Here is a 57,438-nt window from a genome sequence, read left to right as displayed (position 1 = left end):
GGCCAGCTTCAGCTCAACGCGTTCGAACCGGTGATCGCCAGCGCGCTGTTCCGCAGCTTCAGCCACCTGACGGCCGCGTGCACGACGCTCGCGCAGCGATGCGTGAGCGGCATCACCGCGAATCCCGAGCGGTTGCGCGAGACGATGGAGCGCTCGGTCGCGCTCGCCACCGCGCTGAATCCGTACATCGGCTACAAGCGCGCGACCGCCGTGGCCGCCGAAGCGCACGAGAGCGGCAAGTCGATCCGCGAAGTCGTGCTGGCTCACGGGTTGATGACCGACGCGCAACTGGACGAGGCGCTGCAGCCCGAAGCGCTGATCCGGCCGCGCGCCTACTGATTCCGCCCGCGCGGCGCCGGCCGATGCCGCCGGCGGCCCGCGCGTGGCCGTTCCCCGCAGCGCCCGTCGACGGGCGCGATACATCAAGAAACGGAGACACACCATGAAGCACGCCAGCGAGCGCCCGGCCGACACGGCCGGCGGCGCGGATCCCCGTCATGCCGACCGCGATGCGATGTTCGCGTCGCACGAAGCCGGCTATGAGCAGAAGTTGAAGCCGCGCCACGTGCAGATGATCGCGATGGGCGGCGCGATCGGCACCGGCCTGTTCCTCGGCGCGGGCGGCCGCCTGCAGAGTGCGGGGCCCGCGTTGGCGCTCGTGTATCTCGTGTGCGGCGTGTTCGCGTTCCTGATCATGCGCGCGCTCGGCGAGCTCGTGATGCACCGGCCGACCAGCGGAAGCTTCGTGTCGTACGCACGGGAGTTCATGGGCGAACGCGCGTCGTTCGTCGCGGGCTGGATGTACTACCTGAACTGGGCGACGACCGGCATCGTCGACATCACCGCGGTCGCGATCTACATGAAGTACTGGGCCGTGTTCACCGACGTGCCGCAATGGGTGTTCGCGCTCGGCGCGCTCGGGATCGTGTCGGTGATGAACATGATCGGCGTGAAGGTGTTCGGCGAGATGGAGTTCTGGTTCTCGATCGTCAAGGTCGGGACGCTCGCGCTGTTCCTCGCGGTCGGCGCCGTGTTTCTCGCGAGCGGGCACCCGGTCGCCGGGCAGATGCCGGGGCTGCATCTCGTCGCGGATCACGGCGGGATCTTCCCGCACGGCATCCTTCCGGCCGTGCTGATCGTGCAGGGCGTGGTGTTCGCCTACGCGAGCATCGAGCTCGTCGGCGTCGCGGCGGGCGAGACCGCCGATGCGCGCAAGGTGTTGCCGAAGGCGATCAACAGCGTGATGTGGCGTATCGGGCTGTTCTACGTCGGCTCGGTCGTGCTGCTGACGATGCTGCTGCCGTGGACCGCGTACAGCGCGCACGAAAGCCCGTTCGTGACGTTCTTCGGCAAGCTCGGCGTGCCGTACGTCGGCACGGTGATGAACGTCGTGGTGCTGACCGCCGCGCTGTCGAGCCTGAATTCCGGCCTCTATTCGACCGGGCGCGTGCTGCGCTCGCTCGCGATGGGCGGCTCCGCGCCGCGCTTCGTGTCGCGGATGAACGCGCGCGGCGTGCCCTATGGCGGCATCCTCGTCACGGTCGCGGTCAATGCGATCGGCGTGCCGCTGAACTACATCGTGCCGGCGCAGGCGTTCGAGATCGTGCTGAACATGGCGTCGCTCGGGATCATCACGACCTGGGGCTTCATCGTGATGTGCCAGATCCTGTTCCGTCGCGCGGTCGATCGCGGCGAGCTGAGCCCGGTGTCGTTCCGGATGCCCGGCGCGCCTTTCACGTCGTGGCTCACGCTCGGGTTCCTGGTCAGCGTGCTGGTGCTGATGGCGTTCGATTATCCGGGCGGCACGTGGACCGTCGCGATGATTCCGGTCGTCGTGCTCGCGCTGGCGGTCGGCTGGAAGCTGGCGAAGCGCGGCGCCGTGCGCGAGCAGGCGGCGGCGATGCCTGCATCGGCGCACGCCGTTGCCGAGCCTGCGCAGAACGCGTAATGCCATGCACCGCAGGCGCCGGTCCGGTTGCGGGCCGGCGCCCGCGGTGCGTCCGGTTCAAGTCCGGTTCAAGCCGGCGCGCTCGCCGACCCATCGGCCGAAATCGCCGGCCATCTCCGCGGTCAGCTCGTGTCCGGCCGCATACAGCCGCGTGTCGTGCGCGACACCGAGCGCGGCGAGTTTCGCATCGGCCTTGTCCGCCCACGCGACGGGCAGCTTGTCGTCGAAGCGGCCATGCACGATCAACGCGTGCAGCGGGCGAAGCGCATCGCGCGGCGCGATCAGCGGATCGATTTCCGGCAGGATGCGCCCGCACAGCACGGCGAACGCGCTCACGTCGCCCGGCGACGTGAGGCCGACGCTCGCGCTCATGATGCCGCCCTGGCTGAAGCCGGCGATCACGGTTGCCGACGCGGGGGCCGCGCCATCCCGCGCGCGGAGCGCGTGCAGCAGCGCGATCAGTTGCACGCGGCTGGCGTCGGCACGCGCCGCATCGATTTCAGGGCCGTTCGGGCCGAAACGCACCGGAAACCATGCATGCTGATTCGGCCCGAACGTGAGCGGGCCGCGCACGAACGCGATTTCGATGCGCGGATCGATCGCGTCGGCCACGTTCAGCAGGTTGGTTTCGTTGCCGCCGACGCCGTGCAGCAGCAACAGGCGCGCGGCGGGGCGGCCGGCGGCCGGGCGCAGCCGGTACTGCAGCCCGGATTCGGGATCGGTGGTCAGCGGCAGGACGTCGGTCATTGCGTGGGTCCGAAAAGGAACGATGCGACAGTCTAGAGCGGGCGGATCGGGAGGGGAATCGCCGGGGCGGGATTGATTGTTTCCTGGCCGGAATGAATGGGGCCACGGTGCGTTGCGGGAACGAATCGCGAGGCCATGCCGCCAGGTATGGACCAACGGCCCGGCAACCCTTCGACGGTAGTCCGATCGGACGACTCGTCATTCTCACGTGCGGTTGATAAAATAGATACATTTTGTAGATACGTGAGGGCGCGAAGATGGATACGGCAAAGATCTTCAAGCATGGCGGCTCGCAGGCCGTCCGGCTGCCGAAGGATTTCCGCTTCGATACGGCCGAGGTGCGCATCCGCCGCCATGGGGCGTCCGTCATTCTTGAACCGGTGCCGCAAGACTGGGCATGGCTGACACCGCTGATCGGCCCGGTCGACGCCGATTTCGAGGCTGCCGCGACCACGCAGCCGTCCGCTCAGGAACGTTCGGGCCTGGATGTGTTCGAATGAAGTTCCTTCTGGACACCAACGCGGTGATCGCCATTCTCAAGGGCGAGCCGGCAATGCTGGCCCGTCTGCATGCGTGGCAGCCGGCCGATTTCGGGATCCCGGCGATCGTCGCGCATGAGCTTTATTACGGCGCGTACAAGAGCCGGCGAGCGGCAGCGAACGTCGCGCGTGTCGACGCGCTTCAGTTCGAGGTCGTACCGTTCGACACCGAGGATGCGCAGCATGCGGGCGAAATTCGTGCACATCTGATCGCGGCCGGCGCGCCGATCGGTCCTTACGACGCGTTGATCGCAGGGCAGGCGCGTGCCCGGGATCTCGTGCTCGTCACGCACAACGTCCGCGGATTCGAGCGGGTTCCGCGGTTGCAATTCGAAGCCTGGCTCGCGGAACCGAACGAAGGCTGAGCGGCGGGTCGTGCAAGGGCGACATCAACGAACCTGCGAGGCGAACGCCGCATCGATCATAAAAAGAAACCAAAACAAACCGGCTCGCCGATAATGCGCAAACGTTTTGCCGGCATTCAATAAAACGGATTTTGCGGGGCATGAATAAAACAATGAATATCCGCCATTACGGCGACGCATCGAGCGCCGCAGCCGCGCCGCGTATAGCGGCTTGAAGTTAACGGCAAATCCGCAAAAAACTTTAGGATTTTTCCCGCGCAATTATTCATTCCATTTTCCTCAATGAACGATTGATTTTCAGTCATCGGACGGTCATACACCATCCCCGATAATTCGGCGCTCACATTCTTTCAATAGACCAAAGGGCGATCGAAGCCGGATCGCTGCGGGGAGCTGTACTCATGACCATCCGTCATCGCATTACGCTGCTAGTCGTCCTGACGTTCTTCGCGCTGTCCGCGATCGGCATCTATGCCGTGTACCAGACGCGCAAGAGCGCATCCGAGGTGCGTCAGGTCACCCAGGGAATCGTGCCGAGCGCGCTCGCGTCGGCGGATCTCGTCGCCGATGTGAAGAACATCCAGATCGCGACGATGACGCTCGTCTACGCGCCCGACGCGAACACCGCCGCGCAGGCCCGCGACGAGTTGAAGGCGAAGCAGGCCGCCCTGCGCGCCGCGCTCGACGCGCAGGCGAAATCGGCGGTCGGCCGCGCGCAGGAAGGGCTCGTCGCGCAGGCGAAGGACAGCGCCGCCAATTATTTCGCGGCGATCGACGACACCGTGAAGATGAAGGCGGACGGCAAGGCCGAGATGGCGCAGGCCTACCTGTTCGCGAACGTCGCGCAGTATCGCGACGAACTCGAAAGCATCGTCGACACGCTGCGCGTCGAGAAGAACCGCCAGAAGGACGACGCGATCGGCGCGCTGAACGGGATGCTCGCGACCACGGCGACCGCGATCGCGGCCGTCGCCGGCACGGTGATCGTGCTGCTGACCGCGCTCGGCCTCGTGCTGTATCGCCAGATCACGCGCCCGTTGATCGGGATGCAGACGGCGATGAGCGAGATCGCGAGGAGCCAGGATTTCACGCGCCGCGTGCCGGTGGGCCGGATGGACGAAATCGGCCATTCGATCGTCGCGTTCAACGGGATGATCGAGAAGATCCAGGAGAACGCCGCGCAACTGAAGCAGAAGACGGCCGACATCCAGGCGATGCTGCAGAACATGCAGCAGGGCATCCTGACCGTCGTCGAAGGCGGCGTCGTGCATGCGGAGTATTCGGCGTACCTCGAAACCATCTTCGAAACGAACGACATCGCCGGCCGCGACCTGATGGCGCTCGTGTTCGACGATTCGGCGATCGGCGCCGACGCGCGTTCGCAGGTCGATGCGGCCGTGCACGCGTGCCTGGGCGAAGACAGCATGAACTTCGGGTTCAACGAGCACCTGCTCGTCAACGAAGTCGCGAAGCGGATGCCGGACGGTCGGGAGAAATGGCTCGATCTGAGCTGGTCGGCGATCACCGACGAGACCGACACGGTGGTGCGCCTGATGCTGTGCGTGCGCGACGTGACCGAGATCCGCGAGCTGACCGCGCAGGCCGGCGAGCAGCAGCGGCGCCTCGAGATGATCGGCGAGATCCTGTCGATCAGCCAGGACAAGTTCCACGACTTCGTGCACAGCGCGAAAGGCTTCCTCAGCGAGAACGAGCGGATGATCCGCCAACACGAACGCGCCGATCATTCGATCGTCGCGGCGCTGTTCCGCAACATGCATACGATCAAGGGCAATGCGCGCACCTACAGCCTCCAGCATCTGACGAACATCGTCCACGAAGCGGAGCAGGCGTACGAATCGCTGCGGCGCGCGGACAGCGGCCCCGAGTGGAACCGCGACGCGCTGATGGACGACCTGGCGCGCGTGCGCGAAGCCGTCGACCGCTACGCGACGATCAACGCGGTCACGCTCGGCCGCAGCAGCGAGCCGGCGCAAAGCGGCGCCGATTTCCTGATGGTCGAGCGCGCGCGCATCAGCGAAAGCCTGCGCGTGCTCGACGGCGCCGATCCGGCGAATGCATCCGACTGGCACGCGGCGCGCGATGCCGTGCGGCGCATGCTGAGCCAGCTCGGCACCCAGGGTATCGGCGAGGCGCTCGGCAGCGTGATCGAGTCGCTGCCGTCGCTCGCGGCCGAGCTCGGCAAGCCGGCGCCGGTCGTGCATATCGACAGCCACGGCCAGCGCGTGCGCAGCGAGATCGTCGCGACGCTGAAGAACGTATTCATGCACCTGCTGCGCAATTCGATCGACCACGGGATCGAATCGTCCGACGTGCGGCGCGCGGCCGGCAAGGCGGCGTCCGGCACGATCGACATCGCGGTCGGCGTGGGCGGCGGCGAGCTGTGGTTCGTACTCGCCGACGACGGCCGCGGCCTCGCGCTCGAGCGGATTCGCGGCATCGCGCGAGAGCGCGGCTGGATCGATGCCGACGACGCGGCGGCACTGTCCGACGAGGAAGTCGCGGAGCTGATCTTCCGGCCGGGTTTTTCGACCGCGCAGACGGTGACCGAAGTATCCGGACGCGGCGTCGGCATGGACGCGGTGCGCAATTTCCTGAAGCGCGAAGGCGGCGATATCGCGCTGCGCTTCACCGACGATCGCGTCGGCGCGCCGTATCGCGCGTTCGAGACGATCGTGTCGCTGCCGGCGCGCTTCGCGGCGGACGGCGCCGCGCAGGGCGCGGGGCCGGCCCAGCGGGCGCGCATCGCGGATATCGGCGCAGCGGAGTGACGGCGTGATCGTGCAGGCGTGGATGATCCAGATGGCCGCCGCGCTGGCGGGCGGCGCGGTCGTCGCCGCGGCGGCGGCGATCGTGTTTCGCGTGATGCGCGGGCGGCACGTCGCGGCGCTGGCGCGCGAGGCCGATGGGTTGCGCGACGCGCTCGACGCCGCCCGCGCACGCGCCGAGGAAGCAGCGTCGGCGCATGCGGAAGCGGCCGACGCATGGGCGCGGCGCGAGGCGCAGCTCGAGGAGGCGCTGACACGCGAGGCATCCGCGCACGGCGCGCAGCGCGACGCGTTGCAGGCGCTGTCGGCCGATCGCGCGGCGCTCGCGCAGCACGCGATGAAGATCGCGGACGAAGCCGCGCGCCTGCGCGGGCTTGCCGGCACGTTCGAGCGCTGGCACGAGCAGATGATCTCGCTGACCACGCAGAACCAGGACATGCGCACGAAGAACCAGGAGTTGTCGGCGATCGTCGCGCACGTGTCGATCGTGTCGCTGAACGCCTCGATCGAGGCCGCGCGCGCGGGCACGGCCGGGCGCGGCTTCTCGATCGTCGCGAGCGAGGTGCGCGGGCTGGCTGCGCGCTCGCAGCAATTGTCGAACAGCTATCGCGACAGCCTGAACCGCAACGATCTCGTGACGGCCGCGACGTTCCAGGACATCCAGGCCGGCGGCAAGATGATCACGGCCGCGCTCGCGACCGTCGAGACGCTGGCCGGGCAACTGCACGCGCGGATCGAAGGAGAGGCCGCGTGATCGGCGCGCAGGCGAGAGCCGGTTTCGAGCGGATCTTTTTCGACGCCGCGCGCACGCGGCTCGCATCCGGCGGCGCGTGCGACATCCGGCCGGCCGCCGGCCACGAACATGACGCGCCCGATCGCGTGCAGGCGACGTCGCGATCGAAACCGACGGCGCCCGAGCATGTGGTCGTGCTGACGATCTCGGCGCTGCACTTTCGCCTGCTGCTCGCGCTGCGCTTCAGCGACGACGACGCGACGCGCCGCCATTTCACCGGCACGGCGGCAGGCGCGGGCAACCAGCGGCCGCTGACCGATGCGTTCATGGAAGCCGCGAACCTGTGTTGCGGCGCGATCAACCAGGCGCTGACCGTGCCGTTTCCCGATCTCGGGATGTCGACGCCTTACCTGCTGAGCGGCGCGAGCATCGACTACATGCATGCGCTCTCGCCCGATTACGTGGCCGCGTACGACCTGACGCTCGACGACGTGCGGGTCGGCGCGACGCTGTGCGTGTGCGCGAACGCGCCGGTCGATTTCCATGTGCCGGAATCGGCCACGGTGGAAACCGGCGGCGAGCTCGAACTGTTCTGACCGACCATCAGGAATCCATCAGATGACCGAAGACCAACCCGTCAGCAAGGTGCTCGTGCTCGACGACAGCCGCGTGCATGCCGACGCGATCAAGCGTTTCTGCGACGAGCACAACCTGGTCGGCCTGACCGTGCGGCGCAGCCGGCTGCTGAAGGTGCTGCGCTCGAACATCGATCTCGGCGCGATCCTGCTGGCCGAGGATTACGGCGGCTCGCCGGCCGAGAGCGCGATCATCGCGACGCAGATCGACGCGCTGCGGCCCGAGCTGCCGATCATCCTGCGCCGCGAATCGCTCGCGTCGCGCGACGGGCTGCCCGATGCGCTCGCCCGTGTCGCGTGCGCGGCCTACGTCGCCGACGACATGACGCCGCTCGAGCGTGCGATCGACGAATACCTGTTCGGCCGCGACTACCCGAACGCGCTCGTGCGCGGCATCTCGGAGATCACCGAGGCGCGCCTCGACAGCCTGTTCCCGGGCATGACGATCGAGCACGACACGCCGTGCATCGTGCGCGACCAGATCATCTTCGGCGAGGTGTTCAGCCTGATCGCGCTCGAAAGCGCGTGGTGCCGCGGCTACATGCTCCTGCAGACGAGCGAGCAGCCGCTGCTCGACATGCTCGGCGGCACGCGCGACGGCAGCCGCGCGCCGGATTTCCGCGACGTGAACAGCGTGCTCGGCGAGCTGACCAATCTCGTGTGGGGCGCGTTCAAGAACCGCTATCTCGGCGACGCCGAGGCGCTGGCGCGCCATCCGGTGCAGGTGCCGCTCGTCGTCAATCACAAGCAGAAGTTCATCTCGTTCGGCGGCGATTGTCCGCAGCTTTGTTTCAAGTACCGGATGACCGATCCGGCATCGGGGCGCTCGGTCCGTCTCGACCAGCGTTTCGTGTTCAGCCTGAGCTGGTCGCCGGAGGATTTCCGCGAATCGGTGCAGGACGTCGGGCCGATGGTCGAATCGGGCGAACTCGAACTGTTTTGAATGTTGAAGTCGGCAACGACGAAAAGGGGAATACGACATGGCAAAGATTCTGGTGGTCGACGATTCGGGCACGGTGCGCGACGAAGTGGCGGGCTTCCTGCGCAATCACGGGCTCGACGTCGCGACGGCCGTCGACGGCAAGGACGGGCTCGCGAAGCTCAAGGCGACGCCCGGCGTGCGCCTCGTGATCAGCGACGTGAACATGCCGAACATGGACGGCCTGACGATGGTCGAGAAGATTCGCGGCGAGCTGGCGAACACGGCGGTCAACGTCGTGATGCTGACGACCGAAAGCAGCCCGGCGATGAAGGAGCGCGGCAAGGCCGCCGGCGTGAAGGGCTGGATCGTGAAGCCGTTCAAGGGCGACGCGGTGCTCGACGCGCTGAAGAAGCTCGCGGGCTGACGCGCGCGGCCAGCGGGCCCGATGCCGCGCCGGCATTCGACGCTGCGGTTCGGGTTGCGCGGCCGCGGCGTGGCCGGTCGCCGGCGCAATTTACAGCGCGCCCCGATGTCCGTATCCTGCCGGTTGCCGAGGGCGGCGTGCCGGTGTGTCATGCACGGCACGCCCGGCATTGACGACATCGGGAACGGAACACCTTCCAATGAGAACCGGAATCGGTCGGCCCGCGCGCCTGCGCGGCGCGTGCGTATCGCTGGTCGCCGCGCTGGCGGGCGGATGCGCGAACACGGGGCCACGGAACGCACCAACGGCGGCCGCGGGCGGCGGCTCGTCGTACACGTGCAATCCGACGCAGGCCAACGGGCAGGCGTCGGCCGGGCGGGGCGCGAACGGATGCTATTTCGTGCTGCACGACCCCGCCACCAGGCAGGCGCTGCCGAACACGCGCTATGCGTTCGCGCTTTACACCAGCGCCGCCCAGGACAGCCGGGAACTCGAAGTCGAAGGCGCGACCGACGCGCAGGGGCGCACGATCTACATGCGTTCCGACGCGCCGATCGATGCGGCGCGCATGGTGCTCGTCCGCACGATCGGCGACGGCCCGACGGGACGCATTCCGGTGCTGGTCCGTCCGACGGACGGCAAGCGCGCTCCGTTCGCGCGGTACAAGGTGATGGGCTGCAACGGGCCGTACGAAGGCGTGACCGACGAAACGGGGCGCGGCGTGATGTATCGCTGCAAGGCACAGTCCCGGATCGACGTGTCGTTCTATCGGTCGCGTCCGTAGCGCGAAACGGATGATGTCCGTATCCGGCCGCGCTGCAGCCCGGCACATCGAGACGCTGATCGCAAAGGGCGTCGTCTTTACCGTCGTGGGCACGTGCATGCTGATCGGCGTCGCCCTGTATGCGCAGTCGACGCGTGAGTTCCTGCGCACGTCGGTCGTCGTGCCGGGGCGCGTCGTCAAGCTGAACGCGGGACCGCATCATCCGGAGATCGCGTTCACGACGCTCGCGGGCGAGCATGTCGAATATCCGCAGGGCGGCGACGTCAGCGTCGAGGACGGCGCGACGGTCGAGGTGCGCTATGCGCCGGACGCGCCGGAGATGACTGCGCGGATGAACACGTTCGGCGCGATCTGGGGTGATGTGCTGACATTCGGCGCGATGGGGTTGGTCTCTTTCGTCGTCGGTGTCGGTCAGTTGCGGTCGGGCGTGCGTGTGTGGCGCAGCGGGCGCAAGCGGGAGTGACCGCCTGCTGCGCGCTGAAACGCGTCGAATCCGGCAAGCAGAACATCATGAAACGCACGTGACACTATGGGCCGATCCGGTTGTCGCGCACACGATTGCGTGTGCGGCGTCGCAGTATGTTGCCTCGTTACTTCACAGGACATTCCCGCATGACAATTCGCTTGATACCGTGGCTCGTCGCGATCGGCGCTGCATTCGCGGGCTTCCCCGCGCACGCGGCCGGCACCGCGCATTCGCTCGACCAGGTGCCCGGGAAGCTCGGTTCGCCCGAAGCACGCGCCGCGTACGCACGCGACATGAGCGGCGCGGAAGCGGACGGTTTCGGCGTGCACCTGCCGCCCGGCTTCACGAAGGAGAGGCTGGTGGCGCAGCTTGCCCCGGGCCAGCCGCTTGCGCGTGTCGTGCTGGTCGGCGCGAAACCGTGGCCGCAGCGCCCTGGCGCGTTCGTCGCGATCGTCTGCGTGGCGCCGACCGACGAGTCTGCGCGCGAGGTGCTGCGATTCAGTGCGCCGACCGATTGCGAAGGCTTCGAGAGCCACGCCGACGCCGATGACCAGAAGGAGCTGGTCTGGCTGGGCGTGTTCGAGCGCGGTCCGGACGGCGTGCCGCGCCTCGTCGCGCGCACCGAAGAGCCGCTCGAACAGGCGACCGACTGGAGCAACACGAATCTCGACAGACCCGACTACCTCGAGCAGACGAAGCAGTCGCGCGATGTCGCGTTACGGCCCGAGCGGTGGTCGCGGTTCGATCTCGCGCCGTACACGCTGCGGGCGGGCGATGCCGCGTTCGGGGTACGGGCGGGCTGGTCGATCGGCTATTCCGGCGGCGGCGCATCGTTCGAGGCGTTGTACCTGTTCCGGATCGACGGCAAGACGCTGCGCGTCGTGTTCGCGCAGCCGATGATGTTCTACCGGGATATCGCCGGCGACTGGCATCGCGACGGCACGCGCGATCACGACATCACGGAAGGCAGCAATGCGCTGAGCGTGCTGTCGACGTCGACGGACGGCTTCCACGACTTGCAGTTGCGCGAACGCGGCGGCAAATGGCGCCGGACGTTTCGCTGGTCGGCGACGGATGGCGAATATCAGCCGCGCTGACGCACCGGCCCGTTAGCGGGCGGGGGCCGCCGCCGTCGCGAATTCGTCGACGACCGCCTCGATCACCGCCTGCACGCGCGCGGTCTTGTAGAGATCGGCATGGGCGACGAGCCACACGTCGAAATGATTGCACCGCTGCGGCATGAGTCGCACCAGTTCCGGCTCGGCGTCGGCGCGGAAGCACGGCAGCTCCGCGATGCCGAGCCCCGCCAGCGCGGCTTCCACCAGCATCATCGTCGACGAGGTCTGGAACATCACGCGGCCGCGTGAAGTCGGCTCGCCGCACAGCGCGTCCCACATCGTCGGCACCACCGGCTGCTGATACATCACCAGATCGTGCCCGTCGAACGCGCTGCCCGCGACCGGTTCGCCGCGTTCGGCCAGATAGCGGTGCGATGCGTAGATGCCGGTTTCGAGATGCCCGAGCCGCCTGACGATCAGGTCCGGCGATTCCGGCCGCAACGTGCGAATCGCGAGATCCGCTTCGCGGCGCGTGAGGTTGGTGATTTGCGCCGACGTCACGCACACGACGTCGATGCCGGCATGCCTGCGCCGCAAGCGGGCGATCGCGGGAACGACGAAGCGCTTGCCGAGCGTGTCGGTCGTGGCGACGCGCACGGACCCGGCGAGTTGCTCGTCGAGCCCCATCACGCGGCGTTCGATCGTCAACGACGCCCGCTCCATCGTTTCGGCCGGTTCGAGCAGGGCTTCGCCCGCGGTCGTCAGCACATAGAGGGACGGTGTGCGGAGAAACAGCCGGGCCGAGAGTTCGTCCTCGAGCGCGGCGATCCGGCGCCCGACCGTCGCCTGGTCGACGTTCAGTTGCGTCGCGGCGCCGCGCAGCGTGCCGGTGCGCGCCAGCGCGAGGAAGAAGCGGGCGTTGTCCCAGTTCATCAGAATGTGCTCCGAGAAACCCCGCCATTGATGGCGGGAAGGCAAGGCGTGCGGTTGACAGGCAGGTTCTTCCACGGGTCGGGATCGCCTGCATGATTCTTGTCTACCGCTACCGGGTGAAGTCGCTCAACGGACAATCGGGCAGCCAGCGGCGGGCGGCATCGAATGATGCAAATCTGCATCAGGCAAATGCGAAATTATCACTTTTCCGCATCAGGCGCGCGGTCCTAGACTCCCGGCATCTGCCTGGAGGTGTCATGTCCGATTGCCATTCCGTTTCCGTTCCTGTCGCCGCGGCGGCGCCGAGCCGCCCGACGGCGCGCGAGCAGCGCTGGACGCTGGCGCTCGTCGCGGTCGGCATGTTCATGGCGGTACTCGATTCGACGATCGTCAACGTGGCGCTGCCGGCGATGCGCACGAGCCTCGGCGCGACGGTCGCGGAGCTCGCGTGGATCGTCGACGCGTACACGCTCAGCTTCGCCGCGCTGATTCTCGCGGGCGGCGCGCTGTCCGACCGGTTCGGCGCGAAGCACGTGTATCTCGCCGGGCTGGCGCTGTTCGTCGCCGCGTCGGCGGCGTGCGGCGTCGCGTCGTCGGTGGCGGTCCTCGTGGTCGCGCGTTTCGGGCAGGGCACGGGCGCCGCGCTCTTCTTGCCCGCGTCGCTCGCGATCGTGCGCAGCACCTTCGACGTGCCGGCCGAGCGGGCGCGGGCGATCGCGGTGTGGGCCGGCATCGCGTCGGTCGCGGTCGCCGTGGGGCCGGTGCTCGGCGGGATCCTGGTCGACGATTTCGGTTGGCGCAGCGCATTCCTGATCAACGTGCCGACCGGCGCCGTGGCTTTTGCCGGCGCGGCGGCGCTCGTCCGGGCATCGGCCGCGCAGGACGTGCGCCGGTTCGACTGGGCCGGCCAGTGCGTCGGGGCGACGGCGCTCGGTGCGCTGTGTTTCGCGGTGATCGAACTGCCGACGCGTGGCGTGGGCGCCACCGAGGTCCGGTGCGCGCTGCTGATCGCCGCGCTCGCCGCCGCCGTGCTGGTCGTGGTCGAGCGGCGTGCCCGCGATCCGATGGTGCCGCTCGCATGGTTTCGCAACCGCATCTTCGTCGCGATGAACCTGATGGGCAGCCTCGTCTATGTCGGGTACTTCGGGCTGCTGTTCGTGCTGAGCCTGTACCTGCACGGGCGCTTCGGCATGAGTGCGCGGCAGACGGGGCTGACGCTGTTGCCGTTCGCGCTGAGTCTGTCGCTCGGCAATCTGCTGTCGGGAAAACTGCACGGCCGGGTGCGTCCGGTCACGCTGATGGCGAACGGCCTCGCGATGGCGGCGCTGGCCGTTCCCGCGATCGCGCTTGCGCTCGCGCTGCGTGCGCCGTGGCCGGCGGTCTGGACGGCCATGGTCGCATTCGGCACCGGGACCGCGCTGTCGGTGGCGCCGATGATCGCGACGGTGCTCGAACAGGTGCCCGCCGACGCGGCGGGCGTGGCATCCGGGTTCCTCAACGCGGCACGGCAGGCCGGCAGCCTGCTCGGCGTGGCGGTCGCAGGCGCCGCGACGATCCTGTTGCCGGATCCGACCGATGCGCTGTGGGCAGTCGCGGCGCTCGGCTGCGTCGCCTATGCGATCGCCGCGCTGGCTGCGCGGACGGCAGGTCGCGCGCAAGCCGCGCAGCCGCGCCGTTGACGCACGAGCGGCAGGGGCGTGGCGCAGTGGCCGGCAAGCCGCTGCGCACGCGCATGCGGCGGCGCGGCTGGACGCGCCGCGGAATGTGGAGGACCATTTCCTCGTCATGCCGCGAGCGGGCGGGCGCGACGGTCACGCGTTCGCCTCGCCGCGCCACCTGTCGAACCCCGTCCAGCGGAGCCCCATGGAACCCGATCAACAGACCGCCGATCCGATCCTGCTGCGCGACACGCACGACGGCGTCGTCACGCTGCGCCTGAATCGCCCGCAGCAGTTCAACGCGTTGTCCGAAGCGTTGCTCTCGGCCCTGCACGATGCGTTCGATACGCTGGCTGCCGATCCGCACGTGCGCTGCGTCGTGCTGGCGGCCGAAGGCAAGGCGTTCTGCGCCGGCCACGACTTGCGGCAGATGCGCAGCAAGCCCGAACTCGACTACTACCGCACGCTGTTCGCGCAGTGCAGCCGCGTGATGCTCGCGATGCGCGCGTTGCCGGTGCCGGTGATCGCGCGCGTGCACGGCATCGCGACGGCGGCCGGCTGCCAGCTCGTCGCCGCGTGCGACCTCGCGATCGCGGCCGACACCGCGCGCTTCGCGGTGTCCGGCATCGACGTCGGGCTGTTCTGCTCGACGCCGGCCGTCGCGCTGAGCCGCAACGTCGCGGCCAAGCGCGCGTTCGACATGCTGATGACCGGGCGCTTCGTCGATGCGGCGACGGCCGCCGCGTGGGGACTCGTCAACGAAGCCGTGCCCGAGGACGCGCTCGATGCGGCCGTCGCGCGCAAGGTCGCGGAGATCGTCGCGAAGAGCCCGGCCGCGGTGCGGGTCGGCAAGCAGATGTTCTATCGTCAGCGCGAGATGCCGCTCGACGAAGCGTATGCGTACGCGGGCGACGTGATGGCGCGCAACATGATGGAAGAGGATGCGGGCGAGGGCATCGACGCGTTCCTCGACAAGCGGAAGCCGACGTGGCGTTCGTGATGTTTTGACGGAAGGGGCACGGAGCGCATCGGCGCCCGTCGTTGCACGACGCGCAACGACGTACCGCGTCGTCGCCGGTGCGCGTGAGCGGGCCGCCGGTATGTAGCGCGACAGGTGCGGCGGTGCGCTCGCGTATCACCGAACCGCCGAACCGCCGAACCGCCGAACCGCCGAACCGCCGAACCGCCGAACCGCCGAACCGCCGAACCGCCGAACCGCCGCCGGTCAGCGCCCGTAGCTGCCGGTCCGCGGCGCCGGCTGCACGCTCGACGCGCCGGGCGGCACGATCACCACCGGCACGCGGCGCGCGAGCGCGCACATCAGCTCGTAGCCGATCGTGCCGCTGGCTTCCGCGACGTCGTCCACCTTCACCTGGTCGCCCCACAGCTCGACGCTCGAGCCGATGCCCGCGTGCGGGCACGGCGTCAGGTCGACGGTCAGCATGTCCATCGACACGCGGCCGACGACGCGCGTCATCACGCCGTCCACGGCGATCGGCGTGCCGGTCGGCGCGTGGCGCGGATAGCCGTCCGCGTAGCCGCACGCGACGACGCCGATCCGCATCGGCCGGTCGGCCGTGAAGCGCCGGCCGTAGCCGACGGTCTCTTCGGGGGCGAGCGTCTGCACGCCGATGATCCGGCTGGTCAGCGTCATCGCGGCCGTCAGCGGGGTGTCGGCGATATGGCGCGACGCGCCCGTCGGCGAAGCGCCGTACAGGATCGTGCCGGGACGCACCCAGTCGCGGTGCGCGTGCGGGTGCCACAGCACCGCCGCCGAATTCGATACCGAGCGCTCGCCCGGAATCCCGGCCGTGGTCGCGTCGAACTGCTCGAGCTGCCAGTCGACCTCGCCTTCGTCGGCGTTCGCGAAATGCATCATCAGCGTGATCTTGCCGATCGACGGCGCGCGCGCCGCGCGCTCCCAGGCGGCGCGGAACGCGGCCGGCCGGTAGCCGAGCCGGTTCATGCCGGAATTCATCTTGAGCTGGATGTCGATCGGCTGCCGCGGCTTCGCGGCGATCAGCAGGTCGAGCTGTTCGTCGCAGTGCACGGCGACCGTCAGCCGGTGGCGATCGGCCAACTCGACGTCGGCCGGGTCGAAGATCCCTTCGAGCAGCAGCACGGGCTTGTCCCAGCCGAGCTCGCGCACGCGCACGGCTTCGTCGAGATCGAGCAGCGCGATGCCGTCGGCGGCCGCGAGGCCCGGGTAGATCCGTTCGATGCCGTGGCCGTACGCGTTGGCCTTGATCACGGCCCACACGCGCGATTGCGCAGCGGTGCGGCGGATGAAGTCGAGGTTGTGGCGGACGGCGTCCGGGCGGATATGGGCGACGATGGGACGGGGCATGGCAAGGGCTCGGGTCGGATGTCGTTCGGCGCACGGCGGCGCGGAGGAAACGGCGGGCTTGGCGCGACCGCGTGCCAAGCCAGTGTTGAGCGCTATCTTATTGGTGATCGACCAGTTTTAATTAACGTATTTGTCGACGATTTGGTGGAAATTTTGGTGTCATAGCCGGCCGGGCTCGTTGCCTGCGGCCTGCGCGGCCGAGTCTCCCGTCTAGAAAACCGGTGCGCGAACGGCACGGCGCGATGCTAAGCTCTCGGCGATCTTGTCATTGTTCAATGTAATCATAATGGAGGAGACCTGGATGACGACGTCCCAGCTGTGCCTGTTCATCGTCGCGTTGTTGCCGTTCCCGATGACGTTTCTCGCCAAGGCCCGCAAGGGCTACGACAACCGCGCGCCGCGCGCGTACCTGGCGAAGCTCGAAGGCTGGCGCGCACGCGCCCAGGCCGCTCATCAGAATGCGTGGGAAGCGCTTGCGCTGTTCACGGCCGCGCTGGTGGTGGCATGGCACAACGGCGCGAACGTGCATCGCGTCGACCAGCTCGCGATCGCGTTCGTCGCGATCCGCATCGTCTATGCGCTGATGTACCTGCTGAACTGGGCGTCGCTGCGTTCGCTCGTGTGGTTCGGCGGGATGGCGTGCGTCGTCGCGCTGTTCTTCGCGACGCCGTAAGCAGCCAGGCGACGCGACGCCTGCCTCGCATGCCGGCCCGTCAGGCGCCGCTCGTGCCTCGCGCGTGACTGTCGTTGGATGCGGGCGCAACCATTTTCGAGACGAACGGCGGCGCGTTCGCTTCACTGCGCAGGAACGCGATCAACGGATCGAGCAGCCGGTGCCGCGTCGACGGATGGCGGCGCAGCACGAAGCGCCACGACGCGTCGCGCGCGAGGCCCGGCACCAGCGGCACCAGGCGCCCGCTGCGCAGTTCGGGCTCGATCAGCGGCACGCGGCCGAGCGCGATGCCCGCGCCGCCGACGGCCGCGCCGATCACCTGGCTGAAACTGCTGTAGCGGACGATCTTCGTCTCGAAGTCGCTCGGCAGGCCGAATTCCGACGCCCAGTTGCGCCAGTCGATCTCGGGGTTGTCCTCGTGCATCTCCTGCAGCAGCCGCGAGCGGCATACGTACCCCGATGCGTACGGAAACAATTCGGGACTGCACACCGGAAACACGGTTTCCCGCATCAGCACGTCGTCGTCGGCCCGCAGCCGGTGCGCGGGCACGTGCACGATCGCCAGATCGACGCCGCTGCGCGCGAAATCGGGCTCGTCGTCGAGCACGACCGCGTGCAGCGGGGTGTCGGGATGAAGCGACGAGAATTCCGCCAGCCGGCGCGCGAGCCACATCGACGAAAACGGCGCGTTGGCGGAGACGGTGAGCCGTTGCGCGGTGCCGCGAATCTCGGCGCACGCGTCGGTGAGACGCGACAGCGCGTCGCCGACGGCCGGCAGCAGGCGCGCCCCGGCCGGCGTGAGGCTGATGCCGCCGAGCCCCGTGCTGCGTTCGAGCAGCCGTGCGCCGAGCGATTCCTCGAGCGAGCGGATCTGATGGCTGACCGCGCTGGTCGACACGTTCAGCTCGACCGCCGCGCGCGCGAACCCGCCGAGGCGAACGGTCGCCTCGAAAGCACGCAATGCGCTGAGGGGAGGTAGGTGCGACATGCGGGGTATTGTAGTTGACTCAACACCCGTTGAAAAATCATCTTTTGCCGCGCGCGGGCGGCGCGGGTAGCCTCGATCCGGTCAAGAAAAACGCAACGAAACACCGACTGGAGGGCTTCATGTATTTCGACCGACGACTATGGGCGATGATGGCGGGACTGCGCTGGCGGGTGGCGGCGGCCGTCGCGCTCGGGCTGCTCGCGATGGGTGTCGGCATCCTGCGCTTCGTATTTCTCGGTCGCGTGCTGGCGCTGGTTTTTTCCGGCGCGCCGGCGCGCGACATCGGCGAGGCCGTCGCTGCAACGGCGGCTTGCGTGCTGCTGCGTGCCTGGCTCGATCATCGCCGCACGGTGCTCGCGCAGCATACGGCGGGCCGCGTGCAGGCGACGCTGCGCGCGCGGCTGTTCGACCGGATCGCCGCGCTCGGCCCCGCATGGTTCAACGGCGAACGCACGGGCGGCGTCATGCTGGCCGTCGTCGACGGCGTCGAGCAGTTGCAGACCTTTTTCGGCGTTTACCTGCCGCAGCTCGTGATCGCCGCGTGCGCGCCGCTGATGATCTTCGCGGTGCTCGCGTGGTGGGACGTACCGACGGCCGCGATCCTGCTGGTCGCGGCGCTCGTCACGCTGGCGCTGCCGCAGCTCGTGCATCGCGCCGACAAGCGGGCGGCGCTCGCCCGTTCGGCCGCGTTCAAGGCGTTCGGCGAGGAGTTTCTCGACGCGGTGCAGGGCCTGCCGACGTTGAAGGCGTTCGGGCAGAGCACCGCGTTCGGCGCGAAGCTGGCCGCGAAGGCGCGCGCGCTGTCGGACAGCACGTTCTGGGTGCTCGCGCTCGGCCTGCTGACGCGGTTCTTCACCGATCTCGGCACCGGCCTCGGCGCGGCCGCGGCGATCGCGGTGGGCGCGTGGCGCGTGCGGCACGGCGACATGAGCCTTGAAGCGCTGCTGATCGTGCTGATGGCCGGCAGCGAGATCTTCCGGCCGCTGCGCGACCTGCGTGCGGTGCTGCATCAGGGGATGATCGGCCAGTCCGCGGCGCATGCGATCCATGCGCTGCTCGACGCGGGCAGTCGGGCGCCGGCCGCCGACGCGCCGCGGGTGGCGGGCCTGCGGCCGGAGATCGCGTTCGACGACGTCAGCTTCGCGTATCCGGGGCGCCGCGCGGAGGCTCATGCGGCGCTGAGTTTCTCGGTGCGCGAGGGCGAGACGGTGGCGATCGTCGGGCCGAGCGGGGCCGGCAAGTCGACCATCGTACGCCTGCTGCTGCGCCAGCACGACGCGCAAGGCGGTGCGGTCCGGATCGGCGGCCACGACGTGCGTACGCTCTCGGCCGACCAGGTACGCGACATGATCGCGGTCGTCGCGCAGGACGCGACGCTGTTCGACGGCAGCGTCGCCGACAATCTGCGGCTCGGCCGCCCGGACGCCAGCGACGCGGACATGATCGCGGCCGCGCGCGCGGCCAACGCGCACGATTTCATTTCGGCGCTGCCCGACGGTTACGCCACGCGCATCGGCGAACGCGGGCTCATGCTGTCGGGCGGCCAGCGCCAGCGCATCGCGATTGCCCGCGCGCTGCTGCGCGATGCGCCGATCCTGTTGCTCGACGAGGCGCTGTCGTCGGTCGATGCGGAGAACGAAGCGCTGATCCAGCAGGCGCTCGACCGGCTCACGCACGGACGGACGACGCTCGTGCTCGCGCACCGGCTGTCCAGCGTGATCGGCGCCGATCGTATCCTGGTGCTCGACCAGGGGCGGGTGGTCGACGAAGGGACGCATGCGGCGCTGATCGCGCGCGACGGCCCGTATCGACGGCTGATGGGGCCGCAACTGGAAGCGGTCGCCGAATCCGTCGGCGCGACGGCGGCCGCCGGTGCGACCGCGCGCGCGTCGTCGGGCCCGCAGGTGCGGCCGCTGAACGACGATGCGGCGACGATCGGTTGGCCGGAAACGTTGCAGACGTTGCTGCGCTTCGTGCGTCCGTGGAAGGCCAAGGTGATGCTGACCGTGCTGTTCGGGATCGGTCGCGTGCTCGCATTCATCGGCGTCGGCGTGATCGGCGCACGGGTGGTCGGCGCGGTGCCGACGGGGCATGTCGGCAGCGGGCTCGTGGTCGCGCTGCTCGCGATCGCGCCAGTCGCGGCCGTGCTGCACTGGCTCGAATCCTGGCTCGCGCACGACATGGCGTACCGGCTGCTCGCGGAAATGCGCATCGCGCTGTTCGCGACGCTCGAACGGCTCGCGCCGGCCGGACTGCTGCACCGCCGTTCCGGCGATCTCGTGTCGCTCGCGACGCAGGACGTCGAGACCGTCGAATATTTCTACGCGCATACGCTGGCGCCGGCTTTCGTCGCGGTGCTCGTGCCGACCTGTGTGCTGGCGTTGCTCGCGTCGGTCGCGTGGCCGCTCGCGCTCGTGCTGTTGCCGTTCCTGCTGTGGGCGGGGCTCGCACCGGTGCTGGCGCGGCGCGACGTCGACCGGCTCGGCACCGGCGCGCGCGAAGCGCTCGGCCAGCTCGGTGCGCACCTGACCGAAACGATCCAGGGGCTCGCGGAACTGACCGCGTTCCAGGCGATCGCGTGCCGGCGCGCGGCGTTCGTGGCCGAGGTCGATGCGTACCGCCGGCAGCGCGCGAAGCTGCTCGACGATCTGTCGTCGCAAAGCGCCGCGCTGGAAGTCGCGAGCGGGCTCGGCGGGCTGGCGGTCGCGGCGCTCGGCGCGTGGCTGTGCGCACGCGGCGGGTTCCCGCGCGAGTCGTTGCCGCTATTGGTGCTGGTCGCGGTGGCCGCGTTCATGCCGGTGGCCGAAATCGGCCAGGTCGCGCGCCAGCTGGCCGACACGATCGCCTCGACGCGCCGCTTGCGCGCGCTGGAGAAGGAGCCCGTGACGGTGACCGACGGCGCGCACGCGATGCCCGGCGATGCGACGGTGCGGTTCGAGGCGGCGTCGTTCACGTATCCGGGGCGCAGCGTGCCCGCGATCGATCGCGTGAGTTTCGAGGCGCCGCCCGGCAGCACGGTCGCGCTGGTCGGCGCATCGGGCGCGGGCAAGTCGACCGTCGCGAGCCTGCTGCTGCGCTTCTGGGATCCGCAGCAGGGCCGCGTGACGCTCGGCGGCGTCGACCTGCGCGACCTGCGGCTCGACGACCTGCGGCAGCACATCGCGCTCGTTGCGCAGGATACCTACCTGTTCAACGACACGCTCGAAGCGAACATCCGGCTCGCCGCGAACGACGCATCCGACGCGGACGTGCGGCGCGCGATCGATCACGCCGCGCTCGGCGACTTCGTCGCGCGGCTGCCGGACGGGCTCGCGACGCGCGTCGGCGAGCGCGGCGTGCAGTTGTCGGGCGGCCAGCGCCAGCGCGTGGCGATCGCGCGCGCATTCCTGAAGGATGCGCCGGTGCTGATCCTCGACGAGGCGACGTCGCACCTGGACACGATCAGCGAGCAGCAGATCCGCGCGGCGCTGGAGGACCTGATGGCGCAGCGCACGTCGATCGTCATCGCGCACCGTCTGTCGACCGTGCGCCATGCCGACCTGATCCTCGTGATCGAGCAGGGCATGGTGGTCGAGGCCGGACGCCATGCGGACCTGATGGCGCGGCAGGGCGCGTATGCGCGGCTCGTGTCGCATCAGGCGAGCGGGGTCGCGGCGTGAGCGACGCGGCATCGGCGCGTTGCCCGTTGGCCGAGCGTTGCGTCACCTGCATTGAATCGAGCCGGCGGTTGTCGGCGTGACGCGCACGACCGTTCCGGCACGGCGCGCCATCTTCCGCCCCGCGCCGCGCCACGATCCGGCGGGGCATTGTGCTCCGCCATCCTCCCGCTTTCCTCCGATCTATCCGCGCCGCGCGGCCCGGGTTTGTCTCGATGCATTTATCTGTTGCGGACTTTTTTGGCGTCGTAGTATCGCCATTGACAACACTTGTTGCACTAATGTCTAATTAGACATCGCATGTTGCGGTGTGACTCGATGTCGTCGTTCCGCCGGCCCGTCGGCCGGTTACATCGCTCAATCATGCGGAGAGAAACCATGAGTCGCCGTTCCTTCCTGAAAGCCGTCGCGGTCGTCGCCGCGCTCGGCGCCAGCCTCGCGCACGCGGACACCAAGACGCTCGTCGTCGGGACCGATACGTCGTTCATGCCGTTCGAGTTCAAGCAGGGCGACAAGTACGTCGGCTTCGATCTCGACCTGTGGGCCGAGATCGCGAAGGACCAGGGCTGGAAATACACGATCCAGCCGATGGATTTCGCGGGCCTGATTCCGGCGCTGCAGACGCAGAACATCGACGTCGCGCTGTCGGGGATGACGATCAAGGAAGAGCGCAAGAAGGCGATCGACTTCTCCGCGCCGTATTACGACAGCGGGCTTGCGGCGATGGTGCAAGCCGGCGACACGTCGATCAAGTCGATCGACGACCTGAACGGCAAGGTGATCGCCGCGAAGACGGGCACTGCGACGATCGACTGGATCAAGGCGCACCTGAAGCCGAAGGAGGTCCGCCAGTTCCCGAACATCGACCAGGCTTACCTCGCGCTCGAAGCCGGCCGCGTCGACGCGGCGATGCACGACACGCCGAACGTGCTGTTCTTCGTGAACAACGAAGGCAAGGGCAAGGTGAAGGTCGCGGGCCAGCCGGTCAGCGGCGACAAGTACGGGATCGGCTTCCCGAAGGGCAGCGCGCTGGTGCCGAAGGTCAACGCGTCGCTCGTGAAGATCAAGGCCGACGGCCGCTACGCGCAGATCTACAAGAAGTGGTTCGGCGCCGAGCCGCCGAAGATGTGAGCGTGACGGCGCATCGGCGCGCGGCCCCGGGGCCGCGCGGGTCTTGAATCGAACGGGGAGCGACAAGTGAATTTCGATTGGTCGGCGATCTGGGCGGCGTTGCCGGACCTGATGGACGGGGTCCGGTTGACGGTGTTCATCGCATTTTTCGGGCTGGTGGGCGGCTTCGTCGTCGGGATGATCGCGGGCATGTTCCGCGCATACGGACCGAAGGCGATGAACGTGCTCGCACAGGTCTATATTGAATTGATTCGCGGCACGCCGATCGTCGTGCAGGTGATGTTCCTGTATTTCGCACTGCCGCTGCTCGCGCATATCCGCATCGACGGCCTGACGGCCGCGATCATCGCGATCACGGTGAATTCCGGCGCGTATCTCGCGGAAGTGGTGCGCGGCGCGCTGCTGTCGATCCCGAAGGGGCTGACGGAAGCGGGGCTCGCGATGGGGCTGTCGATGCCGCGCGTGCTGTTGAAGATCGTCGGGCCGCTGGCGTTCCGGCGGCTGATTCCGCCGCTCGGCAACCAGTGCATCGTGAGCCTGAAGGACACGTCGCTGTTCATCGTGATCGGCGTGGGCGAGCTGACGCGCAAGGGGCAGGAAATCATCGCGGGCAATTTCCAGGCGGTCGAGATCTGGAGTGCGGTCGCAATCATCTATCTGATACTGACCGGTGCGATGACGCTGACGCTTCGGCTCGTCGAAAAGCGGATGAAAATCTTATGAGCATGATCGAATTCCAGAACGTGTCGAAGAGCTTCGGCCATGTGCCGGTGCTGAAGAACATCGACCTGAAGATCGACGCGGGCGAGGTGGTCGTCGTGGTCGGCCCGTCGGGCTCGGGCAAATCGACGATGCTGCGCTGTATCAACGCACTCGAGAAAATCACCGGCGGCGAGCTGCTGGTCGACGGCCAGAGCGTGCGCGGCAACGCGGCGACGATTCGCAACATCCGGCTCGAAGCCGGCATGGTGTTCCAGCAGTTCAACCTGTTTCCGCAAATGACCGCGCTCGAGAACGTGATGTTCGGGCCGATGCAGGTGCGCGGCGCGTCGCGCGCCAACGCGCGCGACCAGGCGATGGCGCTGCTCGACAAGGTCGGCCTCGAATCGCGCGCGAATCATTACCCGTCGGAGCTGTCGGGCGGCCAGCAGCAGCGCGTCGCGATCGCGCGTGCGCTCGCGATCCGGCCGCGACTGATGCTGTTCGACGAGCCGACGTCGGCGCTCGATCCGGAATTGCGCCACGAAGTGCTGAAAGTGATGCAGGATCTCGCGACCGAGGGGATGACGATGATCGTCGTCACTCACGAGATCGGCTTCGCGAAGCGGGTCGGCACGCGGTTGCTGTTCATGGATCAGGGCGGCATTGCCGAGGACGGCCATCCGGCCGACCTGATCGACCGGCCGCCGACGCCGCGCCTGAAGGAATTCCTGAAGCACGTATCCTGAACGAAACCGAAACACCCGACATGCCGCTTTCCCTTTCACCCGTCATCGCCGGCACGCCGTTCGACATCGGCGCGCGCCTCGGCGAGCTTGCGCGCCCCGTGTTCGATCCGTACATGCAGCAGAGCAGCGCATGGCAGGCCGTGCGCCGCTGGCGCGGCCATCCGTTCGTCGCTGCGCTGCGGCAGGCCGCGCTGGCCGCGTACCCCGACCTCGTCGCGGAACTGGACGGGATCGCGGCGGGCGTCGGCTGGCCGGCCGAGGACATTTTTCTGTGGAATTGCCGCGGCGAGCTGATTCACAACGCGCCGGACGGCTGCACGACGCTCGCCGCGCGCGGCGCGGACGGCGCGCGCTGGATCGCGCACAACGAGGACGGCGATCCATACCTGCGCGAACGTTGCCTGCTCGTCGACGTGCAACCCGCCGGCAAGCCCGGATTCGTCAGTTTCTATTACCCCGGTTCGCTGCCGGGGCATACGTTCGCCGCGAACCGCGCCGGCATCGCGCAGGCGATCAACAACCTGCGGATCCGCACGCCGGCGCCGGGCGTGCCGCGCATGATCCTCGCGCGCGCCGTGCTCGACGCGACGTCGCTCGACGCGGCCGCCGACGTGCTGCGCGCGCATGCGCGCGCGAGCGGCTTTCATCACACGCTCGGTTCGACCGGCGATGCGCGGCTGCTGAGCATCGAGGCGAGCGTCGCGCGCTGTTCGGTCGTCGACGTCGCACGGCTTGCAGGCCATGCGAATCATCTGGTGCATCCCGGTTGCGATGCGGAAGCGCAGATCGTCACGCAATCGTCCGGCGATCGCCAGCAGCGCGTCGACGCGCTCACGCGCGACATCGACGCGATCGACGAAGCCGCGCTGCTGCGCGTGCTTGGCGATCGTGCGCCGGAAGGACTGCCGATCTATCGCGACGATCCGGCCGACCCCGACGACGAAAACACGCTGGCGACCGCGGTGTTCGCGATTCGCGACACCGCGATCGACTTCACCGTTCATCAACACGGCACGCAGCGCTTCGCGACGCGCATCGTGCCGTCCGGACGCGCACACCGCGCATCCTGATCCATGAGGCCACGCATGACGACCGTTTTCCATCGCGCCCCGCGCGCCACCTTGCCCGTTGCCGTCGCAGGCGACGGCATCGAGATCATCGATTCGACCGGCAAACGCTATATCGACGCGTGCGGCGGGGCGGCCGTATCGTGTCTCGGCCACAGCAACCCGCGCGTGATCGACGCGATCAAGCGGCAGGTGCAGCAACTGCCGTACGCGCATACGTCGTTCTTCACGACGGACGTGGCCGAGGAACTGGCCGACCGGCTCGTCGATGCCGCGCCGGCCGGGCTCGAGCACGTGTACTTCGTGTCGGGCGGCTCCGAGGCGATCGAGGCCGCGCTGAAGCTCGCGCGCCAGTATTTCGTCGAGAAGGGCGAGTCGCAGCGGCGCCATTTCATCGCCCGCCGCCAGAGCTATCACGGCAACACGCTCGGCGCGCTCGCGATCGGCGGCAACGCGTGGCGGCGCGAGCCGTTCCTGCCGCTGCTGATCGAGGCGCATCACGTGAGCCCGTGCTATGCGTACCGCGACCAGTTGGCGGGCGAAACCGACGAAGCGTATGCGCAGCGCCTCGCGGACGAGCTCGAACGCAAGATCGTCGAACTCGGCGCGGAAAACGTCGCGGCGTTCGTCGCGGAAACGGTGGTGGGCGCCACGGCCGGCGCGGTGCCGCCGGTGCGTACCTACCTGAAGAAGATTCGCGCGGTGTGCGACAAGTACGGCGTGCTGCTGATTCTCGACGAGATCATGTCGGGGATGGGGCGCACGGGCTACCTGTATGCGTGCGACGAAGACGGAGTCGCGCCCGATCTGCTGACGATCGCGAAAGGGCTCGGCGCGGGCTACCAGCCGATCGGCGCGACGCTGGTGAGCGACCGCATCTACCGGACGATCGTCGACGGCTCGGGCTTCTTCCAGCACGGTCATACCTACCTCGGCCATGCGACGGCGTGCGCGGCGGCGCTCGAAGTGCAGCGCGTGATCGCGGAAGAGAAACTGCTCGACAACGTGAAGGCGCGCGGCGAGCAGTTGCGTGCGTCGTTGCGCGAGCACTACGGCGCGCATCCGCATGTCGGCGACGTGCGTGGCCGCGGGCTGTTCGTCGGCGTCGAGCTCGTGCGCGATCGCGACACCAAGGCCACGTTCGATCCCGCGCTGAAGCTGCATGCGGCGGTCAAGCGCGAAGCGATGCAGCGCGGGTTGATGGTGTATCCGATGGGTGGCACGATCGACGGCGTGCACGGCGATCACATCCTGGTCGCGCCGCCGTTCGTCTGCACCGCGCAGCAGATCGACACGATCGTCGAACGGCTGTCCGGCGCGATCGGCGCGGCGCTCGCGTCGGCCGGCGCATGAACCTCGATCTCGGCGAATTCCGACCATGACGAACAGACTCCCTCCTTTCGATCCCGCATCGGCCACCGACGAACAGAAGGCCGTGCTCGCCGACATCCTCAGCGGCCCGCGCGGCAACCTGAACGGGCCGTTCCTCGGCTGGATCGCGAGCCCCGAACTGGCCCAGCACGCGCAGAAGCTCGGCGCGTTCTGCCGCTACCGCACGGGGCTGCCGCTGCGCCTGTCGGAGCTCGCGATTCTCGTGACGGCCGCGCGTTGGCGCTCGCAGGCCGAGTGGCACATCCATCATCCGATCGCGCTCGATGCCGGCTTGCCGGCGGCAACCGCCGACGCGATCCGGCTTGGCGTCGCGCCGCCCTTCGAATCGGACGACGACGCGCTGATCCATGCGTTCGCCACCGAGCTGTACGACACGCGCCGCGTGAGCGATGCGACGTTCGCACGTGCCGAGGCGCGCTTCGGCCACGAGACCGTGGTGAACCTCGTCGCGCTGCTCGGCTATTACGCGCTCGTCGCGATGACGCTCAACACGTTCGGTATGCGCGCAGACGGACAAACTGATTTGCCGTTTCCGGAATAATCGCCGCCGGCGCGTGCGTCGGCGGCATGCCGCGTGCGCGTGAAGATTGCCCGAAAAGCCCGTCAACGCGGGCTTTTCGGCGTTTGAGTCTCGGTCGACCGACGTTCGCGGCGTGTCGTCCCGCTGCCCGTCGTTCCGCCTGCGCGTCGATGCAGGAAATTTTCCCCGTCTTTAGAATTTCGCCAAAAGAACCACGGGGGAAATATCGATGCGCTGGGTCCTGCTGATCGTGTTCATTGCGTGTGTCGTGTACACGCATCGGCGCGGCAAGGTTCGGCACCGGTTGTTCAGGCAACTATCCGACCACTCGACCTTTACCGCACCGCTGAACTGCTTTTCGTACGCGTTCTCGTCGGTGCCGACCACGCCGTTTCTCGACACGGATCGCTTTCCGGAGCTGGCGGTGCTGCAGCGCGAATGGCGCACGTTTCGGCGCGAAGCGCTCGCGTTGCGCGACGCGAGCCGGATCAAGGCGTCCGGCGAGTACAACGACATCGGCTTCAATTCGTTCTTTCGCCACGGCTGGAAGCGCTTCTACCTGAAGTGGTACGACGCGCCGCATCCGTCCGCGCAGGCGTTGTGCCCGCGCTCAGTCGAGATCCTGTCGCGGATTCCGTCGATCAAGGCGGCGATGTTCGCGCAGTTGCCGCCGGGCGGCAAGCTCGGGCTGCATCGCGATCCGTATGCGGGCTCGCTGCGCTACCACCTCGGGCTCGATACGCCGAACGACGACGCGTGCCGGATCGTCGTCGACGGCGAGTCGTATGCATGGCGCGACGGCGAAGCCGTGATGTTCGACGAAACGTACCTGCACTGGGCCGAAAACCGCACCGCGCACGATCGCGTGATCCTGTTCTGCGACATCGATCGCCCGATGAAATATCGCTGGGCGCAGCGCGTCAACGATGCATTCGGGCAACTGCTGATGCGCGCGGCGGCGTCGCCGAACGAAACCGGCGATCGCACGGGCGGGCTCAATCGTGCGTTCAGGTACCTGTATGCGATTCGCCGCGCCGGCAAGCGATTGAAGGCGTGGAATCGCACCGTGTATTACGTCGTCAAGTGGCTGCTGTTCGGCGGGATCGCGGTCGCGATCTTTTGCATCTGACGCATCTGACGGGCGAAGGAGGGCGGTATTTTTCTCGTCCGACGATAGTGCGGCGCGGCATCGCCGGGGGGCGACGGCGCGCCACCGTGATCAATGCAACCAAATGTATTCATACGGGATCAACGGACGTCGGCCGCGTATCATGGCTTGTTCACGTGGATATGATCGGTGAGCAAGCATGACAAGTACCCGTAAAACCATGATGATCGCCGGCGGGCTTCTGGTGGCCGCGGCCGGCTCCGCGTACGTGATGCTCCTGCGCGCGGATCACCGTGCGATCGAAGATGCCGGCATCGGCGATTCGTCCGCGCCGGTTGCCGCGGCGCCCGCGGGCAACGATCACGCGGTGCAGGGCGCGATCGCGCCGCCGGCACCGGCCGCCGCGACGACGCCGAAACTGGCGGCTGCCGCGCCACCTCCGTCCGCGCCCACACCCGCGCCGGCCGCCCCCGCGCGCGTCGGTGCTGCGCCGGCGATTCCGGTCGTCAGCGACAAGCCGCAACCGGTAACGAAGCCGGTCGCACCGCCGCCGAAGGTCCACGTCGTGACGGTCGACGAGCAGGATTCGACCCCATCGGCGCAGGTCCCGGCTTCGCCTCCGGCCCCCGCCCCGGGCCCGGCCGCCAAACGCGCTCAGTCAGCTGCGCCCGCGCAGGTCACGCAACGCGCGCCGCGCAAGCGCGACGGCCTCGAACGCCACGCCGCCGCCGCGCCGCCGGTCGTGACGAAATCCGAAACGCCGGAGACGGCCGCGCTCGTCAGGGAATCGGCGAAGCTCGACCCGTCGTTGCCGCCGCCGTCGATGTCGCCGGTATCCTCGATGCCGGCGAGCACCGGTTCGTACCGGCAGGGCGGTTCGTCGTCCGGCGCGAATCCGGTGGCGGCCGCGATGACCGAGCAACTGGTCAGGCAGTCGAGCAGTTTCAAGTCGACGGCGCCTGCGCCGGCGGACGGCGGCCCGACCGCGACCAAGTAAGCGCGATCGGCGTCGGCATAAAAAGGACCCCGCACGCCGACCAAGGCATGCGGGGCCAAGAGAGACAAACTTTGATGTCGTCGGGCTGACGCGCGTCAGGCGGCGACCGCTTCTTCGGCCTGCGGCTGAGCGGTTGCCGCCGGCGCCACGTCCTGGCGGATCAGGTGATCGAACGCGCCGAGCGACGCCTTCGCACCTTCGCCGACCGCGATCACGATCTGCTTGAACGGCACCGTCGTCACGTCGCCGGCCGCGAACACGCCCGGCACCGACGTCGCGCCGCGCGCATCGACGACGATCTCGCCGTGCTTCGACAGCTCGACCGTGCCCTTCAGCCATTCGGTGTTCGGCACGAGTCCGATCTGCACGAACACGCCTTCGAGTTCGATGCGCTGCGTGTCGCCCGAGCGCAGATCCTTGTAGACGAGCCCATTCAGCTTGCTGCCGTCGCCGGTCAGTTCGGTCGTCTGCGCCTGCGTGACGATCGTCACGTTCGGCAGGCTGCGCAGCTTGCGTTGCAGCACTTCGTCCGCGCGCAGTTGCGCACCGAATTCGATCAGCGTGACGTCCTTCACGATGCCCGCGAGGTCGATCGCGGCTTCGACGCCCGAGTTGCCGCCGCCGACCACCGCGACGCGCTTGCCCTTGAACAGCGGGCCGTCGCAGTGCGGGCAGTACGCGACCCCGCGGTTGCGGTATTCGCGCTCGCCGGGCACGTTGATTTCGCGCCAGCGTGCGCCGGTCGCGAGGACGATCGTCTTCGCCTTCAGCACCGCGCCGTTCGCGAGGCGGATCTGGTGCACGTCGCCCGGAATCAGCGCGTCGGCGCGCTGCACGTCCATGATGTCGACGTCGTACTGCTTCACGTGCTGTTCGAGTGCGGTCGCGAACTTCGGCCCTTCGGTTTCCTGTACCGACACGAAATTCTCGATCGCCATCGTGTCCAGCACCTGGCCGCCGAAACGCTCGGCGACCACGCCCGTCGCGATGCCCTTGCGTGCCGAGTAGATCGCCGCGGCCGCGCCTGCCGGGCCGCCGCCGACGATCAGCGTGTCGAACACCGGCTTGTTTTGGAGCGACTTCGCCGCGCGTTCGCCGGCGCCCGTATCGAGCTTCGCGAGGATTTCCTTCACGCTGCTGCGGCCCTGGCCGAACGACGCGCCGTTCAGGAACATCGTCGGCACGGCCATGATCTGGCGCGACTCGACTTCATCCTGGAACAGCGCACCGTCGATCGCGACGTGGCGGATGCGCGGGTTGATCAGCGACATCACGTTCAGCGCCTGCACGACTTCCGGGCAGTTCTGGCACGACAGCGAGAAATACGTTTCGAATGCGTAGTCGCCGTCGAGCGCGCGAATCTGTTCGATCACGTCGTCGTCGAGCTTGATCGGATGGCCGCCCGTCTGCAGCAGCGCGAGGACGAGCGACGTGAATTCATGGCCCATCGGAATGCCGGCGAAACGGATGCCGGCCGGCTTGCCGGGCTCGCCGATCGAGAACGACGGCTTGCGCTCGGCGTCGTCGCGGCGTTCGATCACGGTCACGCGATCCGTCAGCGACGCAATCTCGGTCAGCAGCGCCAGCAGTTCCTGCGATTTCGCGCCGTCGTCGAGCGAGGCGACGAGTTCGATCGGGCGCGTGATTTTTTCGAGGTATGCTTTGAGTTGGTTCTTGAGATTGGCGTCGAGCATGGCGTTTCGGATTCCGTATTGATAATTCTGGTCGGGCACGTCGTGCCGGAGGAGGGCGCGGGCCGCGCGATGCGGCGGCCCGCCGTCGCGCGCCTCGTGCGAGGCGCGCGGCGCGATCGTCAGATCTTACCGATCAGGTCGAGCGACGGGGTCAGCGTTTCCGCGCCCGGCGTCCACTTGGCCGGGCACACTTCACCCGGGTGCGCCGCGATGTATTGCGCCGCCTGGACCTTGCGCAGCAGTTCGCCTGCATCGCGGCCGATACCGTTGTCGTGGATTTCGCACAGCTTGATCTCGCCTTCCGGGTTGATCACGAACGTGCCGCGCAGCGCCATCCCTTCTTCCTCGATCAGCACGTCGAAGTTGCGCGACAGCGTGAGCGTCGGGTCGCCGATCATCGGGTACTTGATCTTGCCGATCGTGTCCGACGTGTCGTGCCATGCCTTGTGCGTGAAGTGCGTGTCGGTCGACACGCCGTAGATTTCGACACCCAGCTTCTGGAATTCCGCGTAGCGGTCGGCGAGGTCGCCCAGCTCGGTCGGGCAGACGAACGTGAAGTCGGCCGGGTAGAACACGACGACGGACCACTTGCCCTTGAAGTTCTCTTCCGAAACGGGCACGAATTCGCCGTTGTGGTAAGCGGTTGCCTTGAACGGCTTGATTTGGGTGTTGATGATCGGCATCTGGACAATTCCTTTTCGTCAGGGGTGAGTGGAGTGTTGCCAGTATCCGGGTTCACCCTGAAGTTGTGAAATTGCTTGTTTCAATCCGCGGCATCGGGATTTTCTATCTGCTTCCGGCCCTTGATTGCATGGGCTTTCACCACGCCGAGCGCAGTCTCTCCAGATCGACGACCGCGCGGCCCTTCCATAGACCGAACACATCGTCAGCAAGTGTCATCGCGTGCTGCGCGAGATACGCATCGATTGCATCGCGGATGATCTCGGCCGGGGAACTGCCATTGATCGCCGCGATGATGGTCAGTGCCGCATGCCGGTCATCCGACAGATCGACGGGAACTCTGGTCATTGCAACCTCCGTTATACGACCCGCCCATCCTGACTGTCCCGCAAGAAAAGGGCAAGGTCGCGGCATGTCCGGATGTGAGTGCCGCTTTCCTGACGAGCCGGCCGACAGCGTAGCGGCGGCCCGGCCTGCTCAAATCCCCGCCATCTTCCGCAACCACGCCGCCAGCCGTTGCGCCCCGTCCGGCAGGTCCGCGTCCTCGCGCGTGCACAGGTAGTAGTCGCGCCCGTCGTCGAGCGCGCGATCGAACAGTTGCACGAGTTCGCCGTTCGCCAGTTCGCGCTGGACCAGCGGCGCGCGCAGCAACGCGGCGCCGAGATCCGCGCGGGCGGCGCTCAGCGTGAGCTGGCCATCCTCGAACATCGGTCCCACCGCGTGCGATACGTGCCGCACGCCGGCGCCCTGCAGCCAGTTGACCCACGTGCTGCGATCCTCGTCGTGCACGAGCGGTGCGCGCGCGAGATCGGCCGGCGTGCGGAACGGCCCGTGACGCTTCAGGAACGACGGGCTGCACATCGGCACCATCGCGCCCGGCAGCAGCCGCTCGCAGCGGTAGCCGGGCCAGTCGCCGGTGCCGAAGCGGATCGACAGGTCCGACGCATCGCTTCGGTAGTTGCGGTGATGCGCGTACAGCACCGTGACGTCGACATCGGTGTTGTCGGCCAGGAACGCGTGGAGCCGGGGAATGAACCAGCCGATGCCGAGCAGCGGAATCAGGCTGACGGTGATCTGTCGCAGCGACGAACGGTCGCGCACGAAACGCGTCGCGCTGCGCAGCACCGAGAACGCCGCGCTGATCGACCGGTAGTAGTCGCGCCCCTCGTCGGTCAGCACGAGCAGCCGGCCTTCGCGTACCGTCAGCGGCGTCTGGATGAACGCTTCGAGCAGTTGCAGCTGATGGCTGACCGCCGACGGCGTGATGTCGAGTTCGCCCGCCGCCGCGGTGACCGAGCCCAGACGCGCAAATGCTTCGAACGCACGCACCGCGCGCAGCGGCGGATCGTGCGGCAATTGTTCGATATTTTTCATGTATCGAATTTTATCGAAAAGTCAGGGTAAGCGACAACACGAAAATATCCTGTATTTACATGGATGTGCGCTAATGTGTCGGGAACGGCATAAGCATCCAACAATTGGGTATTTGGGGCTTGGGTGTCGAATATTTAATATTTTTCATGTTTTTTTGATTCGACGGATCGCCCCCGCACATGAAAATCGCTTTCCTCTCCGCCAGCGTCGCCTTCTCGGCGGCCGCCCTGGTCGCCTCCGTTCCCGCGTTCGCCCAGTCCGCTCCACGGACGGTCCTGATCGGTCTCGCCGCGCCGCTCACCGGCCCGTCCGCACGGATCGGCAAGGATCTGCAGAACGGCGCGCAACTCGCGATCGACGACGCGAACGCGAAGCATCCGACCATCGGCGGCCAGCCGGTCGTCTACAAGCTCGTCGCGGCCGACGACCAGTCCGACCCGCGCACGGCCGTCGCGGTCGCGCAGCAACTCGTCGACCAGCACGTGATCGGCGTCGTCGGTCACTGGAACACGGGCTGCAGCGTGCCGGCGTCGCGCGTGTACCGCGACGCGGGCATCCCGCAGATCGCGCCGGCCTCCACCGGCCATCAATACACGCAGCAGGGCTACGCGACGGCGTTCCGCATCATGGGGCACGACGATGCGGGCGGCAACTTCACCGGTGCGTATGCGGTGAAGACGCTGAAGGCGAAGCGCATCGCGGTGATCGACGATCGCACGTCGTTTGGCGCGGGGCTGGCCGACCAGTTCATCAAGGGCGTGCAGGCGAACGGCGGCACGATCGTCGACCGTCAGTACGTGAACGACAAGACGACCGACTTCAGCGGCGTGCTGACCGCGCTCAAGGGCAAGCGCGCGGATCTCGTGTTCTTCGGTGGCCTCGACGCGCAAGCCGCGCCGATCGCGCGCCGGATGCGCCAGCTCGGCGTGAACGCGCCGCTGCTCGGTGCGGGCGGCTTCGTGAGCCAGACCTTCCTGTCGCTCGCCGGCAAGGACGGCGACGGCGTGACGGCGCTCGAGCCCGGCCTGCCGCTCGACCGGATGCCGGGCGGCAAGGCGTTCGACACGCAATACCAGGCCCGCTTTCACGCGCCGATCGAACTGCATGCGCCGTTCGCGTACGACGCCGCCGCGACGCTGATCGCGGCCGCGCAGAAGGCCGGCACGACCCAGCCGGCGAAGCTGGTCGCGGCCGTGCGCGCGATCGAGCGGCCCGGCGTGACGGGGCGCATCGCGTTCGACGCCGAAGGCAACCTGAAGGACCCGGCCTTCACGATCTACCAGGTGCGCGGCGGCAAGTGGGCCGTCGTCGACGTGCTCGGCGGCTCGCGTACCGCAGCCAAGTAACAGCAAAACGACCAGGACGATCCCCATGACCGAAGCGAACCCGACATCCGCCGCCGCACCCGAGGACCCGCGCCTCGGCATCCTCGCGCGGCGCCGCATCGAAGCGGAAATCATCAAGCCGATCTACGAGATCATGAAGCGCGAGTTCGGCGCCGAGCGCGCGCAGGCCGTGATCGCGGAAGCCGTGCGCGGCGCGGCCGTCGACGCGGGCCGTACGTTCGCCGCGCAGGAGCCGCACGGCACGAGCGTGAAGTCGTTCATCGCGCTGCAGGTGCTGTGGGAGAAGGACGATGCGCTCGACGTCGAAGTCCGGCGCGCGGACGACACGCACTACGACTACGACGTGCATCGCTGCAGCTACGCGGAGATGTATCACGCGATGGGGCTCGGCGAGATCGGGCACCTGCTGAGCTGTGCGCGCGACAGCCATTTCATCCAGGGCTATGCGCCGGACATCGCGCTCACGCGCACGAGCACGATCATGCAGGGCGGCCGGCGCTGCGACTTCCGCTATGCGCTGCAAAGCGCGCCGGAGCACGGCGATGCGTGACGCCACCGTGACCCTGCCGCGCGTCGACGGCGAGCGTCTGTGGGCATCGCTCGAACGGATGGCGCAGATCGGCGCGACGCCGAAGGGCGGCGTTTGCCGTCTCGCGCTGACCGATCTCGACCGCGAGTCGCGCGATCTGTTCGTGCAGTGGGCGCGCGACGCCGGCTGCACGGTGCGCGTCGACCGGATGGGCAACGTGTTCGCGCGCCGCGCGGGCCGCAATCCCGACGCCGCACCGGTGATGACGGGCTCGCACGCCGATTCGCAGCCGACCGGCGGCCGCTACGACGGCATCTACGGCGTGCTCGGCGGCCTCGAAGTCGTGCGCGCGCTGAACGACGCGGGGATCGAGACCGAGCGCCCGGTCGACGTCGTGATCTGGACCAACGAGGAAGGCTCGCGCTTCGCGCCGGCGATGGTGTCGGCCGGCGTGTTCTCGGGCGTCTATACGCTCGGATACGGGCTGTCGCGCACCGACGGCGCCGGCCGGACGATCGGCGAGGAGCTCGAACGGATCGGCTACGCGGGCACGGAGCCGGTCGGCGGCTATCCGGTGCACGCGGCGTACGAACTGCATATCGAGCAGGGCGCGATTCTCGAGCGGGCCGGCAAGACGATCGGCGTCGTGACCGCCGGGCAGGGGCAGCGCTGGTACGAGGCGACGCTCACCGGTGTCGACGCGCACGCGGGCACGACGCCGATGGCGTTCCGTCGCGACGCGCTGGTCGGCGCGGCGCGGATGATCTCGTTCGTCGAAGTGCTCGGGCGCCGCTACGCACCGGATGCGCGCGCAACGGTCGGGATGATCGAAGCGCGGCCGAATTCGCGCAACACGGTGCCGGGAGGCTGCTTCTTCACGGTCGAATTCCGTCACCCCGACGATGCGGTGCTCGACGAACTCGACGCGGCGCTGCGCGCGGAGCTCGCGCGCGTGGCCGACGAAACCGGCCTCGGCGCGCAGATCGAGCAGATTTTCACGTACGCGCCGATACCGTTCGCGCCGCGCTGCGTCGACACGGTGCGCGACGCGGCCCGTGCGCTCGGGCTGTCGCACATGGACATCGTGTCCGGCGCGGGCCATGACGCGTGCTATGTCGCGCGTGTCGCGCCGACCGGCATGATCTTCGTGCCGTGCGTCGACGGGCTCAGCCACAACGAGGCCGAAGCGATTACGCCGGAATGGGCGACGGCCGGCGCCGACGTGCTGTTGCACGCGGTGCTGAAGAGCGCGCAGGAAGCGTAATCGCGACGGGTGGGTAACCGGCGCGCGGCTTACTTGCCGGCCTTGCGGCGCGCCATGTATCCCAGATACGCGACGATCTCGTCGAGCTCTCGGTCGCTCAACTGATCGGGCGGAAACGCCGGCATGCTGCGGCCCGGCCAGTCACGCACCGACGCCGGGTTGCGGATGTAGCGGCGCAGCGCGGCAGGCTGGAAATAGTCGACCGGGTTCATCGGCGCGTTCAGATCCGGGCCGGCGTGGCTGCTGCCCGCGCCGTCGATGCGGTGACACGCGAGACATTGCGTGACGAACAGGTGCTGGCCCGCACGCGCCGGGTCGTTCGCCGGCAACGCGGGATCGACGGCGAGCGACGGCCAGCGCGCGAGCGGCGACGATTCGATCGCGATGCGAACGATCTGGTATGGCCACTGCTCGCCGCGCACCGACGACGCGTCCGGCCCGAGCCAGACGAGATAGAACGGCCCCGCACTGACCTGCTTGCCGGGCAGCTTCGGCCACGGACGGGCCGGATCCTCGATCGCGAGCCACGGAATCGCGCCGGCCGGCGCGCGGCGGCGCACGAGATCGAGCGGCAGTTGCGCGGCGAAACCGTCGGCCGCGCGCGTTTCGAGCACGCCGGCGGCCGGCAGCGGCGTGTCGCCGAGCAGCGCGGCGAACGGCACCGCGCGGAACGTCATCGGTCGGCCGTACGCGATGTCGCGCGGCACGTGGATGTCGGTCGCGTCCGGACGCGCGAGCAACGTCTGTCGGGTGAGGGCGCGGGCGGTGCCGTCGGTGTCGAGTTCGAGCGTGGACTGGGCCGACGCGCGTTGCCCGAGCAGGCAAACCGTCAGCAGCACAAGCGAAAACCACTGGCGCTTCAGCATTCGTTCTCCGGGAAGGGGCGTTCCGGCGGCGGCAGGAGGCGGGACGCCGCGGCCGATGGAAGGAATCGGGCGACAGTCTATCCGGTACGGGCGGCGCTGGCGAATTCGGTGCGCAAAGCGGTGTGCAAGGGCGCGGCGGTCGTGCCCGAACAGGGCCGCGATAGCGCGCCCGGCGACTCGATCACTGATGAGCGACGTGTTGGCGTAACGCGGGGCGGACGGACGAAGGCGACGGGCAGGTGGCGACGCGCGGCCTGCCCGCGTTCGCGACAGCGCGTTATCGGCGTGCCGTCAGTGGCTCGAACACGACACTTCGTTCTTCGGCATCGGCGTACGCTGCGCCGGTTCGAAATCGGCTTCGCGTATCCCCGACGGCGTCAGCGATACGAAATGCATCGCCGCGCCTCGCGCCGGGAAACCGGCGACGCCGGTCGAGCCCCACGGAATCGGCGAGCGCTGCACGCCGCTCACCGCGATGTCCGCCGGCGCCAGCGCGAGCGTCAGCAGCCGCCCGTCGCGGGTCGGCACATACGCGTGCGTGCCGGCGACGCCGATGTCCGATTCGCGCACCGACGCGGGCAGGCAATCGAGCGTCGCCGTGCGACGGCCGTCCGGGGCGATCAGCATCGCGACGCCGCGATCGTCGGCGGTCGTCGTGACGACGAGGAAACGGTCGATCTCCGGCACGTAGGCGGCCGAATACACGTAGTACTGGATGGCGCCGTTCAGCGATCCGAGTTTTTCCAGCTTCGCGGTGACCGGATCGAACATCGCGTATTCGAGCGTCGCGTCCGTGCTGCCTTCGATGAACTTCTGCCATACGAGCAGCGCGTTGCGCGGCGAGCCCGCGATCACGGGCCACCACTCGCGGCGGCGCGGCGCGACCGCGACATGGTTCAGCACGCGCCCGGCCGCGTCGTAGGTTTTCAGGTAGACGCCGTTGCCGCTGCCGAGGTTGTCGACTCCGCCGCCGTTGACCCAGTCGGCCGAATAGAACACGACGAAACGGTCGGCGACCGTCGCGACATGCCCCGAATGGCCGCCCGATTCGACGTCGTTCGGGTAGGGCTTGATCGGCTTCAGGTCGCGGCGGTAGACGCCGTAGCGCTGGCTGACTTCCTGCGGCGCGTTCCAGCCGTCCTCGAACGTGACGAAGATGTCGCCGTGCGCGTTCTGTGCGATCGATACGGGTTCCTGCGCTTCGGGGCGGCTGATGAACGTGCGGACGTGCAGCACGCGCGGCTTGTCGGGCTGCCATTCGCCGACGTATACGTCATGCGGCCAGTTGCCGCTGCGCAGCGCACCGCGCGGCACGATGCCCGAGCTGCTGAAGAACACCCAGCGTTTGCCGTCGCCGGCGTCGGCCACGCCGATGCCGTGCATGAAGCGCCGCGGGTCGCCGGTGTCCTGCGGCGACGGCGCGCTCGACACGGTGACCGTATGCACGGCCGGCGCGCCGGCGAGGGCCGCCGGCGCCGCGCCGATGCCGCCCGCGCCGCAAAGCGCGGCCGCGGCCAGCCGCACGGCCGCCCGTACCGGACGCGTTCGCCGCATCATTCGACGGTCACCGATTTCGCGAGATTGCGCGGCTTGTCGACGTCGGCGCCGCGCGCGCAGCCGACGTGATACGCGAGCAGTTGCAGCGGAATCACGTTGACGATCGGCGACAGCAGGTCGCCCGATTCGCGCACGCGGATCACGTGCGTGTCGCGGTCGGCGTCGATTTCGAGCTGATTGCCGGCCAGCACATAGAGCCGGCCGCCGCGCGCGCGTACCTCGGCCATGTTGGATTTCAGCTTCTGGAACAGGCGATCGTCCGGCGCGATCGTGACCACCGGCATCGCGCTCGTGACGAGGGCGAGCGGGCCGTGCTTCAGCTCGCCGGCCGCATAGCCTTCCGCGTGGATGTACGACACCTCCTTGAGCTTCAGCGCGCCTTCCATCGCGATCGGACAATGGATGCCGCGCCCGAGGAACAGCGCGTTCTCGGTGCGGGCGAACTTCGCGGCCCAGCCCATGATCTGCGTTTCCAGCGCGAGCGCGTGGCCGATGCGGTCGGGCAGCGCGCGCAACTGCTTCAGGTGCGTCGCGACTTGCGTGGCGTCGAGCCGGCCGCGCAGTTGCGCGAGCGTCAGCGTCAGCACGAACAGCGCGACGAGCTGCGTGGTGAACGCCTTGGTCGACGCGACGCCGAGCTCGGTGCCGGCCCGCGTCAAAAACCGCAGCGGCGCGTTGCGCGCGATCGTGCTGGTCGCGACGTTGCAGATCGCCATCGACAGGTCCTGACCCATCGTGCGCGCCTGCTCGATCGCGCCGATGGTGTCGGCCGTTTCGCCCGACTGCGAGATGCCGACGACGAGCGTGCGCGGATCGGCCACGGTGTCGCGGTAGCGGAATTCGCTGGCGATCTCGACCTGCGCGGGCACGCCCGCGATGCTTTCGAGCCAGTACTTCGCGGTCAGGCCAGCGTAGTAACTGGTGCCGCAGCCGAGCAGCAGCACGCTTCTCACCCGCGACAGCAGGGCGCCCGTGCCTTCCGTCGCGTCGAACAGCGCCGGCGTGATCGTGTCGATGCCGTCGAGCGTGCTGGCGATCGCCTTCGGCTGCTCGAAGATTTCCTTCTGCATGAAGTGCTGGTACGGGCCGAGCGCCGCATCGTCCGCGCGTGCCTTCACTTCGCACAACGGGCGCCGCGCTTCCTGTCCGCCCGCATCGACCACGGCGATGCGCTCCGGCGTGATCAGCGCGACGTCGCCGTCCTCCAGGTACACGAAGCGGTCGGTCAGGTCGGCGAGCGCCGCGCAGTCGGACGCGAGGTAATTTTGCTTGGCGCCGATGCCGATCACGAGCGGCGAGCCGGCGCGCGCGGCGACGAGGCGCTGCGGCTCGCGCGCGCCGAGCACCGCGATCGCGTACGCGCCGTGCAGCCGTTTGACGGCGCGCACCACCGCGTCGAACAGGTCGTCGCGATAGAGGCTGTGGATCAGGTGCGCGATGACCTCGGTGTCGGTCTGCCCGCGAAACGTATAGCCGCGCTCACGCAGCTCGGCGCGCAGCGCGTCGTGATTCTCGATGATCCCGTTGTGCACGACGGCGATCGTGTCGCCCGACATGATCGGGTGCGCGTTCATTTCCGACGGCGCGCCGTGCGTCGCCCAGCGCGTATGCGCGATGCAGGTCTGCGCTTCGAGGCCGAGCGTCAGCACGCGATCCTGCAGGTCCGTCACGCGTCGCAGCGTGCGTTCGCTGTGCAGGCGACCGTCGCCCTGCACGGCGATGCCGCACGAATCGTAGCCGCGATATTCGAGCCGGCTCAGCGCATTGACCAGTTGCGGCACTTGATTGTTCAGGCCGCTTGCTCCGACGATTCCGCACATGATTCACCTCGTCTCCAGGAAGTTGCCGGCCGGCGCGCGACGCGCGCCAGCACGATGCCGGAAGCGGTGCCACGCCGCGCGGCCAGGCGGCGCGAGCGGCGCGGCACGTCTCCGGCGATTCATTCGCGGGGCTGCGGGCCGGCGTGCGCGACCCATTCGATGCCCGAAATCGACCCGTTCGCATCGTGCGACGCGACGAGAATGCGCGTCGTGCGCCGCGCGCCGCGCCGGCGTGCGCTCGCGAACGCGGTCGGCGGCACCGAGCGCACCTTGACGCTGGCCGAGCGCCGCAGCATCTTCGATACGCGCAAGCGGTACGCGAGCGGATGCACGACGCGCCCCGCGATCAGCCACATGACGATCGTGCCGGCGATCAGCGCGATGCTCGTCACGTAGAACACGATCTGCTCGATCGGCATTTCGGCCTCGTTGAACGGCAACAGGTAGCGGTACGTGTAGATGCAGATCGATGCCCATACACCCCCGACCAGCGCGGGCCGCACGAGGCGGAACCACGCGACGAGCACGGGCCCGACGATGCCGCCGCGTTCGGCAATGATGTCGCGCGGGGCGCGCAGGGAAAGGTCAATAATCGGCGCGTTCTTCATGTTGAATGCCTCGGTCGGGACTGACCCAAACGGCGCGCTTGCCGCGGCCCCGCAGTACGACGGCGGGCAGGGCGACGACGGTGGCGATCATGCTGATCAGCCAGAACGCGACGGGGTACCAGATGGTGTCAAGGAAGTACATCAGGAGTTTCTCGTCGTATTGACGATCGATCATGCTGCCGATGATCAGTTGCAGGATGCAGGTCGCGACCAGCAGCATCCCGTGCCAGTGCGGCACCACGGACACATGCCAGTTCGGCGGAAGCGGGTAGACGACGTCGATCAGCGCGAGCAGCAGGATGAACGACATCGAGTACGCCCACGCGATACCTATCAGGTATTCGGCGAACAGCGGCCACATCATCATCTGCGTGGGCCGCATCAGCGTGCCCGCGTACTTGAGCAGCACCTGGATGCCGCCCTTGGACCAGCGCAGCCGCTGCCGGTAGAGCCCCTTCACCGTCTCGGGCATCAGGATCCAGCTGAGCGCGTGCGGCTCGTACACGACGCGCCAGTCGCGGCACTGCAGCTTCCAGCTGATGTCGATGTCCTCGGTCAGCATGTCCGAGCTCCAGTAGCCGACGTCGGCGAGCGCGGTCTTGCGGAACATCGTGATCACGCCCGACACCGTGAAGATGCGGCCGTACACCTGCTGCGTGCGCTTGATCAGCCCCACGATCGACGAGAATTCGCCGACCTGCATGCGGCCGAGCAGCGACGTGCGCGTGCGGATGCGCGGGTTGCCGGTCACCGCGCCCACGCCCGGGTCGGTCAGGAAGTGCTCGAGCATCCAGCCGATCGCATCGTGCGCGAGCAGTGCGTCGCCGTCGATGCACAGCAGGTAGTCCGCGTTGGATACCGCGGCCGCGGTCGTGAGCCCGACCGCCTTGCCTTCGTTGCGCGCATGATGGATCACGAGCAGCCGCGGGATCTCGACGGCCAGCTCGTTGAGGATGTCGCCGGTGCGATCCTTGCTGCCGTCGTTGACCGCGATGATGTCGTAGTTCGGATACTGCATCCCGTTCAGATGGGCGATCACGCTGCGCGCGTTCGCGGCTTCGTTGAAGCAGGGCACGACGATCGAGACCTTCGGGATGCCGCTCGACGCGATCGTGCGCGTCGACAGCTCGCGGCCCTCCTCGAGCAGGAAGTAGTGCACGACACCGCCGATCATCCACAGATACGACATGAAGAACGGATAGTAGAAGACGAAATCCTGCAGGCGCTGGATGAGGCTGTGGGTGTTCATGGCGTCTTGGTTCCCGGCGATTGCTGCATCTGCATCAGCGCGTTGATCGAGGTGGGGTCGAGGCGCGACTTCAGCGACATCACGTCGCGCATCGCGTCGAGCTCCGGATGACCGTTCAGGAAGTTGTCGGGGTAGTAGCCGAAATTCACGGCGCCCTCGCTGCGCAGCCGCCGCATCTGCGCAAGCAGCGTGCTGGCCGGCACGTCCTTGCGCGCGTGCCAGTCGTATGACTGCAGTTCGAACACGGTGCGCTGCAGCCCGCGCTGCTTCGTGCGCACCGCCTTCACGAGCTGGTCCAGCCAGCCCTCCGGGTCCTTCGCCTGCTCCATGTACGGCATCGCCATCAGCGCGACGTAGTCGTAGGCGGCGAGGAAATCGTCGTAGTTCTGCGCATACCACGCTTCCGATTCGGGCTTGAGCACCGGCATCGCGAAGATGTTGCGCGAGGTCAGCACGTCGCCGACGTTCTGGTGGGCCAGCACGATCTGCTCGAGCTGCCGGGTCATGTCGATCAGGTAGCGCGTCTTCTGCCGTGTCCAGCGCTTCATCAGATCGGGGTTCTCGCGGATCTTCCCCACGTCGGCCGGCAGCCCCCATTGCGCATAGGTGCGCAGCGCATGCCGGCTGGCATCCTCGTAGTCGTCGAGCACGGCGTCGTCGCTGAACAGGATGCCGCTGAACGACGCGTGCTTGCTGAGATCCTCGTAGATTTGCTGGATCATCAGCCGCGCATCGGGATCGAACGGGCTCAGCCGGAACACCCGCGTGCCGTTCTCGCGGGCCGGCGCGCCGCCGTATGCGCTGACGGCCTCGAGCCCGCGCTGCTTGTCGGCCGGCGGCCGGAACGCGAGCACCGGCATCCACGCGTACACCTGCACGTTGGAGCGCGTGTTGAGCTGCCATGCGGCGCGCGAGAACAGGTCGGAGCGCATCGGCAGGTGCCGGTTCGGGAAATACACCGCTTCGGCCACGCCCGTGCCCTTCGGGTCCGCATACGCCTGCAGGTACACCGATTTCGGCTGCATCCGGTAGATGCGCTCGATCAGCTTGCCGAGATTCGCTTCCTGGCGCGCGGGATCGGGATCGTAGACCTGGTCGAGATCGACCTGCACGGTGCGCTCGGGCACGTCGACGTCGCCGCGATTGGACGCCGGCTCGCGCATCGAGCGCTCGAAGCCGCCGATGTCGACGTCGTACATCATCAGGATCCGTCTCAGCCGGTCGAGCGGCACGTCCGGCGTATTCGGGCCGGCATCGAGGCTGAACTGGATGTCCATGCCGAGCGACGTCGATATCTGGCGCACGGGCTGGTTTTCCGCGCCGTATGGCCACACCATCGAGCGTGCGACGAGACCGGTGCGTTCGCGGATCTGCCGCACGCAGGTCTGCAGATCGTCGTGCACGCGTGCGTGGAATTCGGCGTCGGTTTCATAGCGTTTCTGGTCCTGCAGGTAGAGATGCGACGTGGTCGCCGGCAATTCGTTGCCTTGCGGGTTCGCGACCGCGCCGTGATGGAGATTGTGGGTGTGGCAGCCGAGCTCGACGAATTCCGATTGCCCGAGCTTCTTCACCTCGTCCCACGACAGGAAGTAGTCGCGCGGCACCTGAACCTTGTCGCTGATGCGGATCGGCGTATCCGGCGGCGTGTCGATCCACGCGGTGACGAGGCCCATCACGGCCGGATACTTGAAGCGCTCGAGCAGCGGCAGCACCTTCGTGTAGTGGCTGCGGAAGCCGTCGTCGAACGTGAGCAGCACCGAGCGCGGCGGCAGCGGCTTGCCGCCGCGCCGCGACTCCTCGATCTGCTTGACCGTGATCGTGTGGTAGTTGTTGGTCTGCAGCCACGAGAAGATCGCGGTCAGCGTGCCGGTATCGACCGCGAACGGATCGATGATCGCGTTCGGCGACGAAAACGACGCCATCAGGTTGTCGCGCACGTCGTGCATGCAGATCACGCGAAACGTCTTGCCGTCGGCCGGATCGGACGGCGGCAGCAGGTCGATCATCCTGGCGTTGGTCACGCCCGGAAACAGCGAACAGGCGGCAAACGTGCCGAGGCATCCGCACATGAAGGTCCGTCTGGATTGAAGCATTGCCCGATCTCCTTGCTAGAACGGCAGGTTGAGCGACAGGAAGCCGGTTTCGGAGCGCTCGCGCTGGCCGTCGTACGCGTGGCTGCTGACCTCGACGCCGTAGCTCAGCGTGATGTCGTGCTTGAACGTCCACGCATGCTCGAGACGCGCGCTCCACAGCGGGCTGGTGCCGAAGCCACGCTCGTTGTACGCGCCCCCCGACACCGACAGGCGCTGTTGCAGCCCCGTGTCGCCCTTCTTCCACAGCGTCAGTTGATGCATGACGGTCGCCGCGGCCGCATAGTCGCGCCCGGGGCTGAAGTAGGGCGCGTCCCGGCGCGTGTTGCTGTCGGTACCGAGATTCAGCGAGACGTTGACGAGCTGGTTCGCGGACGTGTACACGCGCTGCGTGGCGGTCGCCGCGATTTCCTGGTGCAGGTTCGAATCGCTGTAGCGGCTCACGCCGTAGCTCAGCTTGACTTCGCGCCGGTCGTTCTGGCGATACACGACCTCGACGTTCGCGGAGCGGCCCCAGATGTGCGCGGCATACGCTTTCCACGGCAGCGAGTTGTCGTTGGTGTCGAGCCCGGCGCCGACCGTCCAGTAGTCGTTCAGTGCATACGCGATCGTCCCGCGGCCGCCGGTCCGGCCGTCCGAGCCCATCGAGCGCGTGACTTCGCCCAGCACCGTGAGCGGGCCGTGCCGGTAGTCGCCGCCGATGCCCGTGCGCGTGCGGCTGACTCTGCCGCCGTCGGTCTGCGCGAAACCGTAGAACGTGTGCGAAAACACGCGCCAGTTGTCGCCGAACGGTTGCGAATACACATAGCTGTCCGACGTGAAGCTGTTGTCGGCCAGCGCGCTGTTGCCGTGCTCGAAACTGAGGTCGGTCGTGAACACCGGGCTGCGGTATGCGTTGTAGTCGCGTTTGAAGCCGCGCACGGCGCCGCTATCGGGGAACGTGTTGCCCAGGGTCTGGTCGACGGTCTTCGCGGTCGCGTAGTCGTCCGCCGTGAGCGACGCGCGGCCGAGGCCCGCGAGCATCTCGACGCTGTCCGGGTGATCGGTCAGCGACGCGCGATACATCGAGATCGCCTGGCGCGGATGGGCCTGGCCGGACACCGCATCGGCGTGCGCGGCGCGGATCTCCGCGTTGAACGGCACCTGTTGCTCGAGCTGTTCGAGCGCGGCGATCCCTTCGTCGGCGTGACCCGTGAAGATCAGGTATTGCGCACGCAGCCGGTAGTAGCGCAGGTAGTCGCTTTCTCCCGGACCGACGTGGGTCACTTGCTTGGCCGGCGGCAGCGACTTCTCCATGTCGTCGAGCACCTGCTTCGCTTGCGCCGCGCGGCCCTGGTCGACGTACGACCAGAACAGCCCTTCCTGCAACTCGATCGGACGCGTACGCGAGCCGTACTGGAAGCCGCGCGTCGCGCGATCCGTCGGCGACGCGGTGGCCTGCTTCAGCGCGCGCGCATACACGGCGTTCGCCTTGGCCGGCTCGCTCAGATACAGATAGGCGTCGCCGACGGCCGCGAGCGCGTCGATCGAGATTTCCGCGTTGGACGGAATCGTCTCGAACGTCGCGACGGCCGTCTTCATGTCGCCGCGTGCCGCGAGGGCGACTACCCGGTCGCCCGCGAGCGCGGTGCGCACCGGCGTGTACTCCGGCGTGGCCGGTATCCGCTTGTCGAGGTCGTCGGCCGCGCGCAGCGCGCTGTCGATTCCGTCGAAGCGGTCCGAACTCGTCATCGAACGCGACTTGTCGCGTCCGCCGCGCACCTGCTGGCGAATCGACAGTTCTTCCAGTTGCGCGATGTCGACGGCGGAGAAGGCGTCGGGGCGAGCCTTCGCTTCATCGAGCGCCTTGACCGCGCCGCCGCTGGCCGCGAGGCCGAACACGTCGTTGCGCACCGTCGCGACATCGGCCGTGCGCAGATTCGGCGCTTGTGCATTCGGTGCTTCGACGTCGGGCCCCTGCGATCGTTGGGTCGGCTCGCCGGGGAGCTGCGCACCGGGCGACTGTGAAGTCGGTTGTGGGGACGACGGCGGTGCGGTGCCGGACGGCTGGGTCACGGGCGCGGGCGCATTCGGCATCGGCGTGCCGGATGCCTGAGCGGTGAGCGTCGGCGTAGCGGGCGCGGTCTGGGCGAGCTGCTGCGGTGCATCCGACTTTCGCTCGCGCGGCGCAGACGTATCGGGCGGCGAAGTGTCGAATGCCTGGGCCAGCAGCATCGGCGCGTTCGACGCAGGCTCGACCGCTGCGGCGGCATTCGACGAGGTCGGCGCCTGCACCGCGGCGCTCGGTTGCGCGGCATCCGGGTCCACCACGACCGTGGTCGGCATCGCCGGGTTCGATCCCTGCGCGCTCTGCATCGACGCATCCGAGGCCCGAGCGATCAGCGTCGGCGCGTAAGGGGGCTGCGCGCCCGAACCCTGCGCGGCCTGCGTCGCCGCGCCCGTCGGCTGCAGGTCGGGCGGCAGCGCATCCGGCGTGCCGCGGGATCCGGCGATTTCGCTCGCGCTGCGCGGCTCCGCGTCGCCTTCGGCGGCAAGGCACGAGCCGGACGCGACGAGCAGGCACAGCAGCGGCGCATGCAGGAGGATCCGCCGATTCGGCGGAGCGACGGTGGTGCATTGTTGTCGACGATTGTTGGCCACGGTGTGTCCTCACTTTGAAACGATCACATCGGTTGCACGCCCGACGACGCGCGTCGCCGGTCGTCGCATCGCCGGGCAGCGAGGCCAGGCGTCGTCCGACCGGTTCACAGGCGGTTGCGGATCGCTTGTCCAAGCAGCGCGCGCGATTCGCTGTTCTTCGGGTCGATGGCGAGTGCACGGCTCGCGTTTTGCTCTACACAACTCCATTCGTCGATCCGTGCGCACCAGCGCGCCTTGGCCAGAGCGCGGGCGCCTTCCAGCTCGTCGTGCGTGACGCTGGTGGCCTCCATGTGCGACGTGTCGGCGATATACGACTGCGGTTGCTGTTTCGGTACGGGGTCCGGATGTTTTCTCGTGCGCGCCAGCGTTTGCGAACGTGACGTCCGGTGCGCATCGCCCGGGCGCGCCGTACGGCTGCCGGTCGACGCGGCGTGCGGGTCGGCCGCGAGCTTCGTCGCCGGCAGATGCGCGCGGCGTGGGTGTTTCGGTTCGGAACGGGCCGTCGTAGCCGGCGGCGCGGCCGGTTCGACCGCGGCCGACATGGCAGGCGCAGCCGAGGCGGACGGCGGAACCGGCCCGGCCTGTGCGAGCGTCGACGTCGAGCCGGCGGTCGCCGCCGGGCCGGACGCACCGCCGGTCGCGGCGACGATGAGCTTGCGGTACTTGCCGACGGCGGCTCCGATCACGCCGGCGATATCGTGCGTCACGCTCGCATGGCCGACCCTCGCGTCTCGCTCGACATACGCGAAAGCGCCGAAGATCGCGGCAAACGCGGCGATGCTGAGCGCCGCATTCTTTCCCGGACCCCACGAGGGCTTCGGCTCACGGACAGGCGAGTCGTCCGGTCGTTCTGCACGGGGCATTCAAGACTCCTTGATTCGATGCGTTCCACGAATGACGCGATCGAAGCGGGGCGACGCGACGCTCACCATCGCAACTGCGTCGTGAGCGTGCCCGTCTCGACGATCGCGAACTGGGTTGCTCCCTGATAGGTCCCTTCGACCCGATAGCTCGCATCGGGCACGCTGAACAGGCAGCGCGATCCCGACGCGTTGAATTCGACGAGCACGCGCCCATGCCGGCGCAGGCGCACCTGCACGTTGGAGAGCGGCTGCCCGGTGTTTCCGGACACGAAAGACACGCCCAGGTTGTACGGGCGGCCGTCGGGGGGCAGCGGCGCGGTACCGTCGATCCGCGCATCGCCGCAGATATACGAAATCACGTACCGGTTTGCTCCCGGACCGGACGCCGGCGGCGCCGAGGTCGCCGGTGTCTGTGCCATGGCGTTCATGCAGAGCGTGGAGAGCACGACGCTCAGAAAAGGGCGAGCATGCTGTCGAAGCGAGGGTGACATTGCAATCTCCCGTCCGGAGTCGATGACGTGCACCGACCCCGAGTCGAATTTGCCAACGTTCTTTTTGCGACACGCTATTGATACACGATGGTTTTTGAACCAACAACCGCGTGTGGCCCGAATGGGACGAGGGTAAAAGGTCCTATCTAAATAGGATAAGAAGGGATTGGTGAGGATCGCTTATTGCTGAATAAAGTCGATATTGCCGAACATGAAAATTGCTCGTCGGTAGCGATGATCGAGCACGCTTTGAATCACGTCGGAGGTATCGACGTTCGTGCCGAAAAATAACGACTGATAAAAGAAACTATTGCACCCGGGATCGGCGCGAATCCATGAAAACAGGGCTTCGCATCGCACATCATGAAATGAGGGTGCGACATTTTGGGTTATTCCGATACTTACAGGTAAATCGAAACTTGTGTAACAAGGTATTTCTGTCCTGAAAATCGGCCTGAATATTCTTACTTAATACGGAAAGCAGTAAAAAGTGCGATATGAATTCGCAAACGTTTGCGTTTTATCGAGATCGATTACAGTCGAGGAGGGATTAACGGCGTCGGATGGAATTATCGATTGCCGATGAAGGAACGCGCATGCGCGCCGTGGATATCCACGGCGCGAAGGCTTCATCAGCGACTGCCGCTCGCGCTTCGCCGCGCGCTGTGCATCGCCGGTGCGGCCGCCTCTTCGGCGCCGATCGCACCGTCGATCGCCGTACGCGGCCGGTTCATGATGTAGGCCCACAGCTGCTCGGCCGCGAGCCCGCGCTTGCGCGCCGATCGATACAGGCGGATTTCGAGTTCGGTGATCCAGTCGCCGGTGCCCGCGCACACGAGCGTGCCGTCAGCGAGCTCCTTCGCAACGCAGCTCTCGGGCAGCCAGCCGATGCCGTGCCCGGCCACGACCATGCCTTTCAGCGCTTCGGACATGTGCGTTTCGAAACACCGGTGCAGGACATACGGCTCGGTCGCATTCAGCAGCAGCATCTCGACGATGTTGCCGAGAAAGGCGCCCGACGAATACGCGAGCAGCGGCAGCGGCGCATCGGGCGTGCCGGGCAGCTGGAATACCGGCTTGCCGTGCGCGTCGGGCGACGACACGGGCAGGATCCGCTCGACGCCCAGACTGACGAACGGGAAGTGGTTCGGGTCGAGCACGATCGGCAACTGCGGATGGTGATAGCCGAGCAGCAGGTCGCATTCGCCTTCGACCAGTTGCTGCACGCCTTCCGGCACGTTCACCGCATTGACGCGCGCGGTCACGTGGCCGACCTCGCCGTTGAGCCGCTTGAGCCATTCGGGAAACAGCGTGAACACGAGCGTATGCGCGACGGCGAAGCGCACGACCTGGTCGCTCGCCGCGAACTGGTCATAGCCGTTCACGAGATTGCGCGCCGCATACATGCTGCGCAGGATGTCCGCGGCGAGTCCGCGGAACATCTGGCCGGCGGGCGTCAGCGCGATCGGATTGATGCTCCGGTCCACCAGCTTCGCGTCCATCCAGGTTTCGAGAGCGGCGATTCGTCTGCTGAACGCCGACTGCGTCAGGTGCCGGTGACGCGCGGCCCGTGAAAAACTCTTGGTATCCGCGAGGCTCAGGAAATCTTCCAGCCACTTTGCTTCCATTTCGATCTTCGCTTTTTATAGTCGGGCGCCTGAAAGGCGGCGCCGTCTGCTGACCAACGTTCTAGCGTACCGCGCCTCGCGCCGGTCGGGCCGATGTTTTTTTTCGATGGGTGTCAGTCGAAATATGCATGGGCATTGTCGGCGGGATTACGGCTGCATAGCGTTGAGGGGCCGGACCGGTTAACCGGACAGTTCACCGCATCGGACTGTCCCGGCCGCCCGGACGGCACTTCCCCTCAGGGCCGGCTGCGCCGTGTGCGTGCCGGCCCGCCCGCTGGCGGTCGTTCCGGGGGCCCGGCTCGCCGCTTTTGGTGCAGTGCAGATTGCACATCCGTGACACGCTGGAGAACTATGTTCGTCGGGCGCGGCGCCGCATCGGCCGTGCGCGCTTGCGGCGCACGGCCGGCGCCCGTCGCGTCGGGCGCTGCACCGTTGTGGTGCGAAATGCCGCACGGGCGTGCCTGGGCGGCGCAAAACAGGGGGATATCGAAGGGATCGAGCAAGGCACGTTCCTTGCAAAGCATTCAGTACGCCGGTCCGGCATGCGCAATGCCGGGGAAAACGATCGATGGAGAAAAGGTCGATGAAGCCATTCGATGAAATGCTGCAATCCGGCGACATGGTAAGGGCGCCTTACGCGCGCCTGAAGCAATGGCTCGACACGCAGAATCCCGCGAGCCTCGCCCAGAAAGCCCACGATGCGGAAGGCGTGTTCCGCAAGACGGGCATCACGTTCGCTGTCTACGGCGACGCGGAGGCCGCCGAGCGGCTGATTCCGTTCGACATCGTCCCGCGCATCATCTCGGGGGCGGAATGGAGCCGGCTGTCGCTCGGCATCGAGCAGCGCGTGATGGCGCTGAACGCGTTCCTCGACGACATTTACCACCGCCAGGAAATCGTGCGCGCGGGCATCGTGCCGAAGCACCTGATCGCGCACAACGAGGCGTTCATCCCCGAGATGATCGACTTCCGGCCGCCCGGCAACGTTTACACGCACATCATCGGCGTCGACATCGTGCGCACCGGCGAGAACGAGTTCTACGTGCTGGAAGACAACGCGCGCACACCGTCCGGCGTGTCGTACATGCTGGAAAACCGCGAGACGATGATGCAGCTCTTCCCCGAGCTGTTCCAGCAGGTGAAGGTGCGCCCGGTCGAAACCTATCCGCAGATGCTGCGCCAGTCGCTCGCGGCCGTGTGCCCGCCGGGCGGCAACACCGACAATCCGACCGTCGCGGTGCTCACGCCCGGCATCCACAATTCCGCGTACTACGAACATTCGTTCCTCGCCGACCAGATGGGCGTGCACCTCGTCGAGGGCAGCGACCTGCAGGTGATCGACGGCCGCGTCGCGATGCGCACGACCGAAGGCTTCCAGCCGATCGACGTGCTGTACCGCCGCGTCGACGACGCGTTCCTCGATCCGCTCACGTTCCGCCCGGATTCGGTGCTCGGCGTGGCAGGCATCATGGACGTGTACCGCGCGGGCAACATCACGATCGCGAATGCGCCCGGCACCGGCATCGCCGACGACAAGGCGATCTACTCGTACATGCCGGAGATCGTCGAGTTCTACACGGGCCGCAAGGCGATGCTGGAGAACGTGCCGACCTGGCGCTGCGGCGAGGCCGACAGCCTGAAGTACGTGCTCGAGCATCTCGACGAACTGGTCGTGAAGGAGGTGCACGGCTCGGGCGGCTACGGGATGCTCGTCGGGCCGTGCGCATCGAAGGCCGAACTCGAGGCATTCTCCGCGAAGCTGCGCGCACGTCCCGCGAACTACATCGCGCAACCGACGCTCGCGCTGTCCACGACGCCGATCCTGACCGACGCCGGCCTCGCGCCGCGCCACGTCGACCTGCGTCCGTTCGTGCTGGTGTCGGACCGCATCCGCATCACGCCGGGCGGGCTTACGCGCGTCGCGCTGAAGGAAGGATCGCTCGTCGTCAACTCGAGCCAGGGCGGCGGCACCAAGGACACCTGGGTGCTGGCCGACTGAGCCGGGCACGACCGCGCGCGCCGAAGCCGGCGCGCGAACCGAACGAAGACGGAGTGGACACGAGATGCTTCTGGGACGTACTGCAAGCGGTCTCTACTGGATGTACCGCTATATCGAGCGCGCGGAGAACATCGCGCGCATCGTCGATGCCGGGCTGCGGATGGCGCTCACGCGCACGGCCGACGCGCCGGCCGAATGGTCGTCGGTGCTCGTCAGCTCGGGCGCGGACGACGGCTATCGGCAGAAATACGACGCGTATGCGGCCGATACCGTGACCGACTATCTGCTGCGCGACCGCGACAATCCGTCGAGCGTGCTGTCGTGCATCGAGGCCGCGCGCTCGAACGCGCGGATGGTGCGCACGGCGCTGACGCGCGAGGCGTGGGAAAGCGTGAACGGCGCGTGGCTCGCGCTGCGCCGCGCGCTGGCGCAGCCGGTGCCGGAAAGCGAGCTGCCGGCCGTACTCGACCAGGTGAAGCGCGAAACCGCGCTGATCCTCGGCAGCTTCTACAGCACGATGCTGCGCAACGAGATCTTCGATTTCGCGCAGATCGGCGCATTCGTCGAACGCGCGGACAACACCGCGCGGATCATCGACGTGAAATACCACCTGCTGCTGCCGTCGGTATCGCACGTCGGCACGATCCTCGACAACTACCAATGGGAGACGATCCTGCGCTGCGTGGCTGCACACCGTTCGTATCGCTGGGTGTACGACGTGCAGTACAAGCCGCTCAACATCGCCGACTACCTGATCCTGAACGGCCGCATGCCGCGTTCGCTGCGTTATTGCTACGGGCGCGTCGTGTCGAGCCTGAACCTGCTCGCGAAGGATTACGGCGTGACACACCCGTGTCACGACACGGCCACGAAGATTCTGCAAATGCTGTCCGATACCTCGGTCGAGCGGATCTTCAAGAGCGGCCTGCACGAATTCCTGACCGACTTCATCGGCCGTAACAACAGCCTCGGGCTCGAAATCGCCCAGGCTTACAACTTCGACTGAGGCTTGCCATGCGACTCGCCATCCGACACATTTCGCGTTACCAGTTCGACGATCAGGCCACCCATGCACTGCAACGGTTGCGGCTGCGCCCGCAGTCGGGCCCCGGACAAACGGTGCGCGCGTGGCAGGTCACGATCGACGGCGTCGAGCCGACGCTGTCTTACGCCGACGGGCTCGGCAACCGGATCGACCTCGTGCGCCACGATCGCGGCGCGAAGGCCGAGATCGTCGTCGTGGCGGCCGGCGTCGTCGAGACGCAGGACCGCGCGGGCATACTCGGGAATCCCGAAGGCTATGCGCCGCCGTGGATCTTCGAGCGCGAGACCGCACTCACGAAGGCGGGCGACACCGTGCGCGCGCTGACCGACGCGCTGCCGATCGAGCCGCGAGGCCTCGACGCATTGCACTGGCTGATGACGGAAGTGCACGGCCGCATCGCGTACGCGCCGAACCTGGCCGGCGACGCCGCCGTCGATGCGGAAACCGCGCTGCAAAGCGGCGAGGGCACGAGCCGCGACCATGCACACGCGTTCATCGCGGCCGCACGCGTGCTGAAGATCCCCGCACGCTACATCTCGGGCTACGTGCTGGCCGACAGCGCGATGCAGCGCATCGCCGATGCGAAACAGCATGCGGGCGACGTCGAGGACGAGGAAGCGCTGGCGCTGCAGAGCGCCGACGGCATGCAGCAGGCGCTCGGCGCGTCGCATGCCGTTCAGTCGCAATCGCAGGGGCAGTCGCAGGCGGCGCTCGGCACGCAGCCGCAAGCCGCGGCGTTGATGCAGCAGCCGGCCGGCCACGCGTGGGCCGAGGCCTATGTCGAAGGGCTCGGCTGGGTCGGCTTCGACCCGTTCATGAACCGTTGCCCGGACGAACGCTACGTGCGCATCGCGGTCGGCCTCGACCATCGCGACGCGCAGCCGGTGACGGGGCTCGGCGCGACGGCCGTCGGCGTCGAGATCAGCGTCGTGCAGACGCCGGAACTCGTCTGACCCGGCGCGCGCCTTCGCCGAATCCGCCATGCCGGGCCGCCGCGTCGGAAGCGACGCGGCGTGCGCGGCCGGCCCAACCCGACTCGAGCTCCCATGTCCATCCACGTCGCGCTGCATCACACCACCCGCTATCGCTACGACCGGCTCGTCAACCTCGGCCCGCAGGTCGTGCGGCTGCGGCCCGCGCCGCATTGCCGGACGCCGATCCTCGCGTATTCGATGACGGTCGAGCCCGCGCAGCACTTCATCAACTGGCAGCAGGATCCGTTTTCGAACTATCTCGCGCGGCTCGTGTTTCCCGAGCGCACCGAGCACTTCGAGATCACGATCGATCTCGTCGCCGAGATGTCGGTGTACAACCCGTTCGACTTCTTCCTCGAAGCGAGCGCGGAGCAATACCCGTTCAGCTATGACGACGCGCTGAAGACCGAGCTCGCGCCGTACCTCGCATGCGATCCGCAGACGAGCGCCGCGCCGCTGTTTCGCGCGTATCTCGACGGCGTGGACCGCACGCCGGCCGGCACCGTGAACTTCCTCGTCGCGCTGAACCAGCGGCTTCAGCGCGACATCGGCTATCTCGTGCGGATGGAGCCCGGCGTGCAGACGCCCGCGCAGACGCTCGAACTCGCGTCCGGCTCGTGCCGCGACAGCGCGTGGCTGCTCGTGCAGCTGTGCCGCCATCTCGGCATCGCCGCGCGCTTCGTCTCGGGTTACCTGATTCAGCTCACCCCCGACGTGAAATCGCTCGACGGCCCGAGCGGCACGTCGGTCGATTTCACCGACCTGCACGCGTGGTGCGAGGTCTACCTGCCGGGCGCCGGCTGGATCGGCTTCGATCCGACGTCGGGCCTGCTCGCCGGCGAAGGGCACATTCCGCTCGCGTGCACGCCGCAGCCGACGAGCGCCGCGCCGGTCGAAGGGCTGATCGACGAGTGCGAAGTGTCGTTCGAGCACGAAATGAGCGTGACACGCGTGTACGAGTCGCCGCGCGTGACGAAGCCGTATACGGAGTCGCAGTGGGATGCCGTGCTGGCGCTCGGCACGCAGGTCGACGGCGCGCTGGCCGCCGGCGACGTGCGGCTCACGCAGGGCGGCGAGCCGACCTTCGTGTCGATCGACGATCGCGACGGCGCCGAGTGGAACACCGATGCGCTCGGCCCGACCAAGCGCGGCTACGCGACCGAACTCGTGCAGCGGCTGCGCGCCGAATACGGCGACGGCGGCTTTCTGCATTTCGGGCAGGGCAAGTGGTACCCGGGCGAGCAACTGCCGCGCTGGGCGCTGTCGATCTTCTGGCGCGCGGACGGCCAGCCCGTGTGGCACGATCCGTCGCTGTTCGCCGACGAGCGCGAGCCGTCCGCGTATACCACCGACGACGCGAAGCGCTTCATCGACGCGCTCGCCGCGCGGCTGAACCTGACCGGCGAATTCATCCGGCCCGGCTACGAGGACGTCTGGTACTACCTGTGGCGCGAGCGTCGGTTGCCCGTCAACGTCGATCCGTTCGACGCGCGCCTCGACGACGAGCTCGAACGTGCGCGGCTGCGCAAGGTGTTCGAGCAGCAGCTCGACAGTGTGGTCGGCTACGTGCTGCCGATCAAGCGCATGGACGATTCGTCGGGCGGCGATCGGCCGGGCCTCGACGGGCCGCGCTGGCAGACGGGCCCGTGGTTTTTCCGCGACGAGCGGATGTATCTCGTGCCCGGCGATTCGCCGATGGGCTATCGGCTGCCGCTCGATTCGCTGCCGTGGACGGCCCGCGCCGACTATCCGTACCTCGTCGAACGCGATCCGTTCGCGCCGCGCGATGCATTGCCGGACGCGGCCGCCATTCGCGCCCGCTACGCGGGCCCGGCCGACGCGCCGCGCTATCTGGCCGGCTTGCATCGCGAAGCGTCCGCGCCGACCGTGATGCAGTGGCGTGCCGACGGCGCGGCCGGGAGCGAGCGGCCGGGCGCCGTCGACCCGCATCGTCGGCCCGAGCGCTTCGAATCGGCCGCGTGGATCACGCGCACCGCGCTGTGCGTCGAAGTGCGCAACGGGATTCTGTACCTGTTCATGCCGCCGCTCGCCGCGCTCGAGGATTATCTCGACCTGCTCGGCGCGATCGAGTCGACCGCGCACGCACTCGGCGTGAAGCTCGTGCTCGAAGGCTATCCGCCGCCGCGCGACGCGCGACTGAAGCTGCTGCAGGTGACGCCCGATCCCGGCGTGATCGAGGTGAACATCCATCCGGCCGCGAGCTTCGACGAACTCGTCGACCAGACCGAATTCCTGTACGACGCTGCGTGGCAATCGCGGCTGTGCAGCGAGAAATTCATGGTCGACGGGCGGCACGTCGGCACCGGCGGCGGCAACCACTTCGTGCTCGGCGGCGCGACGCCGGCCGACAGCCCGTTCCTGCGCCGCCCGGACCTGCTCGCGAGCTTGATCGCGTACTGGCACAACCATCCGTCGCTGTCGTACCTGTTCTCGGGGCTGTTCATCGGGCCGACGAGCCAGGCGCCGCGCGTCGACGAGGCGCGCAACGACCAGCTCTACGAGCTCGACATCGCGTTCGCGGAAATCCAGCGCAACAAGCTGCTGTACGGACAGGACATGCCGCCGTGGCTCGTCGACCGCGTGCTGCGCAACCTGCTGATCGACGTGACCGGCAACACGCACCGCAGCGAGTTCTGCATCGACAAGCTGTATTCGCCCGATTCCTCGACCGGCCGGCTCGGCCTGCTCGAACTGCGCGCGTTCGAGATGCCGCCGCATGCGCGGATGAGCATCGTGCAGCAACTGCTGCTGCGCGCGCTGGTCGCGCGCTTCTGGACCGCGCCGTACACGACGCCGCTCACGCGCTGGGGCACCGCGCTGCACGATCGCTTCATGCTGCCCGCGTTCCTGAAGATGGATTTCGACGACGTGCTCGCCGAGTTGCGCGACGCCGGTTTCGCGTTCGATTCCGCGTGGTTCGCGCCGCACTTCGAATTCCGTTTTCCGTTGTTCGGGCAGATCGCGGTGAACGGGATGCAGCTGTCGCTGCGCGGTGCGCTGGAGCCGTGGCACGTGATGGGCGAGGAGGGCGCAATCGGCGGCACGGTGCGCTACGTCGATTCGTCGGTCGAACGGCTCGAAGTGCGCGTGACGGGGCTGAACGACAACCGGCACGTCGTGACCGTCAACGGCCGCGCGCTGCCGCTGCAGCCGACCGGCACCGTCGGCGAATACGTCGCGGGCGTGCGCTACAAGGCGTGGTCGCCGCCGTCGGCGCTGCATCCGACCATCGGCGTGCATGCGCCGCTCACGTTCGACGTCGTCGATACGTGGCTGCAACGCTCGCTCGGCGGCTGCCGATATCACGTCGCGCATCCGGGCGGGCGCAATTACGCGACGTTCCCCGTCAATGCGTACGAAGCCGAAAGCCGCCG

Annotated in this window: 50 protein-coding genes (2 of these 50 only partly in view); 31 read left to right on the top strand and 19 right to left on the bottom strand. The window is 67.7% G+C overall.

The genetic code is table 11. The annotated features are described in order from the left end of the window. A protein-coding gene (gene aspA / locus WT53_RS22095; RefSeq protein WP_034205094.1) for an aspartate ammonia-lyase crosses the window boundary here: on the top strand, positions 1–339 show its end. It extends 1,068 nt beyond the left edge of the window; 339 of the gene's 1,407 nt are visible here — the last part of the coding sequence; its start codon lies off the left edge, out of view; it ends in the stop codon at positions 337–339. 103 nt (positions 340–442) lie between these two features. Further along, on the top strand, positions 443–1,948 hold the full coding sequence (locus WT53_RS22090) for an amino acid permease (protein WP_034205093.1): 1,506 nt from the start codon (positions 443–445) through the stop codon (positions 1,946–1,948). 57 nt (positions 1,949–2,005) lie between these two features. Here WT53_RS22090 and WT53_RS22085 read toward each other — a convergent pair whose 3' ends face one another. Beyond that, positions 2,006–2,695, bottom strand: coding sequence for an alpha/beta hydrolase (locus WT53_RS22085; protein WP_034205092.1), 690 nt, complete (start codon positions 2,693–2,695; stop codon positions 2,006–2,008). Between the two features lie 257 nt (positions 2,696–2,952). On the opposite strand from WT53_RS22085, the gene WT53_RS22080 reads away from it, so the two are divergent. Together WT53_RS22080 and WT53_RS22075 are read left to right on the top strand one after the other, a co-directional pair. Next, positions 2,953–3,195, top strand: a complete 243-nt coding sequence (locus tag WT53_RS22080) for an antitoxin (RefSeq protein ID WP_027782744.1) — start codon at positions 2,953–2,955, stop codon at positions 3,193–3,195. Next, on the top strand, positions 3,192–3,599 hold the full coding sequence (locus WT53_RS22075) for a type II toxin-antitoxin system VapC family toxin (protein WP_034205091.1): 408 nt from the start codon (positions 3,192–3,194) through the stop codon (positions 3,597–3,599). Before WT53_RS22080 ends, WT53_RS22075 begins: the two co-directional genes overlap by 4 nt. A gap of 24 nt (positions 3,600–3,623) precedes the next feature. Here the strand turns inward: WT53_RS22075 and WT53_RS33615 are convergent, their stop codons facing one another. After that, the gene (locus WT53_RS33615) at positions 3,624–3,860 is read right to left on the bottom strand and encodes a hypothetical protein (RefSeq protein WP_156447898.1); all 237 of its coding nucleotides are present in this window, start codon (positions 3,858–3,860) and stop codon (positions 3,624–3,626) included. A 140-nt stretch (positions 3,861–4,000) separates the two neighbouring features. Here WT53_RS33615 and WT53_RS22070 point away from each other — a divergent pair, with 140 nt between their 5' ends. From WT53_RS22070 to WT53_RS22035, 8 genes are all read left to right on the top strand, one after another. Further along, positions 4,001–6,388: an MCP four helix bundle domain-containing protein gene (locus WT53_RS22070; protein ID WP_060261476.1), complete on the top strand. Its 2,388-nt coding sequence runs from the start codon at positions 4,001–4,003 to the stop codon at positions 6,386–6,388. 22 nt (positions 6,389–6,410) lie between these two features. Next, positions 6,411–7,139, top strand: a complete 729-nt coding sequence (locus tag WT53_RS22065; RefSeq protein ID WP_059785064.1) for a methyl-accepting chemotaxis protein — start codon at positions 6,411–6,413, stop codon at positions 7,137–7,139. Next, positions 7,136–7,714 carry a hypothetical protein gene (locus tag WT53_RS22060; protein ID WP_060261472.1) on the top strand — a complete coding sequence of 193 codons (579 nt, stop codon included), beginning with the start codon at positions 7,136–7,138 and terminating at the stop codon, positions 7,712–7,714. The genes WT53_RS22065 and WT53_RS22060 overlap by 4 nt, the downstream gene beginning before the upstream one ends. A gap of 22 nt (positions 7,715–7,736) precedes the next feature. Beyond that, a complete protein-coding gene (locus WT53_RS22055) occupies positions 7,737–8,696 on the top strand; it encodes a chemotaxis protein CheX (RefSeq protein ID WP_060261469.1) in 960 nt (319 codons plus the stop codon). Positions 8,697–8,733: 37 nt separating this feature from the next. After that, positions 8,734–9,099, top strand: coding sequence for a response regulator (locus WT53_RS22050; RefSeq protein WP_006486240.1), 366 nt, complete (start codon positions 8,734–8,736; stop codon positions 9,097–9,099). Between the two features lie 199 nt (positions 9,100–9,298). Continuing rightward, entirely contained in the window at positions 9,299–9,883 is a 585-nt protein-coding gene (locus WT53_RS22045; RefSeq protein WP_060261465.1) for a hypothetical protein, read from the top strand. Positions 9,884–9,893: 10 nt separating this feature from the next. After that, on the top strand, positions 9,894–10,346 hold the full coding sequence (locus WT53_RS22040; RefSeq protein WP_059783869.1) for a DUF3592 domain-containing protein: 453 nt from the start codon (positions 9,894–9,896) through the stop codon (positions 10,344–10,346). A 149-nt stretch (positions 10,347–10,495) separates the two neighbouring features. Beyond that, on the top strand, positions 10,496–11,446 hold the full coding sequence (locus WT53_RS22035; protein WP_060261462.1) for a hypothetical protein: 951 nt from the start codon (positions 10,496–10,498) through the stop codon (positions 11,444–11,446). A 12-nt stretch (positions 11,447–11,458) separates the two neighbouring features. On the opposite strand, the gene WT53_RS22030 is transcribed toward WT53_RS22035, so the two are convergent. Beyond that, positions 11,459–12,340: a LysR family transcriptional regulator gene (locus tag WT53_RS22030; protein WP_060261460.1), complete on the bottom strand. Its 882-nt coding sequence runs from the start codon at positions 12,338–12,340 to the stop codon at positions 11,459–11,461. 257 nt (positions 12,341–12,597) lie between these two features. Between WT53_RS22030 and WT53_RS22025 the strand changes: the two genes are divergently transcribed. Together WT53_RS22025 and WT53_RS22020 are read left to right on the top strand one after the other, a co-directional pair. Further along, positions 12,598–14,019, top strand: a complete 1,422-nt coding sequence (locus tag WT53_RS22025) for an MFS transporter (protein WP_060261456.1) — start codon at positions 12,598–12,600, stop codon at positions 14,017–14,019. A 184-nt stretch (positions 14,020–14,203) separates the two neighbouring features. Next, the gene (locus WT53_RS22020; protein WP_034206217.1) at positions 14,204–14,998 is read left to right on the top strand and encodes an enoyl-CoA hydratase; all 795 of its coding nucleotides are present in this window, start codon (positions 14,204–14,206) and stop codon (positions 14,996–14,998) included. A 225-nt stretch (positions 14,999–15,223) separates the two neighbouring features. On the opposite strand, the gene alr is transcribed toward WT53_RS22020, so the two are convergent. Beyond that, positions 15,224–16,345, bottom strand: a complete 1,122-nt coding sequence (gene alr, locus WT53_RS22015) for an alanine racemase (RefSeq protein WP_034205082.1) — start codon at positions 16,343–16,345, stop codon at positions 15,224–15,226. Between the two features lie 301 nt (positions 16,346–16,646). Between alr and WT53_RS22010 the strand changes: the two genes are divergently transcribed. Further along, entirely contained in the window at positions 16,647–17,018 is a 372-nt protein-coding gene (locus WT53_RS22010; RefSeq protein WP_034205081.1) for an MAPEG family protein, read from the top strand. A gap of 40 nt (positions 17,019–17,058) precedes the next feature. Here WT53_RS22010 and WT53_RS22005 read toward each other — a convergent pair whose 3' ends face one another. Further along, positions 17,059–18,006: a LysR family transcriptional regulator gene (locus tag WT53_RS22005; RefSeq protein WP_034205080.1), complete on the bottom strand. Its 948-nt coding sequence runs from the start codon at positions 18,004–18,006 to the stop codon at positions 17,059–17,061. A gap of 119 nt (positions 18,007–18,125) precedes the next feature. Here WT53_RS22005 and WT53_RS22000 point away from each other — a divergent pair, with 119 nt between their 5' ends. The 9 genes from WT53_RS22000 (at position 18,126) to WT53_RS21960 (ending at position 29,325) form a co-directional block, all read left to right on the top strand. Beyond that, positions 18,126–21,665 (top strand): ABC transporter ATP-binding protein, encoded by a 3,540-nt coding sequence (locus WT53_RS22000; RefSeq protein WP_060262117.1) that lies wholly within the window; start codon positions 18,126–18,128, stop codon positions 21,663–21,665. Between the two features lie 375 nt (positions 21,666–22,040). Beyond that, complete coding sequence (glnH, locus tag WT53_RS21995; RefSeq protein ID WP_034205078.1) at positions 22,041–22,793, top strand: glutamine ABC transporter substrate-binding protein GlnH; 753 nt, start codon at positions 22,041–22,043, stop codon at positions 22,791–22,793. Positions 22,794–22,859: 66 nt separating this feature from the next. After that, complete coding sequence (gene glnP / locus WT53_RS21990) at positions 22,860–23,516, top strand: glutamine ABC transporter permease GlnP (protein WP_060261452.1); 657 nt, start codon at positions 22,860–22,862, stop codon at positions 23,514–23,516. Beyond that, positions 23,513–24,241 (top strand): glutamine ABC transporter ATP-binding protein GlnQ, encoded by a 729-nt coding sequence (glnQ, locus tag WT53_RS21985; RefSeq protein WP_060261449.1) that lies wholly within the window; start codon positions 23,513–23,515, stop codon positions 24,239–24,241. The genes glnP and glnQ overlap by 4 nt, the downstream gene beginning before the upstream one ends. A 20-nt stretch (positions 24,242–24,261) precedes the next feature. After that, positions 24,262–25,311, top strand: coding sequence for a C45 family peptidase (locus tag WT53_RS21980; protein WP_060261446.1), 1,050 nt, complete (start codon positions 24,262–24,264; stop codon positions 25,309–25,311). Positions 25,312–25,326: 15 nt separating this feature from the next. Beyond that, a complete protein-coding gene (locus WT53_RS21975; protein ID WP_060261443.1) occupies positions 25,327–26,661 on the top strand; it encodes an aspartate aminotransferase family protein in 1,335 nt (444 codons plus the stop codon). A 25-nt stretch (positions 26,662–26,686) separates the two neighbouring features. Further along, positions 26,687–27,241, top strand: a complete 555-nt coding sequence (locus WT53_RS21970; RefSeq protein WP_059822665.1) for a carboxymuconolactone decarboxylase family protein — start codon at positions 26,687–26,689, stop codon at positions 27,239–27,241. Between the two features lie 208 nt (positions 27,242–27,449). Further along, a complete protein-coding gene (gene lpxO, locus WT53_RS21965) occupies positions 27,450–28,349 on the top strand; it encodes a lipid A hydroxylase LpxO (protein WP_059822663.1) in 900 nt (299 codons plus the stop codon). Positions 28,350–28,527: 178 nt separating this feature from the next. Continuing rightward, positions 28,528–29,325 carry a hypothetical protein gene (locus WT53_RS21960; protein ID WP_060261439.1) on the top strand — a complete coding sequence of 266 codons (798 nt, stop codon included), beginning with the start codon at positions 28,528–28,530 and terminating at the stop codon, positions 29,323–29,325. Positions 29,326–29,420: 95 nt separating this feature from the next. On the opposite strand, the gene ahpF is transcribed toward WT53_RS21960, so the two are convergent. The 4 genes from ahpF to WT53_RS21940 form a co-directional block, all read right to left on the bottom strand. After that, on the bottom strand, positions 29,421–31,019 hold the full coding sequence (gene ahpF, locus WT53_RS21955) for an alkyl hydroperoxide reductase subunit F (protein ID WP_059783859.1): 1,599 nt from the start codon (positions 31,017–31,019) through the stop codon (positions 29,421–29,423). A gap of 119 nt (positions 31,020–31,138) precedes the next feature. Next, complete coding sequence (gene ahpC, locus WT53_RS21950) at positions 31,139–31,702, bottom strand: alkyl hydroperoxide reductase subunit C (protein WP_034179823.1); 564 nt, start codon at positions 31,700–31,702, stop codon at positions 31,139–31,141. A gap of 136 nt (positions 31,703–31,838) precedes the next feature. After that, the gene (locus tag WT53_RS21945) at positions 31,839–32,048 is read right to left on the bottom strand and encodes a CopG family transcriptional regulator (RefSeq protein WP_059783857.1); all 210 of its coding nucleotides are present in this window, start codon (positions 32,046–32,048) and stop codon (positions 31,839–31,841) included. Positions 32,049–32,177: 129 nt separating this feature from the next. Further along, entirely contained in the window at positions 32,178–33,074 is an 897-nt protein-coding gene (locus WT53_RS21940) for a LysR substrate-binding domain-containing protein (RefSeq protein WP_060261436.1), read from the bottom strand. 179 nt (positions 33,075–33,253) lie between these two features. Here WT53_RS21940 and WT53_RS21935 point away from each other — a divergent pair, with 179 nt between their 5' ends. Genes WT53_RS21935 through WT53_RS21925 form a run of 3 tightly spaced genes read left to right on the top strand, consistent with a single transcriptional unit; the run spans position 33,254 to position 36,213 of the window. Continuing rightward, positions 33,254–34,420 carry a branched-chain amino acid ABC transporter substrate-binding protein gene (locus WT53_RS21935; protein WP_060261433.1) on the top strand — a complete coding sequence of 389 codons (1,167 nt, stop codon included), beginning with the start codon at positions 33,254–33,256 and terminating at the stop codon, positions 34,418–34,420. 25 nt (positions 34,421–34,445) lie between these two features. After that, positions 34,446–34,970, top strand: a complete 525-nt coding sequence (locus tag WT53_RS21930) for an L-2-amino-thiazoline-4-carboxylic acid hydrolase (protein ID WP_060261429.1) — start codon at positions 34,446–34,448, stop codon at positions 34,968–34,970. Continuing rightward, positions 34,963–36,213: a Zn-dependent hydrolase gene (locus WT53_RS21925; protein WP_060262114.1), complete on the top strand. Its 1,251-nt coding sequence runs from the start codon at positions 34,963–34,965 to the stop codon at positions 36,211–36,213. The genes WT53_RS21930 and WT53_RS21925 overlap by 8 nt, the downstream gene beginning before the upstream one ends. A gap of 29 nt (positions 36,214–36,242) precedes the next feature. On the opposite strand, the gene WT53_RS21920 is transcribed toward WT53_RS21925, so the two are convergent. From WT53_RS21920 to WT53_RS21870, 10 genes are all read right to left on the bottom strand, one after another. Continuing rightward, positions 36,243–37,079, bottom strand: coding sequence for a cytochrome c (locus WT53_RS21920; protein WP_060261426.1), 837 nt, complete (start codon positions 37,077–37,079; stop codon positions 36,243–36,245). 291 nt (positions 37,080–37,370) lie between these two features. Continuing rightward, complete coding sequence (locus WT53_RS21915) at positions 37,371–38,636, bottom strand: hypothetical protein (protein ID WP_034205064.1); 1,266 nt, start codon at positions 38,634–38,636, stop codon at positions 37,371–37,373. Further along, a complete protein-coding gene (gene glmS, locus WT53_RS21910) occupies positions 38,633–40,456 on the bottom strand; it encodes a glutamine--fructose-6-phosphate transaminase (isomerizing) (RefSeq protein WP_059783848.1) in 1,824 nt (607 codons plus the stop codon). The genes WT53_RS21915 and glmS overlap by 4 nt, the downstream gene beginning before the upstream one ends. Before the next feature lie 119 nt (positions 40,457–40,575). Then, positions 40,576–41,064 carry a biofilm PGA synthesis auxiliary protein PgaD gene (locus WT53_RS21905; protein WP_034205062.1) on the bottom strand — a complete coding sequence of 163 codons (489 nt, stop codon included), beginning with the start codon at positions 41,062–41,064 and terminating at the stop codon, positions 40,576–40,578. Then, entirely contained in the window at positions 41,042–42,313 is a 1,272-nt protein-coding gene (gene pgaC / locus WT53_RS21900) for a poly-beta-1,6-N-acetyl-D-glucosamine synthase (RefSeq protein WP_060261423.1), read from the bottom strand. The genes WT53_RS21905 and pgaC overlap by 23 nt, the downstream gene beginning before the upstream one ends. Further along, on the bottom strand, positions 42,310–44,406 hold the full coding sequence (pgaB, locus tag WT53_RS21895; RefSeq protein WP_034205060.1) for a poly-beta-1,6-N-acetyl-D-glucosamine N-deacetylase PgaB: 2,097 nt from the start codon (positions 44,404–44,406) through the stop codon (positions 42,310–42,312). The genes pgaC and pgaB overlap by 4 nt, the downstream gene beginning before the upstream one ends. Positions 44,407–44,421: 15 nt before the next feature. Beyond that, the gene (gene pgaA / locus WT53_RS21890; protein WP_034205059.1) at positions 44,422–47,043 is read right to left on the bottom strand and encodes a poly-beta-1,6 N-acetyl-D-glucosamine export porin PgaA; all 2,622 of its coding nucleotides are present in this window, start codon (positions 47,041–47,043) and stop codon (positions 44,422–44,424) included. A gap of 104 nt (positions 47,044–47,147) precedes the next feature. Beyond that, a complete protein-coding gene (locus WT53_RS21885; protein ID WP_034205058.1) occupies positions 47,148–47,906 on the bottom strand; it encodes a hypothetical protein in 759 nt (252 codons plus the stop codon). Positions 47,907–47,968: 62 nt separating this feature from the next. Beyond that, positions 47,969–48,397: a hypothetical protein gene (locus WT53_RS21880; protein ID WP_034205057.1), complete on the bottom strand. Its 429-nt coding sequence runs from the start codon at positions 48,395–48,397 to the stop codon at positions 47,969–47,971. Positions 48,398–49,029: 632 nt separating this feature from the next. Then, the gene (locus tag WT53_RS21870; RefSeq protein ID WP_034205056.1) at positions 49,030–50,025 is read right to left on the bottom strand and encodes a LysR substrate-binding domain-containing protein; all 996 of its coding nucleotides are present in this window, start codon (positions 50,023–50,025) and stop codon (positions 49,030–49,032) included. Between the two features lie 583 nt (positions 50,026–50,608). On the opposite strand from WT53_RS21870, the gene WT53_RS21865 reads away from it, so the two are divergent. The 4 genes from WT53_RS21865 to WT53_RS21850 all read left to right on the top strand — a co-directional run. Continuing rightward, positions 50,609–52,024 (top strand): circularly permuted type 2 ATP-grasp protein, encoded by a 1,416-nt coding sequence (locus tag WT53_RS21865; protein WP_034205055.1) that lies wholly within the window; start codon positions 50,609–50,611, stop codon positions 52,022–52,024. Positions 52,025–52,088: 64 nt separating this feature from the next. Beyond that, positions 52,089–53,030, top strand: coding sequence for an alpha-E domain-containing protein (locus WT53_RS21860; protein WP_059500757.1), 942 nt, complete (start codon positions 52,089–52,091; stop codon positions 53,028–53,030). A gap of 8 nt (positions 53,031–53,038) precedes the next feature. Continuing rightward, positions 53,039–54,022: a transglutaminase family protein gene (locus WT53_RS21855; RefSeq protein ID WP_034205053.1), complete on the top strand. Its 984-nt coding sequence runs from the start codon at positions 53,039–53,041 to the stop codon at positions 54,020–54,022. A gap of 93 nt (positions 54,023–54,115) precedes the next feature. Beyond that, on the top strand, positions 54,116–57,438 hold the 5' portion of the coding sequence (locus WT53_RS21850; RefSeq protein WP_034205052.1) for a DUF2126 domain-containing protein. It continues 106 nt past the right edge of the window; the window shows 3,323 of its 3,429 coding nt (coding positions 1–3,323); the start codon lies at positions 54,116–54,118; the stop codon falls past the right edge of the window.

This window comes from Burkholderia sp. MSMB2157WGS, assembly GCF_001532755.1.
In the GTDB taxonomy this organism is placed as follows: domain Bacteria; phylum Pseudomonadota; class Gammaproteobacteria; order Burkholderiales; family Burkholderiaceae; genus Burkholderia.
This window is presented reverse-complemented; position numbering and strand designations above follow the sequence as displayed.

Excerpts from the sequence above, each read along its gene's own strand:
- WT53_RS22090 (WP_034205093.1), top strand. The coding sequence starts at position 443 with ATGAAGCACGCCAGCGAGCGCCCGGCCGACACGGCCGGCGGCGCGGAT.
- WT53_RS22085 (WP_034205092.1), bottom strand. The coding sequence starts at position 2,695 with ATGACCGACGTCCTGCCGCTGACCACCGATCCCGAATCCGGGCTGCAG.
- WT53_RS22080 (WP_027782744.1), top strand. The coding sequence starts at position 2,953 with ATGGATACGGCAAAGATCTTCAAGCATGGCGGCTCGCAGGCCGTCCGG.
- WT53_RS22075 (WP_034205091.1), top strand. The coding sequence starts at position 3,192 with ATGAAGTTCCTTCTGGACACCAACGCGGTGATCGCCATTCTCAAGGGC.
- WT53_RS22070 (WP_060261476.1), top strand. The coding sequence starts at position 4,001 with ATGACCATCCGTCATCGCATTACGCTGCTAGTCGTCCTGACGTTCTTC.
- WT53_RS22065 (WP_059785064.1), top strand. The coding sequence starts at position 6,411 with ATGATCCAGATGGCCGCCGCGCTGGCGGGCGGCGCGGTCGTCGCCGCG.
- WT53_RS22055 (WP_060261469.1), top strand. The coding sequence starts at position 7,737 with ATGACCGAAGACCAACCCGTCAGCAAGGTGCTCGTGCTCGACGACAGC.
- WT53_RS22050 (WP_006486240.1), top strand. The coding sequence starts at position 8,734 with ATGGCAAAGATTCTGGTGGTCGACGATTCGGGCACGGTGCGCGACGAA.
- WT53_RS22045 (WP_060261465.1), top strand. The coding sequence starts at position 9,299 with ATGAGAACCGGAATCGGTCGGCCCGCGCGCCTGCGCGGCGCGTGCGTA.
- WT53_RS22040 (WP_059783869.1), top strand. The coding sequence starts at position 9,894 with ATGATGTCCGTATCCGGCCGCGCTGCAGCCCGGCACATCGAGACGCTG.
- WT53_RS22035 (WP_060261462.1), top strand. The coding sequence starts at position 10,496 with ATGACAATTCGCTTGATACCGTGGCTCGTCGCGATCGGCGCTGCATTC.
- WT53_RS22030 (WP_060261460.1), bottom strand. The coding sequence starts at position 12,340 with ATGAACTGGGACAACGCCCGCTTCTTCCTCGCGCTGGCGCGCACCGGC.
- WT53_RS22025 (WP_060261456.1), top strand. The coding sequence starts at position 12,598 with ATGTCCGATTGCCATTCCGTTTCCGTTCCTGTCGCCGCGGCGGCGCCG.
- WT53_RS22020 (WP_034206217.1), top strand. The coding sequence starts at position 14,204 with ATGGAACCCGATCAACAGACCGCCGATCCGATCCTGCTGCGCGACACG.
- alr (WP_034205082.1), bottom strand. The coding sequence starts at position 16,345 with ATGCCCCGTCCCATCGTCGCCCATATCCGCCCGGACGCCGTCCGCCAC.
- WT53_RS22010 (WP_034205081.1), top strand. The coding sequence starts at position 16,647 with ATGACGACGTCCCAGCTGTGCCTGTTCATCGTCGCGTTGTTGCCGTTC.
- WT53_RS22005 (WP_034205080.1), bottom strand. The coding sequence starts at position 18,006 with ATGTCGCACCTACCTCCCCTCAGCGCATTGCGTGCTTTCGAGGCGACC.
- WT53_RS22000 (WP_060262117.1), top strand. The coding sequence starts at position 18,126 with ATGTATTTCGACCGACGACTATGGGCGATGATGGCGGGACTGCGCTGG.
- glnH (WP_034205078.1), top strand. The coding sequence starts at position 22,041 with ATGAGTCGCCGTTCCTTCCTGAAAGCCGTCGCGGTCGTCGCCGCGCTC.
- glnQ (WP_060261449.1), top strand. The coding sequence starts at position 23,513 with ATGAGCATGATCGAATTCCAGAACGTGTCGAAGAGCTTCGGCCATGTG.
- WT53_RS21980 (WP_060261446.1), top strand. The coding sequence starts at position 24,262 with ATGCCGCTTTCCCTTTCACCCGTCATCGCCGGCACGCCGTTCGACATC.
- WT53_RS21975 (WP_060261443.1), top strand. The coding sequence starts at position 25,327 with ATGACGACCGTTTTCCATCGCGCCCCGCGCGCCACCTTGCCCGTTGCC.
- WT53_RS21970 (WP_059822665.1), top strand. The coding sequence starts at position 26,687 with ATGACGAACAGACTCCCTCCTTTCGATCCCGCATCGGCCACCGACGAA.
- lpxO (WP_059822663.1), top strand. The coding sequence starts at position 27,450 with ATGCGCTGGGTCCTGCTGATCGTGTTCATTGCGTGTGTCGTGTACACG.
- WT53_RS21960 (WP_060261439.1), top strand. The coding sequence starts at position 28,528 with ATGACAAGTACCCGTAAAACCATGATGATCGCCGGCGGGCTTCTGGTG.
- ahpF (WP_059783859.1), bottom strand. The coding sequence starts at position 31,019 with ATGCTCGACGCCAATCTCAAGAACCAACTCAAAGCATACCTCGAAAAA.
- ahpC (WP_034179823.1), bottom strand. The coding sequence starts at position 31,702 with ATGCCGATCATCAACACCCAAATCAAGCCGTTCAAGGCAACCGCTTAC.
- WT53_RS21945 (WP_059783857.1), bottom strand. The coding sequence starts at position 32,048 with ATGACCAGAGTTCCCGTCGATCTGTCGGATGACCGGCATGCGGCACTG.
- WT53_RS21940 (WP_060261436.1), bottom strand. The coding sequence starts at position 33,074 with ATGAAAAATATCGAACAATTGCCGCACGATCCGCCGCTGCGCGCGGTG.
- WT53_RS21935 (WP_060261433.1), top strand. The coding sequence starts at position 33,254 with ATGAAAATCGCTTTCCTCTCCGCCAGCGTCGCCTTCTCGGCGGCCGCC.
- WT53_RS21930 (WP_060261429.1), top strand. The coding sequence starts at position 34,446 with ATGACCGAAGCGAACCCGACATCCGCCGCCGCACCCGAGGACCCGCGC.
- WT53_RS21925 (WP_060262114.1), top strand. The coding sequence starts at position 34,963 with ATGCGTGACGCCACCGTGACCCTGCCGCGCGTCGACGGCGAGCGTCTG.
- WT53_RS21920 (WP_060261426.1), bottom strand. The coding sequence starts at position 37,079 with ATGCTGAAGCGCCAGTGGTTTTCGCTTGTGCTGCTGACGGTTTGCCTG.
- WT53_RS21915 (WP_034205064.1), bottom strand. The coding sequence starts at position 38,636 with ATGATGCGGCGAACGCGTCCGGTACGGGCGGCCGTGCGGCTGGCCGCG.
- glmS (WP_059783848.1), bottom strand. The coding sequence starts at position 40,456 with ATGTGCGGAATCGTCGGAGCAAGCGGCCTGAACAATCAAGTGCCGCAA.
- WT53_RS21905 (WP_034205062.1), bottom strand. The coding sequence starts at position 41,064 with ATGAAGAACGCGCCGATTATTGACCTTTCCCTGCGCGCCCCGCGCGAC.
- pgaC (WP_060261423.1), bottom strand. The coding sequence starts at position 42,313 with ATGAACACCCACAGCCTCATCCAGCGCCTGCAGGATTTCGTCTTCTAC.
- pgaB (WP_034205060.1), bottom strand. The coding sequence starts at position 44,406 with ATGCTTCAATCCAGACGGACCTTCATGTGCGGATGCCTCGGCACGTTT.
- WT53_RS21885 (WP_034205058.1), bottom strand. The coding sequence starts at position 47,906 with ATGCCCCGTGCAGAACGACCGGACGACTCGCCTGTCCGTGAGCCGAAG.
- WT53_RS21880 (WP_034205057.1), bottom strand. The coding sequence starts at position 48,397 with ATGTCACCCTCGCTTCGACAGCATGCTCGCCCTTTTCTGAGCGTCGTG.
- WT53_RS21870 (WP_034205056.1), bottom strand. The coding sequence starts at position 50,025 with ATGGAAGCAAAGTGGCTGGAAGATTTCCTGAGCCTCGCGGATACCAAG.
- WT53_RS21865 (WP_034205055.1), top strand. The coding sequence starts at position 50,609 with ATGAAGCCATTCGATGAAATGCTGCAATCCGGCGACATGGTAAGGGCG.
- WT53_RS21860 (WP_059500757.1), top strand. The coding sequence starts at position 52,089 with ATGCTTCTGGGACGTACTGCAAGCGGTCTCTACTGGATGTACCGCTAT.
- WT53_RS21855 (WP_034205053.1), top strand. The coding sequence starts at position 53,039 with ATGCGACTCGCCATCCGACACATTTCGCGTTACCAGTTCGACGATCAG.